The sequence below is a fragment of the Arthrobacter sp. TJ-170 genome (assembly GCF_058269305.1).
Genome location: NZ_JBZCNL010000001.1, coordinates 508,876 through 566,546, shown reverse-complemented (window position 1 = coordinate 566,546; position 57,671 = coordinate 508,876). Strand labels below are relative to the sequence as shown.

The 57,671-nt window shown below is 63.5% G+C and carries 51 protein-coding genes and 1 tRNA gene (2 of these 52 only partly in view); 21 read left to right on the top strand and 31 right to left on the bottom strand.

What is annotated here, in order from left to right; all coding sequences use genetic code 11:
- Both glmU and AC4D1W_RS02705 read right to left on the bottom strand, forming a co-directional pair.
- Positions 1-1,369 carry the 5' portion of a bifunctional UDP-N-acetylglucosamine diphosphorylase/glucosamine-1-phosphate N-acetyltransferase GlmU gene (gene glmU / locus AC4D1W_RS02710; protein ID WP_490897718.1) on the bottom strand. 164 nt of this gene lie to the left of the window's left edge, so the window shows 1,369 of its 1,533 coding nt (coding positions 1-1,369); its start codon is at positions 1,367-1,369; its stop codon lies beyond the left edge, outside the window.
- A gap of 4 nt (positions 1,370-1,373) precedes the next feature.
- Positions 1,374-1,445, bottom strand: a tRNA-Gln gene (locus tag AC4D1W_RS02705).
- Positions 1,446-1,620: 175 nt separating this feature from the next.
- Between AC4D1W_RS02705 and AC4D1W_RS02700 the strand changes: the two genes are divergently transcribed.
- Positions 1,621-1,788, top strand: a complete 168-nt coding sequence (locus tag AC4D1W_RS02700; RefSeq protein WP_490897717.1) for a hypothetical protein — start codon at positions 1,621-1,623, stop codon at positions 1,786-1,788.
- 86 nt (positions 1,789-1,874) lie between these two features.
- Positions 1,875-2,039 (top strand): hypothetical protein, encoded by a 165-nt coding sequence (locus AC4D1W_RS02695; protein WP_490897716.1) that lies wholly within the window; start codon positions 1,875-1,877, stop codon positions 2,037-2,039.
- Between the two features lie 109 nt (positions 2,040-2,148).
- Here the strand turns inward: AC4D1W_RS02695 and AC4D1W_RS02690 are convergent, their stop codons facing one another.
- Complete coding sequence (locus AC4D1W_RS02690) at positions 2,149-4,098, bottom strand: acyltransferase family protein (RefSeq protein ID WP_490897715.1); 1,950 nt, start codon at positions 4,096-4,098, stop codon at positions 2,149-2,151.
- A gap of 476 nt (positions 4,099-4,574) precedes the next feature.
- Here AC4D1W_RS02690 and AC4D1W_RS02685 point away from each other — a divergent pair, with 476 nt between their 5' ends.
- Positions 4,575-6,665: an acyltransferase family protein gene (locus tag AC4D1W_RS02685; protein ID WP_490897714.1), complete on the top strand. Its 2,091-nt coding sequence runs from the start codon at positions 4,575-4,577 to the stop codon at positions 6,663-6,665.
- 133 nt (positions 6,666-6,798) lie between these two features.
- On the opposite strand, the gene AC4D1W_RS02680 is transcribed toward AC4D1W_RS02685, so the two are convergent.
- The 7 genes from AC4D1W_RS02680 to AC4D1W_RS02650 form a co-directional block, all read right to left on the bottom strand.
- Positions 6,799-8,067 carry an AI-2E family transporter gene (locus AC4D1W_RS02680; protein WP_490897713.1) on the bottom strand — a complete coding sequence of 423 codons (1,269 nt, stop codon included), beginning with the start codon at positions 8,065-8,067 and terminating at the stop codon, positions 6,799-6,801.
- A 150-nt stretch (positions 8,068-8,217) separates the two neighbouring features.
- On the bottom strand, positions 8,218-8,391 hold the full coding sequence (locus tag AC4D1W_RS02675; protein ID WP_490890687.1) for a CsbD family protein: 174 nt from the start codon (positions 8,389-8,391) through the stop codon (positions 8,218-8,220).
- Between the two features lie 115 nt (positions 8,392-8,506).
- Entirely contained in the window at positions 8,507-10,330 is a 1,824-nt protein-coding gene (locus AC4D1W_RS02670) for an ABC-F family ATP-binding cassette domain-containing protein (RefSeq protein ID WP_490897712.1), read from the bottom strand.
- Between the two features lie 54 nt (positions 10,331-10,384).
- Positions 10,385-11,335 (bottom strand): 4-(cytidine 5'-diphospho)-2-C-methyl-D-erythritol kinase, encoded by a 951-nt coding sequence (locus tag AC4D1W_RS02665; protein ID WP_490897711.1) that lies wholly within the window; start codon positions 11,333-11,335, stop codon positions 10,385-10,387.
- A gap of 110 nt (positions 11,336-11,445) precedes the next feature.
- Entirely contained in the window at positions 11,446-11,574 is a 129-nt protein-coding gene (locus tag AC4D1W_RS02660; RefSeq protein WP_490890684.1) for a hypothetical protein, read from the bottom strand.
- A 137-nt stretch (positions 11,575-11,711) separates the two neighbouring features.
- On the bottom strand, positions 11,712-12,434 hold the full coding sequence (locus AC4D1W_RS02655) for a hypothetical protein (RefSeq protein ID WP_490897710.1): 723 nt from the start codon (positions 12,432-12,434) through the stop codon (positions 11,712-11,714).
- Between the two features lie 183 nt (positions 12,435-12,617).
- Entirely contained in the window at positions 12,618-13,037 is a 420-nt protein-coding gene (locus AC4D1W_RS02650) for a hypothetical protein (RefSeq protein ID WP_490897709.1), read from the bottom strand.
- Positions 13,038-13,290: 253 nt separating this feature from the next.
- On the opposite strand from AC4D1W_RS02650, the gene AC4D1W_RS02645 reads away from it, so the two are divergent.
- Positions 13,291-14,193, top strand: coding sequence for an SRPBCC family protein (locus AC4D1W_RS02645; RefSeq protein WP_490897708.1), 903 nt, complete (start codon positions 13,291-13,293; stop codon positions 14,191-14,193).
- Positions 14,194-14,288: 95 nt separating this feature from the next.
- Here AC4D1W_RS02645 and rsmA read toward each other — a convergent pair whose 3' ends face one another.
- Both rsmA and AC4D1W_RS02635 read right to left on the bottom strand, forming a co-directional pair.
- Entirely contained in the window at positions 14,289-15,167 is an 879-nt protein-coding gene (rsmA, locus tag AC4D1W_RS02640; protein WP_490897707.1) for a 16S rRNA (adenine(1518)-N(6)/adenine(1519)-N(6))-dimethyltransferase RsmA, read from the bottom strand.
- 36 nt (positions 15,168-15,203) lie between these two features.
- Complete coding sequence (locus AC4D1W_RS02635; protein ID WP_490897706.1) at positions 15,204-16,379, bottom strand: resuscitation-promoting factor; 1,176 nt, start codon at positions 16,377-16,379, stop codon at positions 15,204-15,206.
- Positions 16,380-16,829: 450 nt separating this feature from the next.
- On the opposite strand from AC4D1W_RS02635, the gene AC4D1W_RS02630 reads away from it, so the two are divergent.
- A complete protein-coding gene (locus tag AC4D1W_RS02630) occupies positions 16,830-18,101 on the top strand; it encodes a S8 family peptidase (protein ID WP_490897705.1) in 1,272 nt (423 codons plus the stop codon).
- Between the two features lie 38 nt (positions 18,102-18,139).
- Here the strand turns inward: AC4D1W_RS02630 and AC4D1W_RS02625 are convergent, their stop codons facing one another.
- Together AC4D1W_RS02625 and AC4D1W_RS02620 are read right to left on the bottom strand one after the other, a co-directional pair.
- On the bottom strand, positions 18,140-19,744 hold the full coding sequence (locus AC4D1W_RS02625; RefSeq protein WP_490890677.1) for a peptide chain release factor 3: 1,605 nt from the start codon (positions 19,742-19,744) through the stop codon (positions 18,140-18,142).
- A gap of 49 nt (positions 19,745-19,793) precedes the next feature.
- The gene (locus AC4D1W_RS02620) at positions 19,794-20,186 is read right to left on the bottom strand and encodes a MerR family transcriptional regulator (RefSeq protein ID WP_490897704.1); all 393 of its coding nucleotides are present in this window, start codon (positions 20,184-20,186) and stop codon (positions 19,794-19,796) included.
- Between the two features lie 185 nt (positions 20,187-20,371).
- Here AC4D1W_RS02620 and AC4D1W_RS02615 point away from each other — a divergent pair, with 185 nt between their 5' ends.
- On the top strand, positions 20,372-21,883 hold the full coding sequence (locus AC4D1W_RS02615) for a SulP family inorganic anion transporter (protein WP_490897703.1): 1,512 nt from the start codon (positions 20,372-20,374) through the stop codon (positions 21,881-21,883).
- 19 nt (positions 21,884-21,902) lie between these two features.
- On the opposite strand, the gene AC4D1W_RS02610 is transcribed toward AC4D1W_RS02615, so the two are convergent.
- Entirely contained in the window at positions 21,903-22,838 is a 936-nt protein-coding gene (locus AC4D1W_RS02610; RefSeq protein WP_490897702.1) for a TatD family hydrolase, read from the bottom strand.
- A gap of 199 nt (positions 22,839-23,037) precedes the next feature.
- Between AC4D1W_RS02610 and AC4D1W_RS02605 the strand changes: the two genes are divergently transcribed.
- Genes AC4D1W_RS02605 through AC4D1W_RS02595 form a run of 3 tightly spaced genes read left to right on the top strand, consistent with a single transcriptional unit; the run spans position 23,038 to position 27,933 of the window.
- Complete coding sequence (locus AC4D1W_RS02605) at positions 23,038-24,081, top strand: AAA family ATPase (RefSeq protein WP_490890673.1); 1,044 nt, start codon at positions 23,038-23,040, stop codon at positions 24,079-24,081.
- A 4-nt stretch (positions 24,082-24,085) separates the two neighbouring features.
- Positions 24,086-25,555 carry a DUF58 domain-containing protein gene (locus AC4D1W_RS02600; RefSeq protein WP_490897701.1) on the top strand — a complete coding sequence of 490 codons (1,470 nt, stop codon included), beginning with the start codon at positions 24,086-24,088 and terminating at the stop codon, positions 25,553-25,555.
- Positions 25,552-27,933, top strand: a complete 2,382-nt coding sequence (locus AC4D1W_RS02595; RefSeq protein WP_490897700.1) for a transglutaminase TgpA family protein — start codon at positions 25,552-25,554, stop codon at positions 27,931-27,933. Before AC4D1W_RS02600 ends, AC4D1W_RS02595 begins: the two co-directional genes overlap by 4 nt.
- Before the next feature lie 63 nt (positions 27,934-27,996).
- Here AC4D1W_RS02595 and AC4D1W_RS02590 read toward each other — a convergent pair whose 3' ends face one another.
- A complete protein-coding gene (locus tag AC4D1W_RS02590) occupies positions 27,997-29,478 on the bottom strand; it encodes an NAD-dependent succinate-semialdehyde dehydrogenase (RefSeq protein WP_490897699.1) in 1,482 nt (493 codons plus the stop codon).
- Between the two features lie 317 nt (positions 29,479-29,795).
- Between AC4D1W_RS02590 and AC4D1W_RS02585 the strand changes: the two genes are divergently transcribed.
- Positions 29,796-30,572: a formate/nitrite transporter family protein gene (locus AC4D1W_RS02585; protein WP_490897698.1), complete on the top strand. Its 777-nt coding sequence runs from the start codon at positions 29,796-29,798 to the stop codon at positions 30,570-30,572.
- Positions 30,573-30,617: 45 nt separating this feature from the next.
- Here AC4D1W_RS02585 and AC4D1W_RS02580 read toward each other — a convergent pair whose 3' ends face one another.
- Complete coding sequence (locus AC4D1W_RS02580) at positions 30,618-31,502, bottom strand: metallophosphoesterase (protein ID WP_490897697.1); 885 nt, start codon at positions 31,500-31,502, stop codon at positions 30,618-30,620.
- A 100-nt stretch (positions 31,503-31,602) separates the two neighbouring features.
- Here AC4D1W_RS02580 and AC4D1W_RS02575 point away from each other — a divergent pair, with 100 nt between their 5' ends.
- The 5 genes from AC4D1W_RS02575 to AC4D1W_RS02555 all read left to right on the top strand — a co-directional run bounded on the left by AC4D1W_RS02575 (position 31,603) and on the right by AC4D1W_RS02555 (position 36,971).
- The gene (locus AC4D1W_RS02575) at positions 31,603-32,505 is read left to right on the top strand and encodes a TerC family protein (RefSeq protein ID WP_490890667.1); all 903 of its coding nucleotides are present in this window, start codon (positions 31,603-31,605) and stop codon (positions 32,503-32,505) included.
- Positions 32,506-32,782: 277 nt separating this feature from the next.
- Positions 32,783-32,917 carry a hypothetical protein gene (locus tag AC4D1W_RS02570; RefSeq protein ID WP_490897696.1) on the top strand — a complete coding sequence of 45 codons (135 nt, stop codon included), beginning with the start codon at positions 32,783-32,785 and terminating at the stop codon, positions 32,915-32,917.
- A gap of 3 nt (positions 32,918-32,920) precedes the next feature.
- Positions 32,921-34,429, top strand: coding sequence for a cardiolipin synthase (gene cls / locus AC4D1W_RS02565; protein ID WP_490897695.1), 1,509 nt, complete (start codon positions 32,921-32,923; stop codon positions 34,427-34,429).
- Positions 34,430-34,468: 39 nt separating this feature from the next.
- Positions 34,469-35,890, top strand: coding sequence for a phosphatase PAP2 family protein (locus tag AC4D1W_RS02560; RefSeq protein WP_490897694.1), 1,422 nt, complete (start codon positions 34,469-34,471; stop codon positions 35,888-35,890).
- Positions 35,891-35,894: 4 nt separating this feature from the next.
- Entirely contained in the window at positions 35,895-36,971 is a 1,077-nt protein-coding gene (locus tag AC4D1W_RS02555) for an alpha/beta fold hydrolase (protein WP_490890663.1), read from the top strand.
- A gap of 147 nt (positions 36,972-37,118) precedes the next feature.
- On the opposite strand, the gene AC4D1W_RS02550 is transcribed toward AC4D1W_RS02555, so the two are convergent.
- Complete coding sequence (locus AC4D1W_RS02550) at positions 37,119-37,544, bottom strand: hypothetical protein (RefSeq protein WP_490890662.1); 426 nt, start codon at positions 37,542-37,544, stop codon at positions 37,119-37,121.
- A gap of 253 nt (positions 37,545-37,797) precedes the next feature.
- On the opposite strand from AC4D1W_RS02550, the gene AC4D1W_RS02545 reads away from it, so the two are divergent.
- From AC4D1W_RS02545 to AC4D1W_RS02535, 3 genes are all read left to right on the top strand, one after another.
- On the top strand, positions 37,798-38,451 hold the full coding sequence (locus tag AC4D1W_RS02545) for a hypothetical protein (protein ID WP_490890661.1): 654 nt from the start codon (positions 37,798-37,800) through the stop codon (positions 38,449-38,451).
- A gap of 272 nt (positions 38,452-38,723) precedes the next feature.
- Positions 38,724-39,170, top strand: coding sequence for a hypothetical protein (locus AC4D1W_RS02540; protein ID WP_490897693.1), 447 nt, complete (start codon positions 38,724-38,726; stop codon positions 39,168-39,170).
- 71 nt (positions 39,171-39,241) lie between these two features.
- Positions 39,242-39,757 carry a hypothetical protein gene (locus AC4D1W_RS02535; RefSeq protein ID WP_490890659.1) on the top strand — a complete coding sequence of 172 codons (516 nt, stop codon included), beginning with the start codon at positions 39,242-39,244 and terminating at the stop codon, positions 39,755-39,757.
- Between the two features lie 180 nt (positions 39,758-39,937).
- Here AC4D1W_RS02535 and AC4D1W_RS02530 read toward each other — a convergent pair whose 3' ends face one another.
- The 5 genes from AC4D1W_RS02530 to rsmI all read right to left on the bottom strand — a co-directional run bounded on the left by AC4D1W_RS02530 (position 39,938) and on the right by rsmI (position 45,545).
- A complete protein-coding gene (locus tag AC4D1W_RS02530) occupies positions 39,938-41,020 on the bottom strand; it encodes a TerC family protein (protein WP_490897692.1) in 1,083 nt (360 codons plus the stop codon).
- A gap of 279 nt (positions 41,021-41,299) precedes the next feature.
- Positions 41,300-42,316, bottom strand: coding sequence for a hemolysin family protein (locus AC4D1W_RS02525; RefSeq protein ID WP_490897691.1), 1,017 nt, complete (start codon positions 42,314-42,316; stop codon positions 41,300-41,302).
- Positions 42,313-43,710, bottom strand: coding sequence for a hemolysin family protein (locus tag AC4D1W_RS02520; RefSeq protein ID WP_490897690.1), 1,398 nt, complete (start codon positions 43,708-43,710; stop codon positions 42,313-42,315). The genes AC4D1W_RS02525 and AC4D1W_RS02520 overlap by 4 nt, the downstream gene beginning before the upstream one ends.
- Before the next feature lie 193 nt (positions 43,711-43,903).
- The gene (locus AC4D1W_RS02515; protein ID WP_490890655.1) at positions 43,904-44,455 is read right to left on the bottom strand and encodes a DUF305 domain-containing protein; all 552 of its coding nucleotides are present in this window, start codon (positions 44,453-44,455) and stop codon (positions 43,904-43,906) included.
- 196 nt (positions 44,456-44,651) lie between these two features.
- Positions 44,652-45,545, bottom strand: coding sequence for a 16S rRNA (cytidine(1402)-2'-O)-methyltransferase (gene rsmI / locus AC4D1W_RS02510; protein ID WP_490897689.1), 894 nt, complete (start codon positions 45,543-45,545; stop codon positions 44,652-44,654).
- A 78-nt stretch (positions 45,546-45,623) separates the two neighbouring features.
- On the opposite strand from rsmI, the gene AC4D1W_RS02505 reads away from it, so the two are divergent.
- Positions 45,624-47,249, top strand: a complete 1,626-nt coding sequence (locus tag AC4D1W_RS02505; RefSeq protein ID WP_490897688.1) for a dolichyl-phosphate-mannose--protein mannosyltransferase — start codon at positions 45,624-45,626, stop codon at positions 47,247-47,249.
- Between the two features lie 44 nt (positions 47,250-47,293).
- Here the strand turns inward: AC4D1W_RS02505 and AC4D1W_RS02500 are convergent, their stop codons facing one another.
- Together AC4D1W_RS02500 and AC4D1W_RS02495 are read right to left on the bottom strand one after the other, a co-directional pair.
- The gene (locus tag AC4D1W_RS02500) at positions 47,294-48,592 is read right to left on the bottom strand and encodes a DUF1461 domain-containing protein (RefSeq protein WP_490897687.1); all 1,299 of its coding nucleotides are present in this window, start codon (positions 48,590-48,592) and stop codon (positions 47,294-47,296) included.
- Positions 48,593-48,694: 102 nt separating this feature from the next.
- Complete coding sequence (locus AC4D1W_RS02495) at positions 48,695-49,687, bottom strand: stage II sporulation protein M (protein ID WP_490897686.1); 993 nt, start codon at positions 49,685-49,687, stop codon at positions 48,695-48,697.
- Between the two features lie 71 nt (positions 49,688-49,758).
- Between AC4D1W_RS02495 and AC4D1W_RS02490 the strand changes: the two genes are divergently transcribed.
- On the top strand, positions 49,759-50,562 hold the full coding sequence (locus AC4D1W_RS02490) for an RDD family protein (protein WP_490897685.1): 804 nt from the start codon (positions 49,759-49,761) through the stop codon (positions 50,560-50,562).
- A gap of 6 nt (positions 50,563-50,568) precedes the next feature.
- On the opposite strand, the gene AC4D1W_RS02485 is transcribed toward AC4D1W_RS02490, so the two are convergent.
- The 4 genes from AC4D1W_RS02485 to AC4D1W_RS02470 form a co-directional block, all read right to left on the bottom strand.
- Positions 50,569-51,837, bottom strand: coding sequence for a L,D-transpeptidase (locus AC4D1W_RS02485; protein WP_490897684.1), 1,269 nt, complete (start codon positions 51,835-51,837; stop codon positions 50,569-50,571).
- Positions 51,838-52,023: 186 nt separating this feature from the next.
- Positions 52,024-53,502 (bottom strand): adenosylhomocysteinase, encoded by a 1,479-nt coding sequence (gene ahcY / locus AC4D1W_RS02480; protein WP_490897683.1) that lies wholly within the window; start codon positions 53,500-53,502, stop codon positions 52,024-52,026.
- Positions 53,499-53,834 (bottom strand): Trm112 family protein, encoded by a 336-nt coding sequence (locus AC4D1W_RS02475; protein ID WP_490897682.1) that lies wholly within the window; start codon positions 53,832-53,834, stop codon positions 53,499-53,501. Before AC4D1W_RS02475 ends, ahcY begins: the two co-directional genes overlap by 4 nt.
- 52 nt (positions 53,835-53,886) lie before the next feature.
- Positions 53,887-54,270 (bottom strand): DUF3499 domain-containing protein, encoded by a 384-nt coding sequence (locus tag AC4D1W_RS02470; RefSeq protein WP_490897681.1) that lies wholly within the window; start codon positions 54,268-54,270, stop codon positions 53,887-53,889.
- 157 nt (positions 54,271-54,427) lie between these two features.
- On the opposite strand from AC4D1W_RS02470, the gene AC4D1W_RS02465 reads away from it, so the two are divergent.
- Positions 54,428-54,916 (top strand): metallopeptidase family protein, encoded by a 489-nt coding sequence (locus AC4D1W_RS02465; RefSeq protein WP_490897680.1) that lies wholly within the window; start codon positions 54,428-54,430, stop codon positions 54,914-54,916.
- A 9-nt stretch (positions 54,917-54,925) separates the two neighbouring features.
- Here AC4D1W_RS02465 and AC4D1W_RS02460 read toward each other — a convergent pair whose 3' ends face one another.
- The gene (locus tag AC4D1W_RS02460; protein ID WP_490897679.1) at positions 54,926-56,533 is read right to left on the bottom strand and encodes a DUF5719 family protein; all 1,608 of its coding nucleotides are present in this window, start codon (positions 56,531-56,533) and stop codon (positions 54,926-54,928) included.
- 29 nt (positions 56,534-56,562) lie between these two features.
- Positions 56,563-57,671: the final stretch of a glycosyltransferase family 2 protein gene (locus tag AC4D1W_RS02455; RefSeq protein WP_490897882.1), read on the bottom strand. 2,374 nt of this gene lie beyond the right edge of the window; the window shows 1,109 of its 3,483 coding nt (coding positions 2,375-3,483); the start codon falls outside the window, past its right edge; the stop codon is at positions 56,563-56,565.

Below are 57,671 nucleotides of genomic sequence, written 5' to 3'. Positions count from 1 at the left end.
CGGCGCCCGCGCCCGTATAGGCGCCGTCACCGATCGACACCGGTGCAACGAAGACCGTGTTAGAGCCGGTCCGGACCTCACTGCCGATGACCGTGCGGTGCTTGTTCACGCCGTCATAGTTGGCTGTGATGTTTCCGCACCCAATGTTCGTGTTCTCGCCAATCTCCGCATCACCGGCGTAACCGAGGTGCGAGAGCTTCGACCCGCGGCCTATCGTTACGTTCTTCGTCTCGTAGAAGGCGCCGATCTTCCCCGACTCCCCCAGCACGGTTCCTGGACGTAGGTAGGTGAACGGGCCCACCGAAGCTCCAGCGCCGATCCGAGCGCCGCTTCCGTGAGTGCGGATCACTTTCGCACCCTCCTCGATTACCACGTCGGTTAGAGTGCAGTCGGGGCCGACCACTGCGTCGCGGGCAACCTGCGTTGCGCCGTGGAGCTGAGTCCCCGGGAGGATCGTGACGTCCTCGTCGAGCTGAACATCAACATCGATCCATGTGCTGTTCGGGTCCACGATGGTCACGCCGACTCGCATCCAGCGATCGAGCGTGCGTCGGTTGAGCTCCCCACCCAAGGCTGCGAGCTGCACACGATCATTCGCACCCTCAACCTGCCAGCGATCCGCTGAGATGACCGCTGCTACACGGCCGCCGGCATTCCGTGCAATTGACGGAACGTCCGTCAGGTACATCTCACCCTGCGCATTGTTCGAGTCAACACTGGTGAGGCTTTCGCGCAGCACCGCGGCGTCGAACGCGTAGATACCGGAGTTAATCTCCTTGATCGAGCGCTGATCTTCGGTGGCGTCCTTGTGTTCTACGATGCCGGTTACAGTGCCGTCTTCGGCCCGAACAACACGTCCATATCCAGTGGCTTCATCGAGTACGGCGGTAAGGATCGTCACCGCGTTACCGTCCTGCTCGTGAGTACGCACAAGTTCCTGCAGTGTTGCAGTGTCAAGGAGGGGAACGTCGCCATAGGTAACCACTACGGTCCCTGCGACATCAGACTGAGCGTCCAGTGCTTCGAGTGCGACCTGCACAGCGCGGCCAGTGCCAGGAACGTCATCCTGATCGACGATAAGAACCCCAGCGTCCAGTTCGGCGATGTGGGCGGCGACGCGGTCCCTCTCGTGGCGGACGACCACGGCAAGCTCCCGGGGGGCAAGCCCACGGGCGGCAGCGAGCGCGTGGCCCACCATGGAGGTGCCACCGATGCGGTGGAGTATTTTGGGGGTCCGGGACTTCATTCGGGTCCCGGCTCCGGCTGCCAGAACTATTACTGCTGCAGGCGATGATTCCGCCTGGTTGGACTGGTGCTCGTGGCTCACGAAGGGGGCCGCTCCTTGCCTGTCTCTGACGCCTGCTGGCATGCCGTTCCGCCCATAGGATTCGAACCTATACTCCACAGCTCCAAAGGCTGGGGTGCTGCCGTTACACCAGGGCGGACCGCGTGCACCCAGTTACCCCCAACAGTGCACGCGACTATCTAGTTTGCCATGACAGGACAGCATCCTGCGACTTGGCGCGCGCGTACCCGAAGGTCATCGCATCGACCAGCATTGTTGTCGCTTCGATACTGCCGAGACGTCGTGCGGACAACACGAATTGGGATACTGGATTGATGAAACCTTTGCTGATTATCTTGGGCGTTGTCGCTCTCGTTCTTCTGGTCCTCGGAATTGCTGTGGAGACACTGAAATTTCTTCTCTACCTCGGGCTCGCCATCCTAGTGGCGTCGGTTGTCATGCTAGCCCTCCAACGCGCCCGCTCAGGTGCCAACAAGCCTTAGAGGCCCCGACACTTCATGGCGGCCCCCTGAGGAGCAACCCAAGCTAAACCCAAGCCTCTGGATGAACACTGGGGAACATCAACCTGGTGACGCTCGACGAGGAGCTGGACATGGGACATCTGAAGGAACGCATCCGCCAATTCGTGGAGAAGCACATCATCGCCGACGACCCTTGCCCGGAGTACTCGTGGCTCGACAAGCAAGAGGAAGATCTGAAACCTCCTGCTGAGGAACCTTACGTAACTGTGTAAGAAGCGCCCGCTGGACGAGCGAGCCAACCGTTTGACTGGGCCTCACTCGTCCGCTCGATTCTCACTCCCCCAGCACCTCGGCCGCTCGCCGGGTGCGCTGGTTGCGCTTCTAGCTTCCGGCAGCGTCGAGGGCTTGGTGCAACCGGCCGGTGAGTGCGTCGGCCATCTCGTCGGTCAGGTGGTGATTATCGCGGTACACGAGCCGGTTCCAGGCAATGGGGGAACAGATGTCCCGGCAGATCCAGTCGAGTGGTGACACATACTGGCCGCCCGCCGACTGACTTGCTTCCTGCTCGAGCTGATGAACATCGGCGTCGATTACCTGGTCCCTGGGCGCTGAGCAGGCGCTGACGTCCTCCAGATGGGTGGACAGGCACACGCTCGGTGCCACCTCCCACGCCGGAGTGTCCCCCAGAACCACGACGCGCGTGCTCGCCGGGAGAGCGTCGATTGTCTTGAGCAAACCCTCCCGCCACGCCTGTTCGAAATCACCTGTGGTCCGGCCCAGTTCGCGATATACGCTTCCATAGTTCGAAATAACCACGAGCTCGGGCGCCAGAGCGGTGATGCGTTCGAGGCTGTCCTGCCTCCACTCATCACACTGCGGATAGGTTTCGGAAATGGTGCCCTCGACGGGTATGTCCACTGAGGGACAGGAAGACTTCGTCAGGCTGACAAGTCTCTTCCCCTCCGCTTTCGCGACCTCATCCATCGGCGTGAACCACTGGGCAGCATGAGAATCGCCGAACAGGACAATGCTCCCGGTACCGGCGTGGTCCCCGTAAGTGCAGTCCTGCGACGCAGTGGCGTTGTAGTCGGCATGACACCCGTCCGCGTATATCCGAGGGGTACTGCCGCCAGCATCTTCAAGGGCCGGTGTCAGGTTGGAGGGAACGAAATCCGAAGAGACCGGGCCGGACATCAGTTCCAGGCCCTCCGGCGCTGCTACTGCCTTTCCTGAATCCAGGTCGGGTAGCTTCGTGGCACTCCAGCTGACAGCGAGAGCAACGATCGTCAGGCCGGCACCGAATGCATACGATCGCACGCCCTTGGCCCTCAATACGCGGGCATGTTGAAATTTTTGCTCGACGTGTCTGTAGGTGAAGTGGGCCAGCACCAACGACAACAGGACAAGACCCGACGCCACCCAGCCGTTGAAGTCCTCCTCAAGCCGAATCTTCGCCAGGATGAGCAAGGGCCAGTGCCACAGGTACAGCGAATAGGAGATGTTGCCCAGGTACTGAAGCAGCGGCGCCTGGAGGAACCGGAGCTCCTGGGCCTGCCCTCCACCGATCATCAGGGCAGTACCGAGCACGGGAGCAAGGGCGAACCATCCCGGAAATGCTAGGTCATGCGTGAAGAAGACGATTGACATCAGCAGGATGGCCAGCCCCACTAGTCCTGCCGCACGAGCCATCCTCGCGTTCATCCGAACGAGGGAGGGTGCGGCCAGTGCCACCAGCCCGCCGAGGCCAAGCTCCCACGCACGGGTCGGGAGGGAGAAAAATGCCCAGGGCTGGTTGATGCCGGTCAGGACTATGCCGCCAACCAGAGACAGCGCCGAGAGGGATCCGAGGACAATCGCCAGCCACATCCTCCGCCGGGACGCGGCGAAGACCGCAACCAGCACCATGATCAGCGGCCACACCAGATAGAACTGCTCCTCCAGTGCAAGCGACCAATAGTGCTGAAAGGGCGACGGCGAGGTACCTGCCAGGTAATCCGTCCCGGTCTGGGCAAAGCGCATATTGGCCAGGAACAACGATGTCGCTATGGCGTCCTTCCCCATGTCGGGCAGCAGCAGCGGTGGGACCAGAAGCTTGGCGCCCACAACCGTGGCAACCAGAACCAGTGCTGAAGCAGGAAGGAGGCGCCGGATCCGGCGCGCGTAGAAGTCACTGAACGAGATGCGGCCCGAACGCTCGATCTCCCGAAGCAGCAGCCCAGTGATGAGGAAGCCCGAGATGACGAAGAAAACGTCGACGCCGATATACCCGCCCGGAAGGAACGGGACTCCTGCGTGGTAGAGGACGACGGCCAAAACCGCGATCGCGCGCATGCCCTGAATGTCTGGGCGGAAGTGCTTCTTCTCCGCTATCGGTCCTGATGGGCGCGGACGCGCGAGATCAACGGACAAGGCAAAGCCTCCCAGGGTTTGTGCAGAGCTGCCGGATCATTCTATAGGGACGGGCAGCGGCTCCCGTCCGTGCGTCCAGAAACATGGTCCCCGGGTGAGCTGAAGCCCCTACGCCCCCAGCACCCCGGTCGCTTGGAACATCCCGTCGCCGATCAGCGTTCCCGGCCACGCGTCCAGGACGTCCTCAACGGCGGCTCACCCACATCTCATGACGGCCCGAAGGCGCAGCTCAAGCTAAACCCAAGCCTCTCGATGAACACTGGGAAAATCAACCTGGTGACGCTCATCGAGGAGCTGGATATGGGACGTCTGGGGGTGCCGATTTGGGCGGTCTGCAATCAATGGAAACCGTCCTGCGCTCGGTAACTCGACGTGCACGCAGGAATACCGGAAAGCCGGTGAAGAAAAGTGCCCGCTTAGATATCCAAGGGTTGCGGGCTTTCGCTGTCATCGCAGTGATCCTCGATCATTTGATGGGCTGGCCGAGCGGCGGGTTTGTTGGCGTCGACATCTTCTTCGTCATCTCGGGCTTCCTGATCACGGGCATCCTCCTACGAGAGCATGAGCGGACCGGGCGGATCTCGTTCACCAACTTCTACAAGCGCCGAGCAAAGAGAATCCTCCCCATATCTTTCATCGTCCTGGGAGCCACGGTCGCCGCGGCGTACTTCATATTCGGCCAGTCCCGGTTCCTCTCGACGTTCTTCGATGGAGTCTGGGCGCTGCTCTTTGCAGGTAACTGGAGATTCGCTGCCTCGGGAACAGACTATTTCCAGTCCGGTGGACCAACGTCTCCACTTCAGCACTACTGGTCGCTGGCCGTGGAGGAACAGTTCTACTTCGCGTGGCCGTGGTTAATGCTCCTGATCTTCATGCTCTTCGCACGAAGAGGCGGGACAGTGAGTGCGGCGCGGCTCGCCGTCGGTGCGGTGATAGGGCTCCTCAGTGTGGTGTCATTCGCCTGGGCGTTGTGGGAGACGGTCCGCAACCCGGACCTTGCCTACTTCTCCACGTTCTCCCGGGCATGGGAGTTGGGAGTCGGAGCGCTGCTTGCGGTCATGGCCCCGCTGTTGGTTCGGATTCCGAGCGCTATCCGGCCTGCGTTGGCTTGGACTGGTATCGCCGGAATGGTGGTATCCGTGTTCGTGATCGAAGCGGGATCAGCGTTCCCCGCTCCAGCTGCGGCACTCCCCGTTCTGTCCACCGCTTTGGTCATCCTCGCAGGAACGGGCGTCCAGCAGCAGAGACACCTGTATCCCCTGACGAACCCCGTCAGCACGTACCTAGGAGACATCTCCTACTCGCTCTATTTGTGGCACTTCCCAATCATCATTCTGGGCGCACAGTTCGTGGACTTAGCCGAACCGGTGGTTCTGGCAGCATTCGCGGGATCGATGCTGATTCTGTCGGTGTTCTCGTACCATCTCGTGGAAGATCCCCTGAGGCACATCTCCTGGTCCCCCAAGAACCGACGCCCAGAAGTCACGGTATCCAGCTCCTATCGGTACTTCGCGGTCGCTTTCTTGTGCGTCGTTGCCCTAGCGACTTCGGGGGCGGTGATGGCACGGCAGTCGTCATTGAGCAACGACACTCCGCTGGAGGCGGCCCCTTCAGTTCCAGCCGGTGAGGCACCTGCTGACCCTGAACTAAGACCGGGCGCCGCATTGCAGACTCAGATCGCCGCCGCGCTGGCGGTCACTGAGTGGCCGGAGCTGTCCCCAACGATGGACGAAGCAATCGTCAGCCCACAAGCCGCCGAGGATGTCATAGGATGCGGTCAGATAGAGCCAGTGAATGAAGATGACTGCACATGGGGAGACCCGAACGCGGACAAGACCGTCATGATGGTCGGTGACTCCATCTCCATGACCTATGTGGAAACGGTACGCACGGCACTCGCATCAGAGCCCGGTTGGAACGTCATGAGCTACGGGACGTTTGGTTGTCCTTTCAGCGATGTCACCACCGAAAACTCCGAGGCTGACGTTGTCAATGCTTGCCCAATCCGGAAGGCGGCGGCGGTGGACGCCATCAACGTTATTCAGCCTGAGATCCTGATTGTCGCCAACGGTTACGAGCCACGCACGCCCGTGGGTGCACAGGAACCGATGACCCCAACCGAGTGGACTGACAGCAACGCCGCCATCCTTGAGCTTGTGACAGCTGCGGTGGGTGAAGTTGTCATTCTTTCCTCACCGCCCGACGAGGTGAACATAGCAGAGTGCTACTCGCGTGTGGCTGCTCCCAGCGACTGTGTCAGTACTGTGACCAGCCAGTGGTTGGATATTGCAGCTGCGGATGAGGAACTAGCAGAACGTGTGTCCGGCACGTTCATCGACTCACGGCAATGGTTCTGCGTCGACGGTAGGTGCCCCAGCTTCGTTGCCGAGACACCAGTGAAGCTCGACGCCGTGCACATGACTCAGGATTATGCGCGGAAGATTGCCCCTGCTTTCAGGGAGAAGCTCATAGAGCTGGGGCTGATCTAGCCCTCACTGAGAAGAACCCTAACGAGAGGCCTCTCGGCATACCGCGAGGCCTCTGCTATTCTCCAGCGGTAATAACCGGCTTAGTGCAACGGAGACCAATATTCGCGCCAGCACTCAAGGCCGGAGTCCCCGCTTATTGTGCGTCTTTACCGGACCCTTCAGCTTCCTGGCGTGACTTAGGTACTGGGCGTTCCGTCATCTCAGTGGGTTCCAAATGCATCGCTTCCTTATCCGGCCGATCCTGCTCCGGGGTGGTACTGATGCTTTGACCGTTCTCATCCAGCCGAGTCTCATACTCCGCTTGCTCAATTTCCTGCCGGGAGATCTCCTCATCAGGTTCGCGGGTCCACGCCTTGATAGCTGCCCAGCTCACCGCGGCCAAAGGAACGGAGAGGATGGCACCGATAATCCCGGCGAGGATCGTTCCAGCGGTGAGGGCGACCAGAATCACCAAGGGATGCACGCTGAGAGTGCGACCCATGACGATCGGCTGCAGGAAATTGCCCTCAAGCTGATTAACCGCGACCACTACGACCACCACGATGAGGGCGGTTACCGGCCCGTCCGCCACCAGTGCCACCAAGGCAGCCAGTGCACCGGCCAGTGTTGCACCCACCAGCGGAATGAACGCGCCGATGAAAACAATCACAGCAAGCGGCAACGCCAAAGGCACACCCAGAATGACAAGAGCAAGCCCGATGAAGAACGAATCCACCAGCGCCACAATGGCCGTGCCCCGCACATATCCGCCAAGGACAGCCAGGCCATCGTGGCCGACGCGACGTGCCTTAACCAGTCGCTTCCCCTTGAATGCCCGGAGGACAAAGGCCCATATACGTTCTCCGTCCTTCAGGAGGAAGAACAGGATGACGATCATGAGCACCAGACCGGTAAGGAAGCTGCCCACGGCACTCAAACCCGAAATCGCTCCCGCCCCCACGGTGCTGCTGGTCACGAAATCGATGGCAGCGTCCCTTGCCTGCCGGATTTGCTGCTCGTCCACCGGTAGGGGGCCGTCCCGCACGAACTCATAGAGCTGGTCGAATCCCTCGGAGGCGCTGGTGACGAGCTCTCTGGCCTGACCCATGACCGCGTAAACAATACTTGTGACCAAGCCCCCGAGGATCAACAGGAGCATCAGGAAGGAAAAGCCTGTAGCGACACCGCTGGGCCAGCCTTTCCTGCGCAGCCAGTGAACAAACGGCGCGATAGCGGCGGCAAGGATCACCGCCAGCAGCACTGGAATGATCACCAACCGGATTTGGATCAGCCCGTAAATAAGTACCCACGCCAAACCAAGCAACAGCAGAACCTGCGCCGCTCTGGTGCTCGCGCGCCCCCAGCCGTCGTGCCAGGGATTGCGCTGTTGAGGTCTAACGGCGGTTGCGGTCTCTGCTGTCATGCCTTCAACATACTGAAGTCATCGGAGAAATAGTTCGAAACAACCGGTGTGCCCTGTTCGAGTCGGCCGTCCGGGGCCGGATATTCAAGCACAAAAAACGGGGCGAACCCGTAGGTTCGCCCCGTTTCCAAACTCGTTACAGGAAGCGGATCACTTCTTGAAAGCGTCCTTGACCTTTTCGCCGGCCTGCTTCAGATCACCCTTGGCCTGATCACCTTTACCTTCGGCCTTCAGATCCTCATCGCCGGTGGCTTCACCGGTTGCTTCCTTGCCCTTGCCGCCGACCTTGTCAGCGGTGTTTCCGATTTTGTCATCCAAACCCATGATGTTCTCCCTACGGTCGACTTCATTGGTGGTGCTATCGGCGCTAGCCGACCAATCCAGCTAAACACAGGTGAAGACGGTGTGCAAAGGGCATCCGGGCTCCCCCGGCCCGTAGTTACTCTCCCATTACCTCGGCTGCTGCCAGCCACTGCTCCTCGAGCGATTCCTGCTCCGACTGGAGCTCCCGCAGCTTCACGTCCAGCTCGCTCATCTTCTCGAAATCGACCGTCGCCTTACTGCCGGCGTCGCTCATCTGCTGGTTGATCTTCTCAATCTGCGAACTCGTCTTGGTCATCTGCCGCTCAATGCGGGTCAGATCCTTCTTCGCCTGGCGGGCCTCCTCCGGTGACGGGCCAGCGGAACCGGCCGCCGCCGTCGTACCGTTGCCGCTGTCCGCGGCCAGCGGCGTAGCGCCCATCCCGTCGCCGGATGCCGCACCACGGCGCAGCTGCAGGTACTGATCCACCCCGCCGGGCAGGTCGCGGATCTTCCCGTCGCCCAGCAGCGCCAGCTGGGTATCGGTGACGCGTTCGAGCAGGTACCTGTCGTGCGACACCACGATCAGCGTTCCTGGCCATCCGTCCAGCACGTCCTCAACGGCGGCGAGGGTATCGGTGTCCAGGTCATTGGTGGGCTCATCGAGCATCAGCACGTTCGGCTCCCCCACCAGCAGACGCAACAGCTGCAGACGCCGCCGCTCCCCGCCCGAGAGGTCGCTGACCGGTGTCCACTGCCGCTCATTGGTGAACCCAAGCTGCTCCACCAGCTGGCTGGCCGACACTTCCTTACCTCCGACCGACACCACCCGCTTCTCCTGCTCAATCACCTCGGTGACCCGGAGGTGATTGACGTCGTCGAGCTCGCCCACGTCCTGCGACAGGATCGCCGTCTGCACCGTCTTACCGCGCTTGAGCCGGCCCGACGTCGGAGCCATCTCCCCATTGAGCAGCCGCAGCAGCGTGGTCTTGCCGGCACCATTGACGCCGACAATCCCGAGCCGCTGTCCCGGCGCAAGCCGCAGTGTGATTCCCTTGAACAGGGCCTTCTCCCCCAGCTCGAGCGACACGTTCTCGAGGTCCAGGACATCCTTGCCCAACCGGGCGGTGGCGAGCTTGCTGAGTGCCAGCGAATCGCGCGGCTCCGGCACGTCCGCGATCAGCGCGTTCGCCGCCTCAATGCGGAACTTCGGCTTCGAGGTACGGGCGGGCGCACCGCGGCGCAGCCACGCCAGCTCCTTCTTCACCAGCTGCTGGCGCTTGCCCTCGATAACGTTGGCCATCCGGTCACGCTCGGCGCGCGCCAGCACGTAGGCGGCGTATCCGCCGTCGAACTGGTCCACGATGCCGTCGTGGACCTCCCACGTACGGGTCGAGATTTCATCGAGGAACCAGCGGTCGTGGGTGACGACCAGCAGCCCGCCCTCGGTGGGACGCCACCGCTGCTTCAGGTGCTCCGCGAGCCAGGCAACACCCTCCACGTCGAGGTGGTTGGTGGGCTCGTCGAGCATGATGACGTCGTCGTCCCCTATTAACAGCTTCGCCAGCGCTACCCGGCGCTTCTGCCCGCCGGAGAGGGAGGAGACACGGGCGTGCCAGTCCACCTCGGCCACCAGCCCGCCCATGACGTCGCGGATCTTCGGGTTGGACGCCCACTCGTGGTCCGCCTGGTCGCCGACAATCGCGGCGCCCACGTCGAGGTCGCCGTCGAGCACGTCATTCTGGTTCAGGTAGCCCACGGTGACGTCGCGGCGTTTGGTGACGCGGCCGTCGTCGGGCGTGGTGCGCTGCGCGAGCAGGCGCATCAGGGTCGACTTGCCGTCACCGTTGCGGCCGACCATGCCAATCCGGTCGCCCTCCTCCAGTCCGAGGGTGACGCCGTCCAGGATAGTCCGGGTGGCAAAGGTGACGCTGATGTTCTCAGCACCGAGTAGGTGGGCCAACGTGAATACTGCTTTCGTTATTGGTGGATCTTCTTCAGTGGATTGCGGTGCGCGTTACGCGAGGTAGTCGCTGACAATCCTCGCACCGTGAGCGGGCCCGTGCACCAGTTCGGTGGAGAGCCCCGCGGCGGACAGCAGGCCGTCGACGGTTGCCGCGTGCTCCTCGGATTCCGCGAGGAAGGCGACCGTGGGACCTGACCCCGAGACAATGCCGGCCAGCGCGCCCGCGTCCTTGCCGGCGTCGAGCACGTCCTTCAGTTCGGGAGCCAGTTCCAGGGCTGCAACCTGCAGGTCATTGTGGAGCAGTTCGGCCAGCGTGTGCGCGTCCCCGGAGCGCATGGCGCTGAGGATGTGCGGGTCAATCTCCGGGAGCTCCGGAGGTACCTCACCACTGGCCAGGCGGAGGTCATCCAGCGTCCGGTACACCGCCGGCGTGGACAGCCCGAAGGCCGAGGGAACAAGGACCCAGTGCAGCGGCGTCTTGGAGATGGCGGGCGTAAGCTGCTCGCCCACCCCGACTCCGACGGCGGTGCCGCCGATGAGCGCGAACGGCACGTCAGCGCCGAGATCGACGGCGATCTTCGCCAGTTCGTCGCGGGAGAAGCCGCTATTCCACAGCGCATCGCAGGCAAGGAGCGCTGCAGCGGCGTCGGCGGACCCGCCGCCCATACCGCCGGCGATCGGAACGCGCTTGGTGATGTTCAGGTGAACGCCGGTCGACTTCTCGCTCAATTCAGCCAGCAGCGCGGCCGCACGGGCGGCAAGATTACTGGCGTCCAACGGAATTTCCTCCATGGGGAGGTTGAGGCTGCCCTGGCCGTCCACCGTGACGGTGATGGCGCCGTCGTCCGTTGCTGTGGCGGTGACTTCCTCATACAGGGAGACCGCGAGGTAGACGCTCGCGACGCTGTGGTAGCCGTCCTCGCGCGGTGGTCCCACCCTGAACGAAACGTTGATTTTGCCCGGCGCCTTCACACGTACGGCGCGGGGGCCCGTTGCGCGCATCCCTGCCGTTCTCCCAGCCACCATGGTGTCCAACTTAGATCACGTCACGGCTGAGGAGAAACTGTTCGACGAGGAGTTGCGTGCCCGGCGGCCCGAGAAGCTCCGGTTTCTCAGGGCCGCCGGTTGTCCACTGTTACGTCGACGGGAAGGGGCTGCAATCGCTGCGCGTTGGCCCGGCGATCAAGGACCACTTTGGCGGCCGCCGCAAGAAACAGAACGGGCAGAGTAAGAATGGCCATGCCAATTAGAAGGTCGACGAGTTCCATACCGATTGCACCAAGCTTTCGTTAGTAAGGACGCCTCATCCATCAACAACGTAATCGTAAAATGGCCGGTTCCCAAAATCCGTGCCTGTGGGCGGTGTCCGCCGCATCAGCTATGCATTAGACACAATGGTCACGGAAAGATACCGCTTGCTGTCCTCGGCGGCCTGGCCTCCGCGTTCCGGCGCCCAGGTCAGGATGATGTATTCGCCGGGGGCCAGCTCGGGCGCAACGGAAATGTTGAATGTGAATGAGCCGTCCGGGCCCGCATACACGTAGGGCTGGTCAAGCAGCTGCTGATCTGTGTGCGGCCGTCCCAACGCAACGTGGATCTTCTCCCCCGGCGCATAACCCGACCCACCGATGGTGAACGTTCCGGGTGTGATCACGACTGACGGGCCAGGAAACCCGGGCTGAGGGTAGGCCACGCTACCGCCCTGGCCATTCAGGCCCTGGTGCGGGTTCGGCTCACCGTGCGGCGGCGGAACAAACGGACCGGGATTCGGCTCACCGTGCGGCGGCGGAACAAACGGGTCACCCGGCTGGGTAGGCAGCGGCTCAGGCGCCGGAACCTCGGTCTCCTGTGCTTCCGGAGTGGGCTGAGGGCTGGGCTCCGCAGAGGGTTCCCGGCTCGGTTCGGCGGTCTCTTCCGGTTCTACGGTCTCTTCGGGCTCGGCGCTCTCGGACTCCTCCGGCGTCGGGGTAGCTGACGGTGTAACGGACTCGGACGCCGTCGTCGCAGGTGCCGCGGGCGCACCGGCAGGTGTGCTTGAGCAGCCGACAAGAAGGAGGGAGGAGACCGCAGCAAAGGCGAGGACGGATGGCAGCTTTGACAAGGGCGTACTTTCGAGACGAAGGAAATGGAAGGTGGCGAGCAATCGCCCGGCAAAAGCCCTGCAGTGCTGCATCCCCGAACCTGAGGTTATACGGCGCAGAGCCCGGGCAACAGCACGGAACGGTGACGTGAGCAAACCGTTATGCAGGAGATTGTGGTGAGCTCGCGTCATCGAAGCCGGCGCTCACCGGTTGGAAGCCTTCAACTGCAATCTGACGAGACTCGCGGCACCCGGCTCCGGACTGTCAACGCGCAACCGGATCCGGTGACCCTGGAAGGTGGCGATGGCAGAGCACACGCTGCTCAGGCCGACCGCGGCGTCTGTTCTCTGGCAGGTGCCGTCGATCTCGAGCTCCCACCCGGACGCCTCCGACAACCGCAGAATGTCCTCGACGCCCAACTCCCGATCCGCCTGCAACGTGCGGCTGAGTGTGGGACACAGCTTGTCGTTGAAGCAGATGAACCGTTCCCGCTCGACCTGCTCGGACACGACAATCCAGGTTTCGGGGATCTGCAGTTGATCCGCGACGGATCCCATCTGTGCCCGGACGGAATCGTGGTGCGTCTTGATGAGGACGAAGGTGCCGGTCCACGCAATCACCATGCCAATGCAAAGCCAAGCCGCCAGTTTCCGCATGGATTCCCCCGAGAGACCTCAAAGTTTCCCCCAGCATATAGACGGGCCGGCTGAGCGGCAGCCGCTGTAACCAAACCGATAAGTTCGACGTTCCTCAAGAACCGGGGGCCGCCGTCGTCGTCCCTTGTGCTCGCCCATGGCCAGCGATAGGCTCGATGGGCATGGTAAGCATACTGATGAATTACCAGTTCATCGGACGTTCCTATCTGAAGGAGACGCTGTGAGCACGAGGATCGAGAAGCAGATCATGGTCAACGTTCCAGTGAGCGTGGCCTACAACCAATGGACACAGTTCGAGGAATTCCCCCACTTCATGGGCGGGGTCAAGAAGGTAGAGCAGCTCACTGATGAGCGCCTGCACTGGGTAGCCGAAATCGGCGGTGTCAAGCGCGAATGGGAAGCCCGGATCGTCGCTCAGGAGCCTGACCGTCGCGTCGCCTGGGCCGCCACTGAAGGCGCCACCAACGCCGGAGCTGTCACGTTTGAGGACGTCGGCGGCGGCCAGACCCAAATCCGCCTCGAGCTCGAATACGAGCCCGAAGGCATGGTCGAGAAGATCGGCGACAAGCTCAACGTCATCGAGAAGCAGGCCGAGGGTGACCTTCAGCGCTTCAAGGACTTCATCGAAGACGAGGGCTACGCAAGCGGCGCATGGCGCGGATCCGTTGCCGGCGGCACCGTCGGTTCCCCCACCGTTGACGACGCCGCAGCATCCCGCGGAGACAGCGGCAAGGCCGGCATCTCGGGCAAGGCAGCCGCTGCCGGCCTGGGCGTTGCCGCAGCCGCAGCAGCCGGTGTAGCCGCAGCGGCAGCCGGCAGCAAGCAGGACACCTCATCGCGTGACGCGACCACCACCGATATTCCGGTCACACCGGCTGCCCCCGTCGAGGACACCACCCCGCCGGACGTCACCCCCGTGGTCGGCACAGCCGGTGGCGTGTCATCGGACAAGGCGGACGAGCGACCCCTCGGTGAGCCCTTCGACCAGACCAACGGGCTGGCCGACGTTCAGGGCGAATCCGACGGTCTTGCAGGGAGCGAATCCCGCAGCGCTGCCGATCGCGGCGAGGACGACGAGGCCGACGGTTACATGCCTCCAGGCTCACGGCCCGGCGCACCGTAGGCTCCAGCATCAAGCACGGCGGCTTCTTTCGGGTAGCCGCCGTGCTGTGTTTAACGGGTGCTGTGTCAACGCGCTTCGTTCACGCACGCTTCGCGTTACGCCAGGGGACGCTGCTTGGACTCGGCGATGCGGGCGAAGGCGTGGATGTCGAGCACCTCGCCACGGGCTGTGGGGTCGACGCCGGCACGGGTCAATGCCTGCTCCGCCAGGACACCGCTGCCAGCCCATCCCGCGAGGGCCGCACGCAGGGTTTTGCGGCGCTGCGCGAAGGCGGCATCGATCACGGCGAACACCTCCTCACGGGAGGCAGTGGTTTCCGGCTGCTCATGCCGCTCGAAGGCGACAAGACCGGAGGCAATCTTCGGTGCTGGCCAGAAAACATTCATGCCGATGACCCCGGCCTTGCGCATCCGGCCATACCACTGGGCCTTCACCGACGGCACTCCGTAGACCTTCGATCCGGGAGGCGCCGCGAGGCGGTCCGCGACCTCGTCCTGCACCATGACCAGCCCGTGCCGCAGCGACGGGAAGTGCGCGAGCAGTTGCAGCACCACCGGCACGGCCACGTTGTACGGCAGGTTGGCCACCAGCGCTGTGGGTTCGGCGGGCAGCTCGGTGATGCGCAGCGCATCGGCCTGCACCACATCGCAATTCGACGCACGCTCGGGACGCCACCGCGCGATGGTCTCCGGCAGACGTGCAGCCAGCACCGGGTCAATCTCGACGGCCACCACGCGCTGGGCTGCATCCAGAAGGCCCAGGGTCAGGGAACCGAGCCCGGGCCCTACCTCCAGCACCGTTTCGGCAGGATCAATGGCGGCAGCAGCGACAATCCTGCGGATGGTGTTGCCGTCGATGACGAAGTTCTGGCCGAGAGTCTTGGTGGGACGTATCCCCAGTTCCTCAGCGAGCCGGCGGATCTCAGTCGCGCCGAGCAGGGCCGGTGCCGAGGATGGGCTTGCCTTGTCTTTCACCTAGCCATCGTAGCGGGGCGGGTGCTACCCACCTGGCTACCGGAGTCCCAGCTTCGAGGAGCATGAGGGCCAGTGTCCCCAGCCGCCGTTCTGTTTGAGGACCTCGGCGGTTGCAATCTGCTCGGAGGCCGATGCCAGATGCGGCAACGGCGCGTACTTCCCGCCGCCGGCACCGAGCCAGCTGGACTCGCTGAACTGCAGGCCGCCGTAGTAGCCATTGCCGGTGTTGATGGACCAGTTGCCGCCGGACTCGCACTCGGCGAGGGCATACCAGGCGGCATCGCCGGAAGCCACGGCAGCCGGGGTGTGTTCAGGTGTTTCAATTTCCACTACCGGTGCCGGTGCGGCAGCTGCGGCCTTGGGCGCCTCTTTCTCTTCCGGTTCCGGCTCGGGCTCGGGCTCCGGCTCCGGCTCCGGCTCTTCCTCGCGGGTTCCGACGGCGACGATCTCCTCGACGGGTTCGCGGGTCACCTTGTCGCTGACCTTCTTCCGGCTGGTCTCCTTGCCGTCAATGACGGTCACAGTGAAGACGCGGGTCCGTTCGCCTGCGACACCGGCCTGGACGACCCCCCGTTCACCGATGAGCAGCTCATCGGTTTCCTTCTCGGTGGAGGTGAAGGCGATTGTCTCCTTCTCGGTGACCTTCTTGCCCGTCTCGACGCGGGTGACTTTCATGCCCATGCCCGTAATCAACGAACTGCGGACGGGAACAGAAACGCGGTCTTGGGCGCCGAGGGTCACCTTCGCTTCTTTGAGAAGGTCCGCAACGGTGTTCCCAGTGGTTTCGATGCGGTGGAGTTTGCCGTCAACGGCGAGGGTGACCGTCTTCGGCGTCGAAATACTGAGGGTGGAGCTGAGGGTGACGAGCCTGGTCTCGGATGGTGCGGAGATGTCCGAGTCGCTCTCCACACCGAGTTCATCCACGAGCTCGCCCACGGTTTCACCCGTGGTGTGCACAACGGTTTCGGCTCCGTTGAGCCGTACCTCGATGGCGGCGGCCTTGTTGACCTGGATGGCGACGCCGTCGCCAATAGGACTTGCGAGGGCCGGATATACGTCGTCGTTCTCTGTGACGGTGACGTTTGCCGTCTTCAGTACCTCCCCCACGGTGCCGGCAAATGTCTGGACGGTCTGTGCCTGCCCGTCGACAACCACTTCCACGCTCTTGCCGTTTCCAACGAAGGCCACGAGTCCAGCAACGAGACTCAGCATGACCATCCCCTGCCCGGTCAGTACTGCCCAAGCCTTAGCATCCCTCTTTGCCACAAGTTCCCCGTCCCGAATCGCATCCGGGCACGGGGACATGGCGCTCTGTAGGAGCCGGCCCGTCAATGGGCGCAGCGCTCAGTGCACAGGCAAATGAACGACGGCGGCGGGCGCTCCAAATAAACCGCTTGAGTTGAGCTGTACACGCCTGAGAAAATGCCTTAATTCAGGCGCGGCTCAACACCAGCGGTCATGCAAAAAGGAACCCGTCCGCAGTGGACAGCATCAGTCCGAAAGCCTTCCCCGACCCCGGCTAATATCAGCTCACCGTAATCTAACCGTGATAAGAGGGCAAGCTCTGTGATTCACGTCTCATTGTGACTTGAAGGTCGAAAGTACTTCGCTCGGACCTACAATTTCTGCACTATTCAGCATCGCCGCAGCAGGAGAACCGCCATGACCGTTCGTACCCGGAGCGCTGCCGCGCTGAGCATTATCAGCCTCTCGTCTCTGTCCTTACTTCCCCTGGCTGCCCCGGCGCAGGCCGTCGCAGAGACTTCCCAACGGCTGATCGTCACCTTCGACCCGGGCGTCGCCGTCAACAGCGCCGCCGTCGAAAGCGCAGGAGCAACACCGCTGAACCGGTTGGACCTCCTCAACGGGGTCGCGGTGAGCGTGCCCAGCCAGGCGGTCGCGGATCAACTCGCCCAGCTGAACGGCGTCGCGGAAGTCACGGTCGATGCCCGCGTGCGGGTGGCGGCGCCGCAGCGGTGCAGTCCGTGGCCCGCCTGCAAGGACGGCACTACCCAACCCGCGCAGAGTCTCCCGTGGGGTGTGGACCGGATCGACGCGGACAACGCGTGGTCCATCAGCCGCGGAACCGGCGTGAGGGTTGCGGTCATCGATACCGGTATCGAGAAAGCGCATCCGGATCTTGCCGGCAATGTCGTCGGCGGAGTGAACTTCGTGAAGGGTCCCGGCCCTGCCCGGAAAGCACCCGACTCGTCGGCCTGGAACGATGACAACGGGCACGGCACGCATGTCGCCGGAACAGTGGCTGCTCTGGACAACACCATTGGCGTTGTCGGCGTCGCTCCGGAGGCCGATCTGTTCGGCGTCAAGGTGCTCGACAGCAGCGGCAGCGGCTACGCGAGCGATGTGGTTCTCGGAATTGAATGGTCAATCGCCAACAACATGCAGGTGATCAACCTGAGCCTGGCCGAGGACACGCACGTGCAGTCGCTGAAGGACGCCGTTGACGCAGCGGCAGCCGCGGGAATCGTCGTCGTCACTTCTGCAGCGAATTCCGGAGATGGGGACCCAACCACCAACGATGTGCTCTGGCCGGGGAAGTACGAGAGCACGATCGCGGTCTCGGCAACCGACAGCAACGACGTCGTCGCTCACTTCAGCTCCGACGGCGCGGAAGTTGAGATCGCTGCCCCCGGCGTCGACGTGCTCTCAACCACCCGCGGCGGAGGGTACGGAACAATGAGCGGCACCTCGATGGCCACGCCGCATGTGGCGGGCGTGGTCGCGCAGATGCTGGCTGCCCCGGTCATGACCTCCGCGGACAGCGACGGGAACGGAGCCTGGAGCAGTGCCGAGGTTCGCACCTACCTCCAGACCACCGCCGATGATCTCGGCACCGCCGGTCGGGATGTCTTTTACGGCTTCGGGCTCGCGGACGCGATCGAAGCTGTCACCGGGACGTCATCGATTCCCTGACGGACTTCAGCTCGCCCTCGATTGCTTCCCCGGCGCGGTCACGCCGCTTCGATCAACTCCAGTGAGAGATCCGGATAGGCGTCAGTGAAGTGACCCAACTTCCACCGGTCGCCGAAGACTGCGATGTATTCGCCGTCGGACCGGTGCAGTACCTCTCCGCCCCGGAAAGCGCCCGGCATCGGCTGGTCGGTATGCCCGATCCGGCGAGCCAGCGTGTAGGGCAGATGCTCCAGGGAGACCGGCGCATTGAACTCGGTACGCATGCGCTGCTCGGCCACCTCGAACTGGAGTGGTCCAACCGCGGCGAGCACGGGGGCCTGATCACCGCGCAACTCCGAACGGAGGACCTGGACAACACCCTCGTGGTCAAGCTGCTCAATGCCGCGACGGAACTGCTTGTACCGTCCCGGATCCTTGGCGCGGACGGTCACGAAGTGCTCCGGGGAGAAATGAGGAATCCCGGGGAAGGACACCGGATCCTCCTGATACAGGCTGTCACCGACGCGCAGGCTCGCTGCGTTCACCAACCCGACAACGTCTCCCGGCCAGGCAAGCTCCAACGCTTCCCTCTCACGCCCGAGGACGCGGTGCGCGTACTTGGTAGCAAACGGTCTGCGCGTGCGGGCGTTGGTAATCACCATTCCCCGTTCGAAGACACCGGAGCACACCCGAAGGTAGGCGATGTGGTCGCGGTGGGCGGTGTCCTGGCCGGCCTGAACCTTGAACACGAACCCGGAGAATCCCGCCTCCAGCGGCCGGTAGGACGAATCCGCGGTCAGTCGGGGTGACGGCGCCGGCGCTGAGTCGACCAGCACGTCCAACAGCTGACTCACTCCGAAGTTCCGGGCCGCCGCAGCGAACAGGACGGGGGTCTGCTGAGCCGCCGCAAACGCTGCGGCATCAAATTCTCCGTTTGACGACACCACCAGACCAACCTCTTCGTTGGCAGCTTCCCAAGCCAACGCGGCGTGCGCATCGAGTTCGCCCTGGTCAATGTTCGTCTCGATGGCCGGCTGCGCGCCGCCGTCGACCGCTTGCAGTGCGACCGAGTGCCCGGACCGCATATCGAGCAATCCCTCAAAGTGCCCCGCGACGCCGACAGGCCAGGTCAGCGGCACCGGAACCATCTCCGTGCGCTCGCCGATCTCGTCGATGAGGCCGAGGGCATCGAGCCCGGGCCGGTCCCACTTGTTGATCACCGTCACAATGGGCAGGCCACGCTGCTTGCACACTTCCAGCAGTTTCACGGTCTGCGGCTCGAAACCCTTGGCTGCGTCAATCAGCATGACCGCGCAGTCCACTGCCGCAAGCACCCGATAGGTGTCCTCGGAGAAATCGGCGTGCCCCGGCGTGTCCACCAGATTCAGCACGGTGCCGCGATACTCGAGCTGAAGGGCGGCCGAACTGATGGAGATGCCACGCTCGCGTTCCATGCCCATCCAGTCCGACACTGTGCCGTGCCTGGTGGACTTACCGTGCGTCACTCCGGCGTCCTGAATTGCATTCGCGTACAGGGCGAGCGCTTCCGTGAGCGTGGATTTGCCGGCATCGGGGTGGGAAATCACCGCAAACGCGCGACGCTTCAGCGCCTGCTCACTAATGGTGGAAGGGTGCACCGTACTGGTGCCGATTGCGCTGGTCATGCGGTGCCTCTTTTTCTGAGGACTTCAGCAGACCCCGAAATGATGTGAATTAGTACTTCTTCAGATTGGCGATGAACTCATCCGCGCGGCTGAGGTTCACGGCCATCTTCTCGCGCTGCGCTGCCGCCGCCTCCAGGTAGGCCGACAGCCGGCCGCGCAGCTCTTCCGCGCTGTCACCATCCGCGTCCGCCAACGCATCAACTATGGAGAGCAGGTCCTTCATTTCCTCGAGAGTGAACCCGAGCGGCTTCATCCGCCGGATCACCAGCAGACGTTCGACGTCGGCCTCGCTGTAGACGCGAAACCCGCCTCCAGTCCGCGAGGTTGCGGGCAGCAGCCCCACCTCGTCGTAATGACGAATAGTGCGCAGGGACAGGCTGGTCCGTTCCGCCACCTCACCAATATGCATGGTTCTGGTGGCGGTACCGGAAGATTCACCCATTATTTGACCCCGCGCGTCCCACGATAGCTAACCTCTCGTCACGTTAAGTTAGAGTTTAACGTCGGCACACCCGCCATAGCGCACCGCCGCCCCTTGTACATTGGCGTACAGCCTACCGCCCTTACCGGAAAACCCCGGAAATACGAGGACCGCCTCGTTCACTCCCGCCTTGAAGGAACACCCGTATGCCCAAGTCCAGCACGGCCCTCACACCGCTAGAGCGCCAGTCAGTTCTGAGGACACTCAAGGATCCCCGGCTGCTGAAGGTTGAGGTCCTCGCCGGGCTGGTCGTTGCCCTGGCCCTCATCCCCGAGGCCATTGCGTTCTCGATCATCGCGGGTGTGGACCCCCGGCTGGGTCTGTTCGCGTCCTTCACCATGGCAGTCTCCATCGCTTTCCTCGGCGGAAGGCCGGCGATGATCTCCGCGGCGACCGGCGCCGTCGCCCTGGTGATCGCACCGCTGGTGGCAAGCCACGGCGTCGACTACTTCATTGCGGCGGTCATCCTCGGCGGCATCTTCCAGGTGGTGCTGGGGCTGCTGGGCGTGGCCAGACTGATGCGCTTCATTCCGCGCTCCGTCATGGTGGGCTTCGTCAACGCGCTCGCGATCCTCATCTTCATGTCCCAGCTGCCGGAACTCATCGGAGTCCCGTTGCTCGTCTACCCCATGGTTGCGGTGGGCCTGCTCATTGTCTTCGGCCTCCCGCGGTTGACCAGGGCTGTTCCGGCACCGCTGGTAGCCATCGTGATCCTGACCATCTTCGCCGTAGTGGCCTCCGCCCAGGTTCCCGACGTCGGCGACAAGGGCGAGCTCCCGGACAGCCTCCCCAGCCTGTTCTTCCCGAACGTTCCGCTGAACCTCGAAACCTTCCAGATCATCGCGCCGTTCGCGCTGGGGCTTGCCGTTGTGGGCCTCCTCGAATCGCTGATGACGGCCAAGCTCGTCGACGACATCACCGACACCCGTTCACAGAAGACCCGGGAAAGCTGGGGCCAGGGCGTCGCCAACATCATCACCGGGTTCTTCGGCGGTATGGGCGGCTGCGCCATGATCGGGCAGACCATGATCAACGTGAAGGCCTCCGGAGCCCGCACCCGCATCTCCACGTTCCTTGCCGGTATCTTCCTGCTGATCCTCGTGGTCTCCCTCGGAGACATCGTCGCGATCATCCCGATGGCCGCGCTCGTGGCCGTCATGATCTTCGTCTCGATAGCTACGTTCGACTGGCACAGCATCCAGCCCTCCACGCTCAAGCGGATGCCCAAGAGCGAAACCGCGGTCATGCTGAGCACCGTCGTCGTGGTGGTCTGGACGCACAACCTCGCAATCGGCGTGGGCGTCGGTGTCCTGGTGGCCATGATCGCGTTTGCCCGCCGGGTGGCGCACTTCGTCACCGTCGAGCGCACCGTGACGGAACTGAACGGCGAAGAGGTGGCAAGGTACGTCGTCGACGGTGAGCTCTTCTTCGCATCGTCAAACGATCTCTACACCCAGTTCGAGTACGCCACGGACCCGGACAAGGTGATCATCGACATGCACGCCTCCCACCTCTGGGATGCCTCAACCATCGCGGCGCTGGACGCGATCACCGAGAAGTACCACCATCACGGCAAGGACGTGGAAGTCATTGGACTCAATGACGCTTCCGTCCTCATGCGCGAACGGCTCGCCGGGAAGCTCGGCGCGGGTCACTAGCGCCCGGCACTGTACCTGCTCAGTCCCATTCGCCGTAGGCGCGGCGGGTGTTCGCGTTGATCGCCCGGCAGAGTTCTTCGAGGTCAGAGCCCAGATGTTCGGCTATGAAACGCACCGTGTACGGGACGGTATAGCTTGCGTTCGGCTGGCCCCGGAAGGGGTGCGGCGTGAGGAACGGCGCATCGGTCTCAGCGAGCACCAGGGCCGGATCGGCGATTTCCAGCGCCTCGCGGAGTGACGCCGCGTTCTTGAACGTGACGGTGCCGGAGAAGGACATGAACCAGCCGTTGTCATTGCAGATCCGCGCGAGCTCGGCATCCCCGGAGAAGCAGTGGAAGACCACCCGCGCGGGAGGTTCCTCCGAGCGCAGGACCTTCACGACGTCGTCGTGCGCGTCCCGGTCATGGATCTGCAGGGCGAGATCCAGCCGCCGGGCAATGTCCAGGTGCCGGCGGAACGAGTACTCCTGCCGCTCCCGCCCATCCTCGCCGGTGCGGAAGTAGTCCAGTCCCGTCTCGCCGATCGCGCGGATACGGGGGTGCTGCGCGAGGTGTTCGATCTCGGCGAGCGCGTCATCGAGGGTGCCTGCTGCGGCGAGCACGGGTGCTTCATTCGGGTGGATGGCCACGGCGCCGAGCAGACGGCGGTCACTGTCCACGGCGTCGACAGTGAAGCGGGAGGATTCCAGGTCCGTGCCGACCTGCACCGCGAAACCGACGCCGACAGCTTCCGCTGCGTCCATCGCGTCGGCGGCGCTGACGGCCACCTGCCCGTCGCGGAAATCCAGGTGGGTGTGGTTGTCCATCACCGGGTAGGGAAGCGGCTCCGGCGCGGGTGGGTAGTCAAGCTTCCGGCTGCGCCCGCCCGCCTCGGGAGCGCGCGATCGCCCGCCGGGTGAGTCTTCCGCCGTCGTCTCTTCCGGGCGGTACTGAACAGGGATCGAACTGGTGCACATAGTCCAACCCTAGACTTTCCTTATGAAAAGCTGACGTCCGCCCTGTCCACAGCCCAGACAGCGGAACTTTCCGACACGAAGCTCAGTTGTCCTAGTACTCTTGAGGTTGTTAGCAACCGTTGCCCAGCACGTGTTCCACTGACGTATTCCACACTGAAGTGGTACGGCGTTCCCGAAGCAACGTTCTCGGAAGGTATCCATGGACGCCCACAACCAGTACGCCACACCCAACGGCAGCACGGCGTCCAGCGCGGAGACGGTTCGTCCGCCGATGACCGGCGAGACCTTCCACGAAACCAGCGCGCGGATCCTGAAATCCATCAACACCGTGATTGACGGCAAGCCCGACGCCGCCCGGTTGGCTCTGACGGTTCTGCTGGCCGAGGGGCACCTGCTGCTGGAGGACGTGCCGGGCGTGGGCAAGACAATGCTGGCCAAGACGCTGGCGCGGACCATCGACTGCACCGTCAACCGAATCCAGTTCACGCCTGACCTGCTGCCCTCGGATGTGACCGGCGTATCCATCTACAACCAGGACTCCCACCGGTTCGAGTTCCGGCGCGGCCCGGTGTTCGCGAACATCGTCATCGGTGACGAGATCAACCGCGCCTCCGCCAAGACCCAGTCCGCCCTCCTCGAGTGCATGGAGGAACACCAGGTCACGGTGGACGGACTGTCCTACCGGCTCTCCGAACCGTTCATGGTCATCGCCACCCAGAACCCGATCGAGATGGAAGGCACCTACCCGCTGCCCGAAGCCCAGCGCGACCGCTTCATGGCCCGCATCTCCATGGGATACCCGGATATGAACTCGGAGATCGAGATGCTGGAGACCCACCAGTCGGTCTCGCCGTTGCGCTCGATCCAGCCGGTCGCCGGCGTCGAGGACGTTGCGGCGATGATCCGGCAGGTCCGGCAGGTGTACGTCTCCCCCGCGGTCAAGGAATACACCGTCGGCATCGGGCATGCCACCCGCCAGCATCCGCAGCTCCGGCTCGGTGCCAGCCCCCGCGGGCTGCTGCAGCTGCTGCGCGCGGCGAAGGCCGGCGCAGCGCTCGAAAGCCGTGACTTTGTCCTGCCCGACGACGTCAGCTCAGTCGCCGAAGCCGTATTGGCCCACCGGCTCATCCTGGACCGGAAGGCACTCAGCTCCGGTGAGACGCCGTCGTCGATCATTGCCGGCATCCTCGCCCGCGTTCCGGTTGCACGCGACGCCGCGAGCGCCTCCTCCCGAAACGGCTGACACCATGGCACTGGTCGAGCGTCTTCCGCGGGTGCTGACCGCCAGAGGGTGGGGGCTGGCCGCCGCCGGGGTCCTCGCGCTGCTCCTCGCCCAGTTCCTCGGGCGGCGCGACCTCCTGTACCTGGGGGTCCTGCTGGTCCTCCTGCCCCTGGTCTCCGTGCTGGTTCTCCGGCTGGTCAAGCCTCGCTTCACCGTGCACCGGACCTTCGCGCCGCAGAGCATGGAAACGGGCTTCACCACCACCGTGACGCTCTCAATTGCCTCGGACGGCCCGGTGGCCGGCTCCGTGGTGATGCGCGAACAGCTGCCGCACCGCTTCGGCGATGCTCCCGAATTCCACTTTCCCGCCCGCCACCCCACCCCCAGCGGTGTGAGCCTGTATGAGTACCGGCTGCGGTCGGCTGCGCGGGGAGTGTACGACGTCGGCCCCGTCACCGCCGGCTTCACCGACCCCTTCGGCCTGGGCATCTCCCAACACACGCTCGGCGGGACCGACCGGCTGGTGGTCACGCCCAGCCCGCTCGATCTCCCGTACTCCCCTTTGACGGGCGTCCGCGGCACGGACGGCCACGCCGTCACAAGGCGCAACGCCAACCCCAGCGACGACGACGTCATGACCCGCGAGTACCGCCACGGCGACCCCATGCGCCGGGTCCACTGGGCGGCGACCGCCCGGCACAACGAACTCATGGTCCGCCAGGAAGAATCCGTCACCACCCCCGAGGCCACCCTGATCCTCGATCAGCGGCAAGCCAGTTACGGGTTCGGCTTCCTGTCCGCGTTCGGAGGCGACCCCGACTCCGACGGGGGCATGCTCTCCTCCCCGACGTTCGAGTGGGCCGTCGTCGCTGCCGTATCGATCGCCGCGCACCTGCTGGAACGCAGCTACTCCCTCCGTTTCCTGGATGAGACCGGGGCTCCGGCACTGCGGCGTTCGGTCTCCGCACCCTGGCCCGAAGACGAGGAGTTCACCGGGCAGACAGGGCTCCACGGGATCGCGCAGGGGCTGGCGGCGCTGGAGCTGCTGCCGGAACCCGCCAAGCGCGCGGCGGGTTCCCAGAAGCGCCGGTCGGTTCCCGCGGGATCCGGATCACACGCCGTGCGACGGTCCGGCAACGGGGGCTCTTCCCCTCATCGGGTGCCCTTCGGCGACCCGATGCTGGACAAGCTGGCCGGCCTGAAGAACCGTGGACCGCTGATCGCCCTGCTCGGTGCCATCACCGAAGCCGAGGCACGGGACCTCGGGCCCGCGGCGGAGTACGGTTCGCAGTCCTTCGCCATCCTGGTCGGTGAGCGTCCGCGGGACCTGCACGGTGTCATGGACATCCTCCGGGGTTCCGGCTGGCATGTTGTCGCGGTGACCCCCAACGCGTCAGTGTCCGCAGCCTGGGCGCACTTCGACGCCCCGCCCGCCACGGTGACCTCATCCACGGCGAAAACCACGCTGAGATCCGGCACAGGAGCACAGGCATGACCGCCACCCTCTCCCGCCCCGCCCCCACCGGGCAGGCCCAACGCCTCCTACCCAACCGGCCCGAGACTGCGCCCGGGAACCACTGGCACCTGCTCGTGAGCGCCGCCTCCTTCGTGGCCGTCATGCTGACCTCGCTGAGCCTCTCCGGAGTGATCTTCGGCTGGACCTGGTTCACGCCCGTCCTGGTAACTGTGGGAACGGTGCTCTTCTTCATGGCGTTGACGCGGTCTTCACGGCTTCCCGTCTACTTTCCACCCCTTGTGGGCGTCCTGGCACTGGCGGGTTCGCTGATCTGGCAGTTCTTCCCAACGCAGAGCACGCTCGGTGTTCTCCCCGGCGACGGCTTTACCGGCCGGCTGACCATCCTGCTGGGACACGCGCAGAACACCGTGGTGTCGCAGGTGGCGCCGGTGCTGCCGACGGCCGGACTCTTCCTGGTGGTCTGCGCCGGAGTGGGACTCATCGCCATCCTCGTCGATACGCTCGCCAACACGCTGCGGATGCCGGCCACCAGCGGACTGGCGCTGCTGGCAATCCTGGTGGTTCCCGCCGTCGTACGCATCAACAGCGTGGGCGTGCCGGCTTTCATTGCCGCGGTAGCAGGCTTCCTCCTGCTGCTGGGCTGTGCGCACTGGCGGGAGGAGCGGCGGGAATCCGCGTCCACCAGCGAACTGTCCGGTGCCCACGTGTCCCGCGGGCTGACGATAGGCGCGCTGGCACTGGGCATCGCCGTCGTACTTCCGCTGGCCATTCCGGGCTTCAACTCGGGTGCTTTCCCGCAGGGAGCACGGATGAACCTGTGGGGAACGGCAACCGGCCTGAACCCGATCGTCACGCTGGGCAATGACCTGCGGAACCCGAACGGATTCGGGCGGATCGATTACGCAACCACGGCCAATGAACCGCTGTACCTGCGGTCGGTCACGCTGGAGGACTTCAGCGGGCAGCGCTGGGAGCCTGACCAGCGGCTCGGGCAGCGCGTGGCCGGCGTGGATGACATGGCCTCCGAGGGCCAGCCCCTCGGAGAACCGACACTCACACGAATCAGCACGGACAGCTTCACCAGCCCATGGCTCCTCGCACCCTACGCTCCGGTCAGAATCAGCGGGCTGAATGGGCAGTGGGCCTATGACCCGGGGAACCTCAGCATCCTCGCGATCGACGGCGGATCCACCGCGCAGCAGGAATACCTGGTGGAGAGCACCGAACCGGTCCTGACCAAGGAACGGCTGCAGCGCATTCCACCGGCCAACCCGGAATCGGTGCCCGAGCAGTACCTCGCCCTTCCCGACTCGCTGCCGAACATCATCCGCAATACCACGGCTTCGGTTATCGATGGAATCTCCAACCCGTACAGCCAGGCGATCGCCATCCAGAGCTTCCTGCGCGGACCGTCCTTCGTGTACTCGGTGGACGCGCCCGTGGACGGCGGGTATGACGGCAACAGCCTCGACGTGATGGCCCGGTTCCTCGAGTCCAAGTCCGGGTACTGCGTCCACTACGCAGGGACCATGGCGGTGATGGCCCGGCTGGCCGGAATCCCCAGCCGGGTAGCCGTGGGCTACTCCCCCGGGACGCCCACCGGCGAGGAGGTCATTGGGCAGGGCGGCACGGAATTCACCGAGTACACCATCAATTCCAAGGACGCACACGCCTGGCCCGAACTGTACTTCGAGGGCGTCGGCTGGGTTCAGTTCGAGCCGACACCGTCACGGGGTGTGGTTCCCGATTATGCGCTCACCACCCTCAACCCGGTGGGCCCGTCAGTCAATTCGGACAACCTGAACCCGGGCGTCGAAACAGGCAACCCATCCATCGCAACACCGTTCCCCGACTCTGAAGAGGAAGAGACAGCCAAGGCCGGACGTGAGAGCGCCGAGCGAAGCTCCACCCTCGGCGTAATCCTCGCTGTGCTGCTCGGAGTGCTCGTGCTGCTGCCGATGGCGCTGCGGATGCTGCGTACCGACCGCCGTCGTCGTTCAATCACCGCCAACACCGAAGGAGTGGGGGCCGCGACGGTGGCGTGGGCGGAAACTGTCGAGCTCGCCTCGGACTACGGCATCCCTCCCCTGCCGACCGACACTCCCCGGAGCTTCGAGCAGCGGCTGCGGCAGCGCGGCCAGTTCGACGACGGCGCCGCGGCCGCGCTCGAGCGGCTACGGCGTTCCTACGAGGAAGAGGAATATGCGGAGTTCGCCGGTGCGGAGACCCGGACGACGAACAGCTGGGCCGACGTGCGGACGGTTACTGACGCGCTCCACCAGTCCGCCGGCGTCTCCGCACGGCTCCGTGCCAGGTTCTGGCCCCGCTCGCTGTGGCAGCCCTTCGGAGCGCAGCGCAGCGAAGAGGCCGTCGCAGCCGCCTCCACCGCACGTTGATTTGGCAGGACACGCCCCTTATGTCCCATCGAAAGGGGCGGGTCCTGCCCATTCACGGCAGGGTTAGCTGGCGGTCGGGTCCGCGATGCCCACGTACTGCGTGTAGAGGTACTCCTCGATACCCTCGTACCCGCCCTCGCGTCCCAGGCCCGACTGCTTCACGCCGCCGAACGGTGCCGCCGCGTTGGAGATGACGCCGGCGTTGAGGCCGAGCATGCCGGTGTCCAGCCGCTCGCCCATCCGCAGCCCGCGGTTGAGGTCACGGGTGAAGACGTACGCCACGAGTCCGTACTCGGTGTTGTTGGCCAGCCGGACGGCGTCGTCCTCGTTCGAGAAGGTGATGATCGGCGCTACCGGGCCGAAGATCTCCTCCTGCAGGATGCGGGACTTCTGCGGAACATCCATGAGCACCGTCGCCGGGTAGAAGTAGCCGGGGCCGTCCAGCGGGGATCCACCGGCAAGGACCTGCGCGCCGTCGTTGACCGCGTCCTGCACCAGCGAGTGCACGTTGTCGCGGCTCTTGCCGTCGATCAGCGGGCCCAGCTTCGAGGTGTCCTCGGTGCCGCGGCCCGGAGTGACGTCCTTCATGCGGGCGGCGAGCTTGTCGGCGAACTCCGCGGCGACGGACTCGTGCACAATGAACCGGTTGGCGGCGGTGCAGGCCTCGCCCATGTTGCGGAGCTTCGCGGCCATGGCGCCTGCGACAGCCGCGTCAAGGTCGGCGTCCTGGAAGACCACAAACGGTGCGTTCCCGCCGAGCTCCATGGAGGTGCGCAGGACGTTCTCGGAGGCGTCAGCCAGTAGGCGGCGGCCAACCGGCGTCGAGCCCGTGAAGGAGAGCTTGCGGAGGCGGCTGTCCTTGATGAGGGGTCCGGTGACGCCACCGGCGTCGGTGGTGGAGACGATGTTGAGCACGCCTGCCGGAAGGCCGGCCTCTTCGAGGACCTTGGCGAACAGTAGGGATGTCAACGGGGTCAGGTTCGCGGGCTTGAGCACCATGGTGCAGCCGGCGGCGACCGCGGGGGCGATCTTGCGCGTAGCCATTGCCAGCGGGAAGTTCCACGGGGTGATGAGCAGGCAGGGGCCGACGGGCTTTTTGTTGACGAGGATGCGCGACTTGCCATCCGGGGCTGTGGAGTAGCGGCCGGAGGTCCGCACGGCTTCCTCGGAGAACCAGCGGAGGAACTCGGCACCGTAGGTCACCTCACCACGGGCTTCGGCGAGGGGCTTGCCCATTTCCATGGTCATGAGGAGCGCGAAGTCGTCGGCGCGTTCGGTGACGAGCTCAAAGGCGCGGCGGAGGATTTCGCCGCGCTCCCGGGGTGCGGTGAGTGCCCACTCGTCCTGTGCGGCAGCGGCGGCGTCGAGTGCGGCCTTGCCGTCCTCGGGGCTGGCGTCGGCGATGCTCAGCAGCGTCTTGCCGGTTGCGGGGTCCTCGACGTCGAAGGTTTTGCCGTTCGAAGCGTCGCGCCATTCGCCGCCGATCAGCAGGCCGGTGGGGACCGAGGACAGAAGTTCTTGTTCGCGCTGTGCGGTAATAGTCATCCGGGAGCCTTTACGATCATCGAGGTGGAGGCCTGAGTCAGTACTGTGTCAGAGCTCTCACGCTAGCCCTGCGTTTCAAGCCCTGTCCATACAAATCTGCACCACGTAGAGCGCCAAGCACTGTCGGAGTGCACAGTCGGCGCTCAATGATGCCTGGGTAACGTTTTTGCTCGCATCGAGGTCTAGATGGTCGGCCGAGCCCTTGGCTGGGGCCTGAGTCTGTGGGTAGCGTTGCAGGATGCAGGCCGGGCGCGGATCGAAGGGTGCACACGGTGTTTGTCCCGGTGAGGGTGATGGTGGGAGTGGGGTGATTGCTGATGACGGAACCGGCGCCTGAGGAAATCTACAACCGCGCGAAGAGTGAGGGTGAGCGCCGGTTGGCCATGCCGCCGCTCGAACAGGTGTCGACCGGTTTCATTGCAGGTGTGACCATCGTGTTCGGGATCATCGCTCTTGCTATGGCAGAACACCTCGTTGAACCGGCGGCGGGAGCAGGGCCAGCCAAGCTCGCGGGGGCGCTGGCCTTCGGGATGGGGCTGATATTTCTCGTCATCGGCCGGTCAGAGTTGTTCTCCGAGAACTTTTTCGACCCGGTCGCGGTGGCGATAGACCGGCGCCAGAGATCGACCTGGTTCCGGCTTGTCCGACTGTGGGCGATCATCCTGGTTCTCAACCTCCTGGGCGGGGCGGTTATGGCTGGTGTCTTCATTGTGGAAGGTGCTCTACCTGCGGGCGCCCACGAAGTACTGATCAAGGTAGCCGAAGAAATCACGGCGAAGAGCGGACTAGCCACCTTCATGCGTGCCATCGCCGCGGGGACCCTCCTGACGTTGCTCTCGTATCTGCTTCACGCTGTCGGTTCCGCCGGCAGCCGTATGGTCCTGGCTTACCTTGTCGGGGTATTCCTGGCACTGGGACCCTTCGACCATGTCGTCGTCTCCGCACTCCATCTGCTTGCCGGCCTATGGCTCGGCGGCGACATCACCTACGCAGAGGTGGGGATGAACGTTCTCCTCGCTACCGGCGGGAACCTCGTGGGTGGGCTCTTACTGATGACCCTCACCCATACCGCCCAAGCCAAGGAAGCCAACTAGCCCAACCGGGACCGGCTGGGAACTCTCGGACGCATGTTTGTCTTCTTACCTGGTCGGTGCGGCCTCTGCAGTGAGTTCGAAGAACGCCAGTTGTGGTGGGGCGCTGATCCGTACAGGAATGTCACTGAAGCCGATACCGCAGTTTACGTACAGTTGATTTCCGGAAGCGCCGAAATCGGTCGGGGCAAACCCATCAGCGACAACAGGCTGCTCTGATGTGAGAGACAGCCACGACCATTCAGGCGTTCCAGGAACGGCGATCTGCCCGCAGTGCGTGTGCCCGGCCACCGCCAGAGGCGCACTGTTGGCAGGCATGGCCCTGAAGGTATCCGGGTTATGCATCAGTACCAGTCGCGCCTCGTCCGGGTCCAGCCCGTCCAATGCTTTTTCAGTGTCTGCCAGCTCCTCGTAGGCGGGACCGAGCCCGACAATATGCAGGGGTGCACCTGCCGTTGATGGGATCTCGGCGGTTTCGTTGAGCAGCACCGTTACCCCGATGGATTCCAGGGCGGCGGTTAGTTCTTCTTCTGCTCCGACGATGTAGTCGTGATTTCCCAGTACTGCGAAGACCGGGATTCCCGCTTCGGTGAGCGGCGAAATCAGGGTGACAACGGTGTCTATCTTCTTCTGGTTGCCGGGGTCGTGGCTGTAGACGAAATCGCCGCCGATCAGAACCGCGGCGGGATCCGCCTCCACCGTCCGTTCCACGATCCGCTCGATCATGCCGGTGTTCGCGAACCACATACCCACTTGCATATCGGAGAATACGGCTACCTCGGCCTCATCCCACTCCGGGTCGAGATTCGGGATCGCGATCTCGTAGCGACGCTCGTCGAGGATCAATCGCGGCTCGATCAGCACCCCGTAAACCAGCAGTGCGCCTACCAGTACACCGAAGACTGCCCCGACGATCTTGAACACACGTTTCATCTGCTTGAACTCTCTCTCGGCTGCTAGTCCCCTGCGCTGCCGACAGTAACAGGCCCGCGTGCCCCACGAAACGTGCCATGCACATTGCTAGGCTGGCCGGATGGAATTGGCATTCGAGCTGACACCCGACCTGGCCATCGCGTTCGTGACACTGTTCATCCTGGAAATAGTCCTTGGTGTGGACAACGTCATTTTCATCTCCATCCTGGCGAGCAAGCTCCCGGTGGAGCAACAGGCGAAAGCCCGAAACCTCGGACTGACGCTCGGAATGCTGATGCGCATCGTGTTGCTGTTCGCGGCTTCCTGGATTATTTCCCTCACCGAGGATCTCTTCGAGCTTTTCGGCATGGGATTCTCCGGCAGGGATTTGATCCTGCTCTTCGGCGGCTTGTTCCTCGTCTACAAGGCGGTTCGCGAGATCCACGAGAAGCTTGAAGGCACGGAGTCCCATGGTGTCGGTGGCGTGAAGGCTGCCACGTTTGGTGCCGTGCTGGGGCAGATCATCATCCTGGATATGGTCTTCTCGTTCGACTCGGTGATTACCGCCGTCGGAATGGTCGACAACCTTCTGGTCATCATCGTCGCCGTCCTGTCCTCCTTCACGATCATGCTCTTCTCAGCGAAGTACATCTTCGCCTTCGTCAACAGGCATCCCACCGTCAAGATGCTGGCGCTGGCGTTCCTGGTGCTCATCGGTGTGTTCCTGATCGCCGACGGCTTCGGGGTCAAGATCGACAAGGCCCTCATCTACGGGCCGATGGCCTTCGCGATCGCTGTGGAAGCCCTGAACCTCGCGGCCAAGAGGCGGCAGGAAAAGCGCCAGGGTGCCCCCATTGAGCCGGTGCACCTGCGCCACGCCTACACCAAGGCCGATGACCACGACGCCGTAGCCGCAGCGACTGCCAGCGGCCCGGAATCCGGTGACGTTCACCTCTCGCGGAAGCCGGTCAGCGGGCGAATCACCGACGACGACGGCCACCAGGAACCCGCCGGACTCGGCTAAGCGGACTGGGCTAAGCGGTCCGGTCCTAGGGAAAAGAGCACATCCCACAGGTAGTGCGACGGCCGGTACTGTTCGCAAAATGGCTCGGTCATCAGGGCACGAACCAGACGTTGAATAACAGCCCGATAACGCCTCCCGGGAGAAGGTAACGCCCGGGTTACTGCCTTTGAACCTTTTTCCTGAGCGTGCTTACGGTGTCCTCCAGGCGCTGATAACTCCCGACCACTACCGGGGGGCACGGATTGTGCCGTCCGGCCCTCAACCTGAAGCAGGAGCGATGGGCACTAAGAACAAGCACACCTGGACGAAGAAGAAGATAGCCGCGCTCTCGGCGCCCGCCACCACCGCGCCGGGTGCAGCCGGTTCTGGCAAGAAGACGACCGCAACAGCCACAGCTTCGTCGGTCAACTGAGTCTTGGACTTCCTCTCATGGTGGGGTTCACCCGCAGGCCGGACACTCACGTGGCTTGTCGTCGTCGATTTCCTGATTCGGATCACGGCCTTGGGTATCGTTCCTCGCAACCGACGTCCCTCTGCTGCCCTGGCTTGGCTCGTTCTCATATTTTTCCTGCCGATTATCGGGGTGATAGTCTTCCTGCTTTTCGGCAAATCCAGCCTCCGAGGCCACCGCGCCGGCTTGGAGCAAAGCCTGATCACCCAGCTTCAGCGCCAGACGCAGCCCAACCCAGGCGATGGAACTGAGCGTTCACTTCCATCCCCCATTCCACCGTCGATACAAGCGGCTGTCACCCTCAATCAGCGCAACGGAGCGACTCCGTTGTTGACCGGGAACGACTTGACGCTTCACCCGGACTACGGTGAAAGTATCGAGGCGATGACGCATGCGGTAGAGCACGCCTCCGCCTTTGTTCACGCACAGTTCTACATTCTCGCTGCCGATCCGTCGACGGACAGCTTCTTCGATGCCCTGGAGAAGGCGCATGCTCGCGGCGTGCGGGTGCGCGTGCTGGTTGACCATGTAGGCAGCGTCGGGTTTCCCGGGTATGAGGCAGCTATCTCGCGATTGAATGCTGCCGGCATCAATTGGCGAAGGATGCTTCCGGCCGCTCCGCCTCGTTTCCACTATCAACGACCGGATCTGCGCAATCACCGGAAAATCCTCGTCGTGGACAACCGGGTGGGGTTCACCGGATCGCAGAATATGATCGACGCCAGCTACAACAAGAAGCGGAACCAGAAGAAGGGGTTCACCTGGATTGATCTGATGGTCCAGGTGGAAGGCCCACTGGTCGGGAGCCTCAATACGGTGTTCCTCGCTGACTGGTCCGCCGAAACCAATCCGTCCGCATCACTACCGCCTGAAGCGATCCCTGCAGCGGGAATGGACAGCCGAGCAACAGCCCCGGCGAACAGTAGTTACTGCCAACTGGTGCCCAGTGGACCGGGGCTGGGGAACGCGAACAACCTTCGCCTCTTCAACCAACTCATCTACGGGGCCCAGGAGCGGGTTCTGATGTGCAGTCCCTACCTGGTTCCCGATGAGTCGTTACTCATCGCCCTCACGTCGGCTGCCCAGCGCGGGGTCCGAGTCGATCTCTGCGTCGGCGCGACCTCGGACCATCTGTTGACGCATCACGCGCAGCGCTCCTACTACGAAGAGATCCTCCGCGCCGGTATTGTCCTCCACCTCTACCGGGAGCCATACGTCCTTCACTCCAAATATGTACTCGTTGATGAGGAGACCGCAGTCATCGCTTCCTCGAACATGGACATACGGTCCTTCGAGCTGAACCAGGAAATCAACCTTCTGGTTCACGACCGGCGAATAGTCCAGGACCTCGACGGGATCGCGGCACAATACCGTGCCGAAAGCCACCAACTGGATCTTCGCTCCTGGCAGGAACGGCCAGCACCTCAGAAGTTTCTGGACAACGCATGCCGCCTGACAGCGAACCTGCAGTAAAGATAGGCAGGGCGAAGAACCACAAGAGAGGAGCCCATGATGGCAAATGAACTGGCGGAGGGGATGAACCGATTCGTCCTGCGGTGTGCCGGGATCCTTCTCGCGCTGACTGCTCTGGGCCTGGTGTTCGAATTGGTGGCGCCGCTGCCCAGTACTGCCAGTTCCTCAGTGGGCGGGTTCATTGATGTGCTGGGCGGCGCCGCGAACTTCGTTGCGGAGATCGCAGCGCAAGCCGGATGGCTGATTCTGCCGGTGGCGGCAGTGTGGCTGCTGATACGCGCTCTTCACGCGTTGGCGGTGTACGTGGCCGCTGCTGCCGTTGGGATGGCCGTTCTCGCCGGCGGCGGGATGCTCCTGATGACACTCGACCCCCTCACGAGCGGTGCGAGCTCGGGAGGCGAAAGCGTGTTTTCCGGCGGGTCGATACAGCTCACTGTTACGTGCGGGGTTTTGCTGCTGGTCTTCCTACCCGTCGTCCCGGTGAAGGGACGGGCCTGGGCGGTGATCGGCCCGGCGGTCGCTGTGGTTGGTTTCGACGTCGTTCGGGTCCTTGCAGGGGCTGTCCCATTGGGACCGGCGCTCGGTGGTTGGCTGCTAGGGCTAGCCTGGTTGGGCGCGACCGTGTGGGCCTTCCGGAAGTGGCAACAGCCTCCTGGCCTGCGCACGAGCTGGTGGTTCGGGCTGCCGGCACAGGACCGGGCCGCGCTGGCCCTGGCACCAGCAGGTGACCGGCCACTACCCGGCGGGCGGAGCAGCGCCGGGAAACTCGCCGGTATCTGGGTGCTCATTGCCGCCGGTGTGACCGGTGTGGGATTCCTCATCACCGGGGTACTTACCTCTATCGAGCTTATGGACGAGGCGGTGGTGCAATGGTTCGCTGAGCACCGCACGGACACGTTGAACGCCCTGGCAACGGTCGCCGGGTCCTTTGGGACCACCACCGGAATCATTGGAGTTCTGCTGGTCACCGCAGCACTCTCCCTGGCCATTACGAGGCGTACCGCTCCTGCGGTGTTTCTGCTCGTGATTGTGACCGGCGAGACCGCGTTGTATCTGATCACTGGAATGATCGTCGGCCGCTCCCGGCCGGACGTCGATCACCTGTCCGAGGGGCTTCCGCCGACCTCATCGTTTCCTTCCGGGCATGTGGCGGCCGCTGTCGTCCTGTACAGCGGGCTCGCTCTCCTGATCGGAGCATGGTCGCAGTCCCGGCTGCGCTACCTCGGCTTCATCCTCGCCCCACTCATCGTGCTGGGCGTGGGCATTTCCCGAGTGTACTGGGGCGTTCATTATCCGACCGACACAGTGATCAGCGTGATCTTCGCCGCCGGGTGGGTTTCTGTCTGTTGGCATTACTTCAAACCAGCGCGCGGATCCTCAAAACCTAACGCCGCAGAAACGTCCAGGCCCGTCTCTGAACCCACGCCGCTGGAAAGCCGGAAGGTAACCGCCGATGACTGATCCCATGAGAAACGACCGACAAAATCCGACCGCGGCCACCGGCGAATATAGGGCAGGGCGTATGAGGCTGTTGGTGGCCGGCGTCGTGCTCGCTGCGTCTAGCGTGGCCGCCCGTCTCACCTACGCGCGGCGCACATCCCAACAAGTCAGTTCACGGGCTGAATCCACGATCACCACCGACGATGGGGTGCAGCTGCACGTGGAGACCGATGGACAGGTCGAGGGCCCGCTCACGGTTGTCTTTGTTCACGGATTCGGTTCCCGTTTACAGGAATTCCAGGCCCAACGAGCTGCCCTACGTGATCGGGGACGTTTGGTGCTCTTCGATCAGCGGGGCCATGGTTCCAGCGGTTGGGGCCGCTTCCGGAAAGCGACAATCAACCAGCTCGCACGCGACCTGGCCCGCGTCATCGAGGACCAATCCCCCGGTCGGATAGTTCTTGTCGCCCACTCGATGGGAGGAATGGCCGCGCTGACCCTTGCCAGAGAGCGTCCGGAGCTTTTCGGAGAACGAATCGTGGCGGTCACCCTGCTTTCGACCGCCGCGGGACACCTCCCCGCCATGACGATGCCCCACGCAGCCGCGCGGCTAGCGGTGCGACTACGTTTGACAACGGCGGCCTCATGGCTTCTATGGCTGATCTCCCCGATCATCGACCACATCGCGCCGTTCCGCAGACCAAAGGGACGACGATGGCTGATCCACAGACTCTTCAGCCGCAATGATCCGCCGAAGGAAGCCGCGCAGATCATGCAGGACTCCTGGATTCGCACGCCGCTGGCGATAGCGACCGCGTTCTACCCAGCCTTGGTGAGCTATAACGTTCCCGCTGCATTGAACGTGCTTCAGAGCATCCCCGTCCTCATCGTGAGCGGAACCCAAGACAGGGCTATCCCCTCCGAACGAAGCGAGCACCTTGCCCACGAAATCGGCTCCTCGGCCCGCCTGATAATGGTGAAAGGTGCCGGTCACATGGTGAACCTCACCCACCCCGATGAAGTCAACACTGCACTGGCCGACCTCATCGACAACCTCGACCCGGCGACACCGACAGCCCACGTCACTAACGGCCGCCGATGATTGAGATGGCTAAAAATTCCGCTGCATATCGCTGGCAAAGGGAGGGCCTCCCGTTGTCAGAATGAGGTGATAACTCACATTCGACACCAGGAGGCCCTCACCTTTCACATCAAGCCCGCGCTGTCTACGACGTCCGAGGGACTGACCCTAGGGCAGCTCCTCCACATCATCGGCCATGACAACCAATTCCTGTTCGTATTCCACGACGTACGCCGCTTCGTCGTCATTGAAATCGAAGCCCTCTGCCTCGATGTCGGTGAGAATGAAGTTCCGCACCGTGCCTGTCACCTGCACGTTGTCGCCCTCTTCGAGTACGTCGCCCATCCCGGCGGCAGCGAGGATGAGGGTGTCATCGTCTCCCACCGTGAAAACATTCGGGCCCACGATTTCCTGCACTTCCGTTTGCAGTGTCACGGTTTCGCCAAGGATGGCCGCTTCAGCAACCGGACCTTCCTCTTCGGCTTCCTCAACGACGGTCTCTCCTCCGCAGGCTACAAGGCCTACAGCGGTGAATGGGACGATCGCCGCGAAAGCCATCTTCCGCGTCCATGGGTATTTCTGCTGGATAGTCATAATTCCTCCTTCAGGCGGGGGCGGTGACGCATCCGCCCTTTCGCATGTACTTGGATTTGCTATCTACGTCCCTTCGACCGTAAGCAAGCGTCCGATCAGGCTTCAACCGCCTTTACAAGACCGTGACCGCGCTAAAAGCCCAGCGTGTGTATTCGTTACCTCGCAGCGATTGAGAGCTGTGCACAGTTTCTAGCTGTCAGTGTTTCAACAGGCAGTTCTCCTTGACCGGCAGGGACCGACGAAGACAAGGTGGATGGACACCTTCAAGCAGCAGGAGACCGCGGCTTCCGTGAAATACGGCGGCAACGGCCCCTCACGAACAGGAGTAACCATGAACGTTGAGAAGGAGTCGTTGATACGTACAGTTGCTGCGTTAGCAATTCTGCCTGCCGCGCTAATCGGTGTGAGCGGGTGCACCAGTTCTGAAGAAGATGACCTCCCAGGCCTCGTTGAAGAGTCAGCCGAGGCGGGCGCTGAGGCGCTGGAGGAAGACTCGGGAGCCGTTGATTCCTACGAGGACTACACCGGGGTTTACGACCACGAGTTCTTCGACGATGTGGAATTCTACGTTGGTGAGGAAGTCACGTTGGCGGCCATCGTGGGCGAAGTCATCTCGCCGAATGTGTTCACCATCGTAAGCTCCACGAACGCCACGAACCGGCCCGAGCAGGACGTGGTCGATGTCGACGAGGTCATCATCGAACCGCTGCTGATAGTCCATAAAACGGAACTCCCCGGACTCACTCCCGGAATGCCCGTGGGAGTGACAGGTGTAGTCCACGAAGAGTTTTATCCCGCCACAGTGGAACAGGAACTGGATCTAGCTTTGGACGCCGCCGTGTTCGGAGAATGGGAAGAACAGGCGTACGTCGAAGCCATCAACGCTGCCTCCCTAACCACCGACTAGAACGGTCACGCCCGGAGGCACGAGAACGGATATAACGGGGGAGTAACGATCGGCATCTCGTTTCCGTGATGGGTCGCCGTCATTCCATCAACTGTCCCTCCTGAATCCCTGCGGTAATAGGCCGTACGAGCATGGTTGCCAGCTGTGGAAAGTCCCCGACCCGCGTGTAACAAGAGAATTACTCTCGTTGGATGCAGGAATCGCGCGTGCTTACCGTGAATGAGCGCGCCCCGGAGGTGGGTCACCTGACAAATATCCACGGAGGACGAACCATGAGAGCACCAACGAGGCTGGCATCCCTGAAAAAGGCCACCGCACTGTCAGTCATAGCTTCAGCCAGTTTCGGACTGGCCGGTTGTGCCGAGGCTGAGACTGAGCCATACGACCCGAATATCTACGACGAGATCGAAACCTATGTCGGTCAGGAAGTCAGCCTCTCCGCGGAGGTCCTCGACGTACTCTCCCCCACCTCATTCACCATCATCAACGAGGACGACCCCACCGTCGATCCCCTGCTCGTGCTCAACGGGAACGACACCGACAATGTCCTACCCGGCATGCCGATCCAGCTTACCGGGGTTGTGATGGAATCCTTCGACCCCGAGACCGCCGAGGAAGAAACGGGAATAGACCTCGACGACGCGCTCCACGAGGACTGGATCGGAGAGCACTACCTCGAAGTCACCGCCATCGACGCACCCGAAGCACCGGGCACCTGAGGCACAACCCGAACGAAGACGACCGACAACCTGGACGCCAACAGGCACCGGTTCCGCGGATGGAGGAAAAGATGGAAGCAAGAACACCGACCACCTGGATGAAGGCCGCCACGATCGCGGTGCTACCAATTGCCGTGCTGGGCGTGACCAGCTGCGGAGAGGAGAACGTAGACCCCGGTCTCGAGCTGGAGAATATCGATGAGGAAGAAGCCGACGACACGCTCGAATCCGGGCCTTACGACGAAGTGTACGACCAGAGTTTCTGGGACGAGCTGACAATATACTTCGGCGAGGAAGTAACCCTGTCCGCCCAGGTCCGAGAGCCACTCGACGCACAGGGGTTCACCCTCGCGGGGATGGACGAGACCACCGTCGACCCGCTGCTAGTGCTCCATGAAGGGGAAGCGCAGCAGTTAGAACCAGGACAGGCCGTGTTCGTCAACGGCACAGTCTACGAGTACCTGGACATCGCAGAAGTCGAAAACGAACTAGGAGTGGACCTCGATGACGCTCTATACGAGCAGTGGGAAAACGACCCCTACCTGCTCGCCACGTCAGTGAACACTGACGCACCACCAGCCCCCTGAAACAGCACTAATCTCTCAGTGAAGTATCGCCAGACCCAGCAGTGAACCGCGATAAGCGGCAGTCTCGCTGCTGCCGCCTAGGCATCCGCTGCAATGCTATGCATCTTAGCGTCGTCGGGGTTTGGGTGACCCAGGGCGGAGATGCCCTGGGTCACCCCTTTCACAGCTGCCGGTGGGGTGCTAGTTGGACTTGGCTGCGGTGGACGTCGTCTTCTCGTCGACCTCGGGCTCCTCGACCCCGTCCTCTGGGTCGGCAGTGAGCACCGGTTCGCCGTGGACCAGCCCGCGGTCGTCCTTGCTCTCGTCGCGGCGGGTCTTGAGCAGACTCGCCACCGTCGCGACGACGATTGTGGCTGCGATGAAGAGCAGCGAGAACCAGATGGGGATTTCGGGCACCCAGAGCATCGGTTCCCCGCCGTTGATGAAGGAGAGCTCGTTGACGTGCAGGGCGTGGAAGACCAGTTTCACGCCGATGAAGCCGAGGATGACGGCCAGTCCCTGGGCGAGGTAGACCAGACGCTCGAGCAGCCCTCCGATGAGGAAGAACAACTGACGCAGACCCATCAGCGCGAACGCGTTCGCGGTGAAGACAATATAGGCCTCGTTGGTTAGGCCGTAGATCGCCGGGATCGAATCGACGGCGAAGATAAGGTCCACGAAGCCGATCGCGATGATTGTGAGCAGCATCGGCGTGACGAAGCGCTTCCCGCCCTGCATCACGGTGAGCTTGTCCTGGTGATACTCGTCAGTGACGGGCAGGACCCGGCGCACGAGTGTCATGAACTTACCGTCAGCGGGATTGGACTCGTGGCTGCTGAATGCCTGCCGGTAGGCCAGCACGAGCAGCAGGGCACCGAAGAGGTAGAACACCCAGGAGAAGTTCTCGATGAGGGCCGCTCCGATGGCGATGAACCCGCCGCGCAGGATCAGGGCGATGATGATTCCGATCATCAGCACCTTCTGCTGGTACTTCTTCGGCACCGCAAATCCAGCCATGACAATGAGGAAGACGAACAGATTATCGATCGACAGTGCCTTCTCGGTGAGGTAGCCGGCGAAGTACTCGCCACCGAACGTCCATCCCGAAACCGTGCCGATTCCCACACCGAACAGCAATGCCAATCCGATGTAGAAAGCGGACCAGCGCGCCGATTCCCCGATGGACGGCTCGTGGGGTTTACGCACGTGGGCGAAGAACTCGTAGACGAAGAACAGGATCGTCACAGCGATCGTGATGAGCCAGATCAAAGGTGTGACCTGCATAGGGGTGCTCCCAAGGGGTAGGCGTTGACAGATACGCCAAGGTCTCCTCCGCCCGGACGACACCGGAACCGACGACCCGAGATGCTTCAGTGCATCCGTAATGACGGGCCGATCACAGACGGGAGTACTCCCCTTGATAGAAAGATCCTAACCCATCCCAGAGCCCTCCTTCTACCTGACCTTGGAACTACACCCGGTTTTCGGTGGAGCCAAACCCAGCTCCTCACCGCCCATCCTTGTTCACGGTTTCGAACCTCGCCGCACATACCCTGTGATACATCAGACCTCGATGCGAGGTAGGACGTTACGCAGGGCATCGTTGAGCGTGACAATACCGAGGAGCCGGTGACCATCCATCACTACCGCGAGTTGTTCCCGAGCCCGTCGCATGCGTGCCAGGGCTTCGTGCACCGGCACCTCGGGTGCGAGAACGTACGCCGGGCGCGCGAACTCGCGCGCGGGCCGGTCAGCCGGTTCAAGAAGCGTGTCACGCACATGGACGACGCCGGGTATTCCTTCACTGGTATCCGGCTGGACGAGAATCCGCATGTGACCGGAACGTGCCGCTGCCTCCCGTACATCCGACGCGGTCGCGTCCGGCTGCACCGCCGTGGGCGCCGTTCCCTCGGCGATGAGTGTCTCAACCCGGAGCTCCTCCAGGTCCAGTGCGCCTGAGATTGGGGTGCGGATCGATGCGTCAAGCGCTCCGACATTCGCGGAGTGTTCAACCAGGTGGCGGATGGTATCGACGTCTTGCCCTCCCACTGCGGCCCGGTCGGAAGGTTCCACACCGGACGCTTTGACGAGACGATTCGCCACCTCGTTGATCCAGCGCAGTAGCGGCCGGAAAATCCAGACGAAGGCCCGTGCCGGCAGACCCACCAGGATCGCGGAGGTCTCCGGATGAGCGATCGCCCAGGATTTTGGTGCCATTTCACCGACCACAAGGTGCAGGAAGGTCACAATGAAGAGTGACAACACGAACGACGTCGTATCAGCCACCCAGAACGGGAGGCCCCATCCGGCGAAAATTGGCGTGAACCAGGCATCCACGGCCGGTTTGGTCACAGCTCCCAGGGCGAACGTGCAGGCGGTGATGCCCAGTTGCGCGCCTGCGAGCATGACCGTGAGCTCGTTCACGGACTTCAACGCCGCACGGGCTCCCCTGCTGGTGGCAGCGGCCTCCTCAAGGCGGTGGCGGCGTGCTCCGAGTAGAGCGAATTCAATGACGACGAAGAAGGCGCTCAACCCGATAAGACCGACGGTCGCGATCAACACAATCCAGGGGTTGCTCATCGCTTCTCCTTCTCCGGCACGGACTCCAGATCACGATCGTCCCTGCCGTCGGACTCGCGGAGCGTTACGCGAATTGTCTTCGGTACCCGCCGGTCCAGTTCAAGCACTTCCGCATCCAAACGGCGGTACACGGGATCGTCCTTGACCAGTTCTGCCGGGTCATCAGGAAGTGCAACGTGGACGGTTTCGCCGACGGCGGGCAGCGCACTGTGGTGGGCGATGAGCAGACCGGCCATCGTTTCATACTTGCCGCGCGGAAGTCCGTGGCCGATGGAGCGTTCAGCTTCGTCGATGTGGACATCTCCGGCGATGCGCCACCTGCCGGCGTCGTCTGTTTCCACTGATTCCGGGAAGCCGGTGTCATGTTCGTCAGCGATTTCCCCTGCAATCTCCTCCGCGAGGTCCTCCAGCGTGATGATTCCCGCGAAGCCGCCGTACTCGTCGATGACGCATGCCAGTTCGTTGCGCTCCTGGGTCATGTGCTCCAAAGCGTGAGGCAGGGACATCAACGTCGGCAGTACCGTGGGCGTGCGCATGATGGTTGCAACGGTGTCGTCGTCAGTTGTTGTGCCAAGCAGGTCGACAAGGTGAATCACGCCGACGGGCTCGTCCTGGTCGTCAACGACCGGGTAGCGGGTGTGCTCCTGTGCCATCCGAAAGCGTACCTCCCCGATCGTCGTAGTCGGCTTCACCGAGTCCACCCGCAGCCGGGGAATCATCGCATGCTCCACCTCCCGCTGCGGGAAGTCGAGAATGCGGTCGAGCATGACCGACAACTCTTCGGGCAGATCGCCGCTTTCACGGGACTCGGCAACAATGCGCTCAAGATCCCGGGCGGTCGCGCTGCTGTCGAGGTCATGCACAGGCTCGATGCGCAGCATCCGCAGGAGCGCGTTCGCGGCATGGTCGAACACCGTGATCAGCCAGCCAAACAGGACCAGATAGATCTTTGTTGAGCGCGCAAGGGCCCGCGCGAGCGGTTCAGGGTTGGCGATAGCGAGATTCTTCGGATAAAGCTCGCCGAACACCATCTGCACGACAGTGGAAACAGCCAGGGCCGCCACGGTTCCCACCGTGACACTCACCGCAGTTGGAACGCCCACCCCTCCGAGAAGGACGCCCAGACTCTCGCCCACAAGCGGTTCAGCAACAAAGCCGACAAGCAACCCCGTCACAGTGATACCCAGCTGCGCCCCTGACAGCATGAACGAGGTACGTTCGGTAACCGCCAGAGCGCGCTTGGCCGACTCATCGCCCTGGTTTGCCTGTGCCCGCAGGCGGGACCGGTCCACCGACATATAGGCAAATTCCTGAGCGACGAAGTAGCCGTTCGCAGCGATGATCGCGAGGATGACGATGATGCCCATGAGAAGGCTCAAGGTAGCGGTCAACATTTCGGGTCACCCACCGCTGCGCGGCGGATACTCCGCCGATAGGCAGGATCTTCAGACTGGGCGGAACGGCCAGCTCTACTCACGAGTGTCTCAACACCTCCGGGGTCGGTCTCCGCATTCTATGCGGAGGGTGTGTTGAGACGCGCAGGACAACCGGAACGGCCGGGGAACGTACCGCTTCTGGAGGATGGCATCACTCGGAGGCGTATCGATCCAGGATGGATTGCATCTGGGCGATTTCTTCCCGCTGAGTTTCCACAATCTCCGTACACAACTGCTCGATTTCCGGATCGGTGATGTTTGATTCCTGACATACCAGGATCGCGCGTGAGTGATGGGGGATCATCGACTTCAGGAACTGCTCGTTGCCGACGAAAGTTTCCGTCCGCCCGAGCGCGAACACCCCGACGAAGAGCACCGCGAATCCGACGAGCATTGCGATGTTTGCTTTGGTGTTCTTGAACATCGACCACATGCCGACGACCATGACGATCGCCATGGCCCCGACCATGAGCAGCGCCATCCAGAAGTTGCTCAGGTTGTAATAGAAGTGATCGATCGATCGGACCATTGACATCGACAACGTCCACATCAGCACCAGGCTGATCAGCAGGATGACTCCGAACTTCAGATACATCTTGCCTGAGCCGCCATGATTGGAGTGGTCCTTCCCGCCACTGGCATTCTCGCCCTTCCCGGAAGCTCCTGCACGGTGGCTACCGGACGTATTGTCTGCTGGATTCACGATGTGCTCCTTGGATCGCGGTGGAATTACGGGGCAGTCGTTCCACGTCGTCGGTCAGGACGATTAGTTCTCACTCGGACTCGGCGATATATGCCGCCTTGAATTGCTGCACGCCCTTTCGACCGTAGGCAGACCCGCGGTTGAGATTCAACCGCAGTTATGTAACCGCAACCGCTTCTCCAAGGAGTTGAGTTGGTCAGGTCCTCGCGGCCACCACTGCGGCATACAGTTCCCGCTTGCTGATCCTTGTGTCTTCCGCGACGGCGGCCACGGCTTCCTTGAGCCTCAGTCCCTGACTCATGAGCTCATTGACGGCACCGACGTGGTCTTCGGGGGCGGACGGCTGGTCAGCCGGTGCACCGCCGACGACGACGGCGATCTCACCGCGCACGACGTCCCTTTCCACCCACTCAAGCAGGTGCTGCAGCGGCCCGCGGATGACTTCCTCGTACCGTTTGGTAAGTTCACGGGTGACGCAGGCGGGCCTCTCCGGCCCGAACTCCTGATGCAGTGCGCGGATCATGGCCTGCAGCCGGTGGGGCGCCTCGAAGAAGACCATGGTGCGGCGTTCGGTGCGAAGTTCCGCCAGGCGTGCGGCGCGCTCGCCCGTCTTGCGTGGCAGGAACCCCTCGAAGCAGAAGCGGTCCGTAGGCAGGCCGGAAAGGGCGAGCGCGGTGAGCACGGCGGACGGTCCGGGGGCAACGGTGACCGCGATACCCCGTTCGGCTGCAGCTTCGACGAGGCGGAAGCCCGGGTCGGAGACGGATGGCATGCCGGCGTCGGTCACGAGCAGCAGGGTAGCGCCCGCAGCGACCAGGTCGAGCAGTTCCGGAGTACGGGAGGCCTCGTTGTGCTCGTGATAGCTGAGGGTCCTGCCGCGTGGTGTCACGTCGAGAGAGCCGATGAGCCGCTGCAGGCGCCGGGTGTCTTCGGCGGCGATGACGTCAGCGGTTTCGAGGAGCGAAACGAGCCGGAACGTCGCGTCCCCCATGTTCCCGATCGGGGTCGCAGCGAGCACAATACTGCCGTGCCCCGGGGTGAGTGGCTCCGGCAGGAGCGGGGCGCCGTCGTCGCTGGTTTCATCCGTCACTGCTTCAGCCTAGTTGGTGGGGATAGGGTTGGCTGCCCGCTCACCGAAACTGTCGGGGCCGATCGGTACGATGAACCGGTGAGCCAAACCACCACAGCCGCCGTCCTCCGCAAGGGGCCCGGGCGGCAGTGGGTTCTTTCGCCGCGCACGGCTTTCTCTGAGCGGGCTATGCGCCGGCGGCTGCTGGGCGAGTGGCTTAGCTTCGGGGTGTGGGGATGGCTGTTGCCCGTCATGGTTGCGCTGATCGGCGGTGTGCTGCGCTTCGTCCGGTTGGGCGAGCCGGACTCGCTGGTGTTCGACGAAACGTACTACGTCAAGGAGGCCTACTCCTTCCTGCAGTCCGGGTATGAGCGTGAATGGCCCGAGAATGCGGATGAGTCCTTCAACGACGGCAATCCCGGCATCATCCTGGATACCGCGGATTACGTGGTGCACCCGCCGGTCGGGAAGTGGATGATCGCCTTCGGGATGCTGCTGTTCGGGCCGTCGAGTCCATTCGGTTGGAGGTTCACGGCAGCTGTGGTCGGCACCCTGTCCATCCTCATCCTTGCCCTGGTTGCCCAGCGGCTCTTCGGCTCGCCGGTGCTTGGTGCTGTTGCCGGGCTGCTGATGGCGGTGGACGGGCACCACCTCGTGCATTCCAGAACCTCGCTGCTGGACGTGTTCCTCTCGTTCTGGGTGCTCCTCGCCTTTGCCTTGCTGATACTGGACAGGCACCAGGCACGACACCGGCTGGCGGCACTGATGGCGGGTTTCGCCCGCGAGCACGGCCAGCCGACGCGCGAACAACTGCTGTACGGGCCGTGGCTGGGGCTTCGGCCCTGGCGGATCGCAGCGGGCATAGCACTCGGGCTGGCTCTTGGCACCAAGTGGTCCGCGCTCCCCTACATTGCGGTGTTCGGACTAATGACCGTGCTGTGGGACATGTCTGCCCGGCGTACGGTGGGCATCCGGCACTGGGTGGGTGGCGCCGTCGTGCGTGACGGACTGCAGGCATTCGTGTCGATCGTTCCCCTCGCGCTGCTCACCTACCTGGCATCATGGACGGGCTGGTTCCTCTCAAAGGACGCGTACAACCGTCAGTGGGCAGCCGGGAACCCGGACCCGCTGTGGGACTGGGTTCCCGCTCCCCTGCGCTCGCTGGCCGAGTACCACCGCAGCGCGTACACCTTTCATGGCGGCCTCAGCTCCGAGCACCCGTATGAGGCCACTGCGTGGTCCTGGCTGGTGATGGGCCGGCCGACGTCGTTCCACTATGAATCGGACGGCCTGACCTGCGGCGCCTCCGACTGCTCCCAGGCTGTCAGCGTGGTGGGCAACCCGCTGATCTGGTGGGCCGCTGCGCTGTCGTTGCTGGTGGTGCTGCTGTTCTGGATCGGCAGGCGCGACTGGCGTGCGGGCGCCATCCTCGCCGGGGTGGCGGCCGGGTATCTGCCCTGGTTCCTGTTCCCCGACCGAACCATGTTCTTCTTCTACGCGGTCGTGTTCCAGCCGTTCCTCATCCTGGCGCTGGTCTACGTACTTGGGTTGATCCTGGGCAGGCCCCGGGACAACGTGTGGCGGCGTCAGAGCGGCATTGTGATCGTGGGTGCGTTTGTTGTGTTGGCGGTGTTGGTGTCGGCGTTCTTCCTGCCCATCTGGACAGCGGAAACCATCCCCTACAACCAGTGGCGTCTGCGCATGTGGATGCCGAGCTGGATCTGACCTTACGGCTGCCCGCCCGGCTGATCGTCAGGAGCCCTCGTGCTTCAGACTCCGCTGTTGGCGCGGCGCCGGGTGTAGGCGTCGAATGACTTCTCGCGTCGGGCCCTGGTTGGCCAGGTCAACACGAGGGTCAGCACCGCGCCGATCAGGACGAGTGCGCCGACCGTGGCTGCCGCGTCGATCCAGAATTGGGCCGGGAAGAGTCGGATGAGGGTGTCGTCGACCCGGAAGGTCCAGGTGCCTTCGGCGAAGAAGAGCGCGTGGACCTGGGTGAAGAAGGTTTCCCAGGCGAGGATGCCGGCCACCGCGAGCGCTATCGCCAGGACCAGCGTTGCAACTGCCCCGGAGAACAGTGCCCTCCGGATGCCACCAGGGTAGCGGCGTGCCAGGTAAATGCAGGCGGCGATCGCTAGGAGCGCGAGGACCGTTGCAACGACGAATCCCGTTGACAGCACTGCTTTCACATCAGCCATGTGGCCGACTTCGCTGTCGAGGAACAGCTGGTCACCGTCCGCGTTGACGAGCTCCCCGAGATAGCGGGCAGGCGCCCAGTTGAGGATGTAGTCCATTGCGTACGAGCCGTACGTTATCCGGTCCTCGGTGCTGAAACCGTAGCTGTCGGCCGGGAAGCCCGGACGGTGGTACTCGACCCACAGGAACAGCGGGGTTGTCACGGCTCGAACTGCCGCCGCGAGGAGGATCACCGGGAAAATCGCGGCGACGGCTACCTGCAGCAGGCGTGGAAGCACGGGCTTGGCGGCGACGGCCTCATCGCGCTGGCTCGCCCGCCGCGCCACCTCATCTTCTGGAGGACGAATGGTCAGGGAGGAAGTGTCGGGGGCGGCGTCGTCGTCGGTCTTCGCGCGGTTTGAGCGTGGGTCGGTTCCGCCGACCCGTGTTGAGCCGGATGGTGTTGGAACGAAAGTAGTTGAGTCTGCGTCGGCAGGCAACGGCGCGTTCGAAGGCGCGGCGGTTCCGCCCCCGACGGCGGTCACGGCGATCTGTTGGGTGGCCGGCGAGGCCGGGTCAACCGTGGCCTGGCCAACCGCAATATGGGTTTCCTGGGGCACATGGGACTCAGCCGGAGTTACCTCGTCAGGCACATTCGCCTCCGACGTCACGGGAAGGCTGACCGTCTCGACCGGCGCAGGAGCGGCAGAAGGATCATCTTCCCCCGGGGTGCTGTAGGCCGACACATCCGGGAGCGTGCTCGCCTTCCGCATGGGGAACCCGCTCTCGCGAACGCGGGTGGAACCAACGCCGGCCTCGTCTGAGCGCATCGCTTCGCGACGCTCTCCGCCTGCGGATGCGCCCTGATTTTCGTTCTCAGCTTTGTCAGCCACGACTGTCTCCTTGCATGGAATTCCTACTTAAGACAGTACCCGGGTGGACTGACACGACCGCTGTCGACCACGCCGTGGCAAGCCGCCCCTGCGATCCCCTGATCAGGCCGTCGCTATTGAGGCCCCCTGGTCCTCATCAGCGAGGTCACCGGTATAGCCCGCCTGAACGGCACGCCGCCCAAGAACCAGCGTGTACACCCAGTACAGGGCGAAGACCAGGAAGCCGATTCCGATCCGCAGCCATACAGGAAGCGGACTCGGCGTCACAAAGCCCTCGACCAGCCCGGAAACGAACAGCACCAACACCAATCCCAGCGCAACGGTGATCAGCGACCGGCCCTCCTCAGCCAGGGCCTGCGACCGGGTCCTGGGCCCGGGTGAAACCCACGCCCAGAAGATCCGCAGCCCCGCCGCCGTCGCAATGAAGACGGCCGTCAACTCCATAAAGCCGTGCGGGAGGATGTAGGTGAAGAAGACGTCGAGCTTGTCATAGGACGCCATCATTCCCCCGGCCATCCCCACCGCCTGGGCATTCTGGTACAGGATGAACGGACCCCAAATGCCGGTGATGCCGAAGGCGACCGCCTGGACCGCAATCCAGGCATTGTTGGTCCACACGAGCCCGGCGAAGGACGCGGCCGGGTTCTCCGAGTAGTAGTTGACGAAGTCCTGGTCGACATACCGCCGAATCTCCTCGTCGCTGCCCAGGGCAGCAATCACACCGGGGGTGTTCACAACCCACGCCCCATACAGCCAGCCAACACCCAGGAACACCACACCAACGATGACGGTCAGCCACCGGATCCGGTAGAAAGCAGCAGGCAGCGAGATCACAAAGAACCGCGCAACGTCCTCAAGCACGTTCGAACGCGCACCGGTGAATCGAGTCCGCGCCCGCGACAACCGCATCGACAGCTCGTTGGAAAGCGCGCTCTCCGGCGCAATGGACCGGATCATCGACAGGTGCGTCGACGTGCGCTGGTACAGATCGAGCAGCTCGTCCGCCTCCTGACCACGCAGCCGCCGCTGTCGGGTCAGAGAATTCAGCCGGTCCCAGTCCTGGCGGTTGACTTGCTCGAATGCGTCCAGATCCACCCGATCAGCTTAACCCCGGGAACCTCGCACGGGCGGCGGCTAAGCTGATTCCATCCAAGGGGAGGACATCCATGAGCTCGGTCGTCACCGGTGAAGCAGTCGTTCTCGAACTGCGTCCCGCATCATTCGGCGCACGCGCCGTGAGTCTGATGATCGACGTGCTCGCACAGATTCTGGTGATCGCCGGCGTCATGTTCGCCGTCGGCCAGACCCTCGGCGGATCATTCGATCCGGCGCTCACCCAGGCACTTGTTCTGGTGCTGGTGGTGCTCGTGCTGGTGGTCCTTCCGGTGACGGTGGAGACGGTCACCAGGGGCAAGTCCCTGGGACGTTGGGTCATGGGGCTGCGGATAGTGCGCGACGACGGCGGCTCCATCCGATTCCGTCACGCCTTCATCCGCGGAATGCTCGCCGTCCTGGAGATCTACCTGCTGGTCGGCTCGCTCGCCTTCCTGGTGGCAGTGTTCAACGAGCGGTCCAAACGGCTCGGCGACCTGCTGGCCGGCACCTACTCCATGCATGAGCGCGTTGTCGTCAAGACGCGGACGCGGGCCGTGTTGCCGCCGTCGTTACGGGACTGGATCGCCACAGCCGACGTCGCACAGTTGCCGGACGCGCTCTCTCGCCGGATCTCGCAGTTCATCGGGCAGGCAAGCCGCCTGACGCCTTCCGCCCGAGCAGCCCTCGCCGTCGAACTGGCCACCGAAGCGTCGGCATTCGTATTCCCTGCCCCGCCGGCCGGAACGCTGCCGGAGGACTTCCTGAACGCCGTCGTTTCAGAGCGACGCGACCGCGACTACGCCCGGCTCGTGAAACAGCGTGAACGCACTTCCCGGACCGCCGAGCAGCTCCACAAGTTGCCGTTCAGTTCCTGACAGAGGCTAGGCCTGCTGGGAGGTCCATTCCTTCCAGGACAGGTTCCAGTCGCCGAAGCCGTCCCAGACCTGCACGGGACCAGTGTCGGTGTTGCGGATCTCCAGCATGTCGCCCGGACCGAACGTGTCGTAGAAGTACTTGGCGCCCTCGGGGCTCATACCCACACACCCGTGCGACACGTTCTCCAGACCCAGCACAGGCTGCGCCGCGGGAAGCGCCTCATGAACAAAGGCGCCACCGTTGGAGATCCGGCTCGCCCAGTTCACGTCGGTTGCCTCGTAGTAGGCAGGATCGCCCGGCTCCAGGCCAATGGACTCCGCCGAGAACCTGGTGCGTTCATACTGCTCCATCACCGTGTATAGGCCGTAGAAGGACGGCCATTCCTCGGTACCGAGGGTCACCGGGAAGGTCCGCTCCAGTTTGCCGTCGATGAAGACCTGCATCTCCTTGGTGGTGTTGTCCACCACGGCGAGGCGGTTGTTGTGCGTCTTGAAGGAGTAGGTGTCGTTGAAGTTGCCGATCATGCCGTTGCCGAAGTCCACGCCGAACAATTTCATGTCAACGGTGATGGTGCTGTGCGGTTTCCAGTACTCCTGGGGCCGGTAGCGCACCTCCGTGTCGTTCAGCCAGTAGAACGCACCCTGCTGGCCGGAGGTGCTGGTGATCGTGATGGCCTTCTCGACTGCGTCCTTGTTGACCACCGGCTCGCTGAACGTGATTTCGATGGTCTGCCCGGTGCCCACGGTGGAGCCAGGCTCGGGATACATGAACGCGTCGGCTTCGTTCTCGGGCTGCACCGTGGTGAAGGCCTGCTTCTGCTGGTGCTCGCCGCCCGCAGCATCGACGAGTACAAACTCGAACGAGTACTCCGTGGCGAAGGCAAGCGGTCCATCGGCCTTCCAGGAGGATCCGTCCTTCGAAACCGTTCCTGGCACCGGTTCCGCGCCGCCCACCGGCGCCAACACCACGTCCTTGACGGTTGCTTTCTCCGCGCGGATTTCCGGCGGGGTTCCGGGATTCACACTGAGTGCGCCATCGGTGGGAGTGACTCCAAAGGTGAATTCCTCTGCCTCAGGCTCCTCGTCCGCCGGCTCCTCGGAAGGAGAAACGGACGACGACGGCGCTGCCGCCGGCTCATTGCCGAAATCGGCCCAGCCCGGCGCGGTAACCGCACCAACGGCACCGCCGCCGATAACCAGCAAGCCAACGACAATGAGCGCGCCGATCTTCCAACCCCGTCGCCGCGGCTGATCCTCTTGGGAGAAGTTCGACATGCTCTATACCCTGCCTGCTAAGTTTCTGTCCAGTTGCAATTTCATGCCCGCGCGCGGAGCAGCCGTCCGTGGACACACGCAGGTCCGGTGACGATTCTTGACCACAATCCGTGGCCATAGGTAAGGGTTGGGACCCTTGAAGGATCCCAACCCCGCAACGGCCGGCCAACGGCCGGTCTGTGGTGCCTAGTAGCGGTAGTGGTCCGGCTTGTACGGCCCGGCCACATCAATATCGAGGTACTCGGCCTGGCTCTTCGAGAGTTCGGTGAGTTCGACTCCCAACGCGCCGAGGTGCAGCCGTGCAACCTTCTCATCGAGGATCTTGGGCAGCACGTACACCTGCTTGTCGTACTCCGGCGAACCGTCCTCGCGCGTCTGTCCGTGCTTGGTGAACAGCTCGATCTGGGCGATGGTCTGGTTCGCGAAGGAGTTGCTCATGACGAACGAGGGGTGCCCGGTGGCGTTGCCGAGGTTCAGCAGGCGGCCCTCCGAGAGCATGATGATGCTGCGCTGCTTGTCGGTGCCCTCATCGAAGACCCACTCGTGAACCTGCGGCTTGATCTCGACCTTCTTGACGCCCGGGACGCGGGCCAGCCCTAAGATGTCGATTTCGTTGTCGAAGTGACCGATGTTCCCAACGATCGCCTGGTGCTTCATGCCCTGCATGTGCTGGGCCATGATGACGTCCTTGTTGCCCGTGGTGGTGATGAAGATGTCACCCTGGGCGAGCACCGACTCGAGCTTCGCCACCTGGTAGCCGTCCATAACGGCCTGCAGCGCACAGATCGGGTCGATCTCGGTCACAATCACTCGTGCGCCCTGGCCGCGAAGCGCCTCAGCAGCGCCCTTGCCGACGTCGCCATAGCCACAGACGACGGCGACCTTCCCACCGATGAGGACATCGGTTGCGCGGTTCAGGCCGTCCGGCAGGGAGTGGCGGATTCCGTACTTGTTGTCGAACTTGGACTTGGTCACCGAGTCGTTGACGTTTATGGCCGGGAACAGGAGCTTGCCCTGCTCAGCCAGTTGGTACAGACGGTGGACGCCCGTGGTGGTCTCTTCGGTGACGCCCTGGATGGCCGCAGCAATGCGGGTCCAGCGCTGGGGGTCCTCGGCGAGCGAAGCACGCAACACATCAAGGATGACGGTGTATTCGTGCGAGTAGTCGACATCGTCTTCCGTTGGCGCCGCGGGCACTGCTCCCGCGGCTTCGAACTCCGCGCCCTTGTGCACCAGCAGCGTGGCGTCGCCGCCGTCGTCGAGAATCATGTTGGGCTCACCGTCCGGCCACTGCAGGATCTGCGTGGTTGCCCACCAATACTCCTCCAGGGACTCGTTCTTCCAGGCGAAGACGGGAACCCCGGCAGGTTCTTCAACCGTTCCGCTCCCGACGACGATGGCCGCCGCTGCCTCATCCTGCGTTGAGAAGATGTTGCAGGACGCCCAACGCACCTCGGCGCCAAGAGCCGTCAGCGTTTCGATCAGGACTGCTGTCTGGACGGTCATGTGCAGGGACCCGGCAATACGGGCACCCTTGAGCGGCTGGCTTTCACCGAACTCACGGCGCAGGGACATGAGTCCGGGCATCTCGTGCTCGGCAAGCCGGATCTGGTGGCGACCTGCTTCGGCCAGGGAGAGGTCGGCTACCTTGAAGTCGAAAGTCATGATGAAGGGGATTCCTCTGCGGTGGAAGCGGGCGTCGGAGTAGTAGCAGCGCGAGTATTCTCCGCTGCCCTGAGTTCGGGACGGAGCAGCACGGGGATTGACTCGTCGATCGGGTACTCAACGAAGTTGCCCGTGGAGTCCGGAGCGGATGAGCGAAGGACCTCGCCCTCCTGCACCAGTGTGGATCCCGTTACAGGGCATCGAAGGAGGGCCAATAGATCAGGAGCGATATTGGGCAACAGGATGCAGCCTTTCGAGGATTCCGGATGCAGCGTGCGTGCCCGCTCGAACAGCTGGGACACGTGGTGCGGTAACACAAGGGTATCGCGCACCGCATCCGCTCCGGGAATCGATGTTGATAAGGCGGTAACAGCGGCGGAGAGCTTATCGGTCCCGAAGCGCCCGCAGATGGCCGCGGCGTGCACCGGATTCACCGGGCGGCGGCGTCAGCGGGGTCTTCGACCCGTGCGGAGCCGGTGGCTCCGGAGCACTGCGGTCAACTGCTGCTTCCCTGACCGCGTTGGCTAGGGCCAGCAGGTCATCGGGGTTAGGTTCCGGCGGGCGTGTCGGGAGCGCCAGGCGTACCACTTCCCAGCCTCGAGGGACTGTGAGCTTCTCGGCGTGCGGCGCACACAGATCATAGGAGTGCGGCTCCGCGTAGGTGGCCAGCGGGCCGAGCACCGCGGTGGAATCGGAATACACGTAAGTCAGCGTTGCCACAGCAGCACGCTGGCACGCTGAACGCGAACATTGCCGGATCGATCCCACGACTGATGAGCCTACCGTGTGAACCCACCGACGCGTGGACGACGCCCCGGCCGGCTCCACATTACTGGTTCGGAAAATCTGGGGAAGGCGCCACACCGTAAGCGAAGCGCAACCCGATGGTGATGCAGCGGGAACGTGTTCGGACTAGAGTTTCCCCATGCGGGATAGCTCTTTCTCCATTCGCCTGGCTGTACCGGACGGGCCAATCGGCCAGCAGTCCCGATATGCCGGTCGGCGGCGTGACCGCCACGGCAGGGGGCTGCGCGGTGAGCTCATTCCGTCGCATCTGCCCGGCGCCCGCACCCGGTCCGAACGGTTCGAGGACTGGGTCATGGAATCCGCCCAGCGCCTCGAAAGGCTGTGGGGCGACAAGATTCAGGACGTCCAGATCATCGTCCAGGAGATCCCTGACGGACTGGAGCAGATGGCGCCCGAAGCTGTGCGCGGGCTGCTCGGTTCATCCACCCCCGCGGCTGAGAAGCGTCCGGCAACCATCACCGTGTACCGCCACCCCATCGAGATGACCGCGAAGGGCTACGTTCCCACCAACGAACTGGTCCATGACGTGGTGGTCGAGCAGATGGCGGAGCTCCTGGGCATGGCGCCCGAAGCCGTGGACCCCGCCTACGGCCGCTCACGGGCCTGAGGCCACCGGCTAGAAACCGATATTCACCGGGACACTCTGCTGACCCGCGCTGCCCTCCGGGATCGGAGCTACGGAGATTCCGGGAATATCGCCGTCGAGCGTTGCCACCTGTGCACCATATGCCGGATCGCCCGAGACGCCGATCAGGGCCGCTACCGTCCCTTTGCCGAGGTCTGCAGCAGGCACCGTGACCGTGGTGGCGCCTCCGACGTCGAACACCCGATCTTCGCCCAGCGCTCCGTCGGCTGCGACGGGCGTGAGACGGACCTCCGCCCGGCCCTCGGGTGCGCTGAAGACGAAGGCCGCAGCTGCTCCTGTCGGCAGGACCGAAACGTGCTGGCTGCCCAGACGCGCAGCTGATGGCACGTGGGCAAGATCGAGCGGCTTCTTGGGCGCCGTACCGCTGGAAACCCGAGCCGACGCGGAAATCAGAACGTCTGAACTGATGACCGCCGAGTAGTTTCCCTCAGGCAGCGACTCCAGCGGAATTGCGGTCACAGAACCGGCAGTGGCGGTGACGACTCCCCCACCGGGCAGCTCCACCTCACCGTTCTGCCCGAACACGCGAACGTCCAGGACCGCGTCAGTGCCGCCCGGAACCGCAACGTGCAGCGACGGCACGGCACCGGCATAGCCTTTCTGCGCCACGATAGCGTCCGCAACGTCCGGCGCCTGGATTCGGATGCCCGGGATCACCTGCGTCGAAGCGCTCGGAGCTGAGGCCTGAATGAGATCCACTCCGCCCGGAGTCAGCCCGCGCAATACGCTCTGCTGGATGAATCCGCTGATCCTCCCGCCGTTGCTGCGCACCCGGACGGCAACGTTCTCCTCGTTCGCTGCGAGCCCCGCGAGCACAATGGACTCTGTCTCCCCCGGAGCGATAAGAATCCCCCGGCCGCCCGGTGCGTCGATCACGCCCTTCGACCCGTGGAGATCCAGGTCGACGGAGGCCGGCGACTCCGCCGGGTTATGCAGGTTCAGCACCGCGGTTGCACCGACAGTGGTGACCGCACCGACCAGCCAGAAGTCATTCGACGGAACCTGGCAGTGCGCTACCGCCAGGCCCGCGAGGTCACCGTCCGTCGCGGTGTATGTGAAGCCGGCACCGGCAGTTGCCCTCTGCTCGGCGAGGGCCTGCGCACGCAGAACGGACGCACCCTCAACCGTCTGCCCGGACACAACGCCGGTGAGGCGGTTGGTGAGCCCATCCTCATTGCTGACCTGCCGGTCCTCCTGCTCGGATACCGGCACCTCATCGGCGATGACCGCAAGCGGATCGCCGCCCGCGAGCGGTGTGACTGCGGAACCTGGAACGGTACCGCTCAAGTCGCTGAGCGTCATGGCGGTGACCCGCGTCCGGGCCGTTGCGGACAGCGGACTGAACTCCGGGTCACCACCCTCCACGGTGCCCTCCAACAAGCGCAGCGGCGCCGGGCACACCGCCGCGTATTCCCCTGCCGGCACCGCCGCGGAGGGCACCGGGAAAGCCTCGGCAGCACCGTCGAACTTCTGCACGATGCTCGCCCCTGCCAGGGCACCGGTTGCTGACACCAGTACGACGCCGGCCGCGATGCCCGCAGCGCCGCGCACCCATGCGCCCTTCCGCCTCGCGGGCACGACTGTTTCCTTCTTTGTTGCACTCACCCTCAGGTACCGGCCTTTCCGCTGCTCAGCACCGGTTCATCTGCCGGGTCTTTCCGATCATGGGACTCCGCACCGGCGCCGGCCGGCACGGCAGGCGTCAAGGGTGCGGGAGCCTCAACGGCGGTGCGGCGGCCGGTCGACACAGACCCCGCGGCGGTTCGGCTTCGCCCCTGCGGGACATGCACAAAGCGCGGCCGCGCCGGAATGGGGACGGCCAGCAGGAGCGTCAGGCCGAACACAATGGCCTGGGCAATCCCGGCCCATGGTTCCCACACCGTCACGTAGCGGACCTCCAGAGCGCCTCCGGCGGCCGGAAGCGCGTAGGCCTGGTTCCAGCCCGTGGACGCGGGTTCGAGCCGCTCGCCGTTGAGCGTCGCTTCCCAACCGGGTGCGGAGCGCTCAGCCAGTACCAGGGTCCTGCCCTCGGGACCGGCGGGGATGCGCGCCGAAGCCGTTGTTGCGTCCGAGTCGAGCACACTCAGGGTCGCACCGGACTCATCGACAATGCGGAGGCGGCCCACCTGGGCTTCCCCTGCGGACTCGCCCGAGGCCGACATCTCAACCCGCCACAGCCAACCGGCTTCCGTGTTACCCACGGACACGAGGCCGGGCACGGAATCGATTTGGCTGGCGAGTACCTCGGCCGCCGAATCGGACTGCTGCAGTACCACAAAGCCGACACCCAGCCGCTCCAGTTCCTCGCGCGGATCCACACTGGTCCCCGCCACCAGGGTGGCGACCGTCCGGCGGACGTCGGACATGGCGTCGTCGTCCTCCCGCAGTTGGGCCGCCAGCAGGGAGCCGTGGAGCTGACGGGCAGCGTGGATCTGCGACAGCGAGTCGAGGGTGGTGCCGCTCCCGCGCATGACGGAAGCGCTGACGTTACTGTCGCCGTCGATGTTCATGACCAGGGTGGTGCTGCGCCGGCCGTCAGTACCGCGGTCAGCGGCTGTCGCCGGAAGGGTGCGGGCGGTGCTCGGCGCTACTGCCGATTCGGTACCGAAACTCGTTGCCTCAATCGCCGCATCCGGTGTGCGCAGTTGCGGAACCAACCAGAGGGTGAGGCTTGTTGCCGGTCCCAGGGCGAGCACCAGTGCCGCAGCCGTCAGCC

Bases quoted from the DNA above. Each gene is read 5' to 3' on its own strand.
- AC4D1W_RS02700 (WP_490897717.1), top strand. From the start codon at position 1,621: ATGAAACCTTTGCTGATTATCTTGGGCGTTGTCGCTCTCGTTCTTCTG.
- AC4D1W_RS02690 (WP_490897715.1), bottom strand. From the start codon at position 4,098: ATGCGCGCGATCGCGGTTTTGGCCGTCGTCCTCTACCACGCAGGAGTC.
- AC4D1W_RS02680 (WP_490897713.1), bottom strand. From the start codon at position 8,067: ATGACAGCAGAGACCGCAACCGCCGTTAGACCTCAACAGCGCAATCCC.
- AC4D1W_RS02675 (WP_490890687.1), bottom strand. From the start codon at position 8,391: ATGGGTTTGGATGACAAAATCGGAAACACCGCTGACAAGGTCGGCGGC.
- AC4D1W_RS02665 (WP_490897711.1), bottom strand. From the start codon at position 11,335: ATGCGCGCAACGGGCCCCCGCGCCGTACGTGTGAAGGCGCCGGGCAAA.
- AC4D1W_RS02660 (WP_490890684.1), bottom strand. From the start codon at position 11,574: ATGGCCATTCTTACTCTGCCCGTTCTGTTTCTTGCGGCGGCCGCCAAA.
- AC4D1W_RS02650 (WP_490897709.1), bottom strand. From the start codon at position 13,037: ATGGTGATTGCGTGGACCGGCACCTTCGTCCTCATCAAGACGCACCAC.
- AC4D1W_RS02635 (WP_490897706.1), bottom strand. From the start codon at position 16,379: ATGCTGAGTCTCGTTGCTGGACTCGTGGCCTTCGTTGGAAACGGCAAG.
- AC4D1W_RS02630 (WP_490897705.1), top strand. From the start codon at position 16,830: ATGACCGTTCGTACCCGGAGCGCTGCCGCGCTGAGCATTATCAGCCTC.
- AC4D1W_RS02625 (WP_490890677.1), bottom strand. From the start codon at position 19,744: ATGACCAGCGCAATCGGCACCAGTACGGTGCACCCTTCCACCATTAGT.
- AC4D1W_RS02620 (WP_490897704.1), bottom strand. From the start codon at position 20,186: ATGGGTGAATCTTCCGGTACCGCCACCAGAACCATGCATATTGGTGAG.
- AC4D1W_RS02615 (WP_490897703.1), top strand. From the start codon at position 20,372: ATGCCCAAGTCCAGCACGGCCCTCACACCGCTAGAGCGCCAGTCAGTT.
- AC4D1W_RS02610 (WP_490897702.1), bottom strand. From the start codon at position 22,838: ATGTGCACCAGTTCGATCCCTGTTCAGTACCGCCCGGAAGAGACGACG.
- AC4D1W_RS02605 (WP_490890673.1), top strand. From the start codon at position 23,038: ATGGACGCCCACAACCAGTACGCCACACCCAACGGCAGCACGGCGTCC.
- AC4D1W_RS02600 (WP_490897701.1), top strand. From the start codon at position 24,086: ATGGCACTGGTCGAGCGTCTTCCGCGGGTGCTGACCGCCAGAGGGTGG.
- AC4D1W_RS02595 (WP_490897700.1), top strand. From the start codon at position 25,552: ATGACCGCCACCCTCTCCCGCCCCGCCCCCACCGGGCAGGCCCAACGC.
- AC4D1W_RS02590 (WP_490897699.1), bottom strand. From the start codon at position 29,478: ATGACTATTACCGCACAGCGCGAACAAGAACTTCTGTCCTCGGTCCCC.
- AC4D1W_RS02585 (WP_490897698.1), top strand. From the start codon at position 29,796: ATGACGGAACCGGCGCCTGAGGAAATCTACAACCGCGCGAAGAGTGAG.
- AC4D1W_RS02580 (WP_490897697.1), bottom strand. From the start codon at position 31,502: ATGAAACGTGTGTTCAAGATCGTCGGGGCAGTCTTCGGTGTACTGGTA.
- AC4D1W_RS02575 (WP_490890667.1), top strand. From the start codon at position 31,603: ATGGAATTGGCATTCGAGCTGACACCCGACCTGGCCATCGCGTTCGTG.
- AC4D1W_RS02570 (WP_490897696.1), top strand. From the start codon at position 32,783: ATGGGCACTAAGAACAAGCACACCTGGACGAAGAAGAAGATAGCCGCG.
- AC4D1W_RS02560 (WP_490897694.1), top strand. From the start codon at position 34,469: ATGGCAAATGAACTGGCGGAGGGGATGAACCGATTCGTCCTGCGGTGT.
- AC4D1W_RS02555 (WP_490890663.1), top strand. From the start codon at position 35,895: ATGAGAAACGACCGACAAAATCCGACCGCGGCCACCGGCGAATATAGG.
- AC4D1W_RS02550 (WP_490890662.1), bottom strand. From the start codon at position 37,544: ATGACTATCCAGCAGAAATACCCATGGACGCGGAAGATGGCTTTCGCG.
- AC4D1W_RS02545 (WP_490890661.1), top strand. From the start codon at position 37,798: ATGGACACCTTCAAGCAGCAGGAGACCGCGGCTTCCGTGAAATACGGC.
- AC4D1W_RS02540 (WP_490897693.1), top strand. From the start codon at position 38,724: ATGAGAGCACCAACGAGGCTGGCATCCCTGAAAAAGGCCACCGCACTG.
- AC4D1W_RS02535 (WP_490890659.1), top strand. From the start codon at position 39,242: ATGGAAGCAAGAACACCGACCACCTGGATGAAGGCCGCCACGATCGCG.
- AC4D1W_RS02530 (WP_490897692.1), bottom strand. From the start codon at position 41,020: ATGCAGGTCACACCTTTGATCTGGCTCATCACGATCGCTGTGACGATC.
- AC4D1W_RS02525 (WP_490897691.1), bottom strand. From the start codon at position 42,316: ATGAGCAACCCCTGGATTGTGTTGATCGCGACCGTCGGTCTTATCGGG.
- AC4D1W_RS02520 (WP_490897690.1), bottom strand. From the start codon at position 43,710: ATGTTGACCGCTACCTTGAGCCTTCTCATGGGCATCATCGTCATCCTC.
- AC4D1W_RS02490 (WP_490897685.1), top strand. From the start codon at position 49,759: ATGAGCTCGGTCGTCACCGGTGAAGCAGTCGTTCTCGAACTGCGTCCC.
- AC4D1W_RS02485 (WP_490897684.1), bottom strand. From the start codon at position 51,837: ATGTCGAACTTCTCCCAAGAGGATCAGCCGCGGCGACGGGGTTGGAAG.
- ahcY (WP_490897683.1), bottom strand. From the start codon at position 53,502: ATGACTTTCGACTTCAAGGTAGCCGACCTCTCCCTGGCCGAAGCAGGT.
- AC4D1W_RS02465 (WP_490897680.1), top strand. From the start codon at position 54,428: ATGCGGGATAGCTCTTTCTCCATTCGCCTGGCTGTACCGGACGGGCCA.